This is a genomic window from Micromonospora sp. WMMD1076, from assembly GCF_029581475.1.
In the GTDB taxonomy this organism is placed as follows: Bacteria; Actinomycetota; Actinomycetes; order Mycobacteriales; family Micromonosporaceae; genus Micromonospora; species Micromonospora aurantiaca.
In genome coordinates this window covers 4474175-4530407 of the sequence record NZ_CP120862.1, presented here as the reverse complement: position 1 = coordinate 4530407, position 56233 = coordinate 4474175, and the positions used below count along the sequence as shown (strand labels likewise).

The following is a 56233-nucleotide window of genomic DNA, read 5'->3' as shown; positions in this document are numbered from 1 at the left end:
GAGCCTGGCGGTGAGCCTCCTGCTGGGCAACGCCGCCACCGCGCTGTACCTGCTGACCGGTGTCGAGGCGGGTCGCCTCGACCCGCAGGTCTGGGCGACGCTGTGGGGGTCCACCATCGGCACCTGGTTCCTGCTCTGGCTGTGGCTGCGCCGCTTCAACATCGCCCCGCACGAGCGGGAGGAGGTGGGCATGGTCGGCATGGCGCTCGCGCTGTTCGCCGGACCGGTCTACGTGGCCGCGGCGGTGGGCGCCCTGCTGCGCCGCAAGCTCGGCTTCGTGGTCACCGCCAAGGGCGCGCTGCGCACCGTCGAGTCGCCGCGTACGTTCCGGCTGCACCTGTGCTGGGCGCTCGCCGCCGCCGGACTGCTCGCGGCGAGCTTCGCGCTGGACCACGACTATCCGCTGCTGCGGGTCTGGCCGGCGCTGACGCTGCTGACCGGGCTCGCGCCGCCGTTGATCTCCTGGGTGGAGAGTCTGCGGGCGCGCCGGGACCGGCTCGCCGGCGTGACCCGGGATCCGCAGGTGGTGCCCCGGACCGTGGCCGAGGGTGGTGTGCCGTGCTGAGGCCGACGCTGCCCCGGATGGGCCTGGCGCTGGCCGGAGTGCTGCTGCTCGCGTACGCCTTCGTGGTGGCGCCGGGCGCGTGGCGCGACCCGGGCACCGACGTCTCGGCGCGGCGGCCCGCCCCGGCGACGCCGCAGGCGAGCACCGACGTGCCGGCGGCGGCCGTGCCGAGCCCGCGCGGCGACCTGTTCCCGCCGGCCGGGCAGGCGTTCTTCGGGGTGATGACCGACGAGGGACCGTACGACTTCGCGCCGGTCGACCGGTTCGCCGAGGCGGCCGGGCGGTCGCCGCAGGTGATGCTCTTCGGCGCCGACTGGGCGTCGGCCGCGTTCGACCGGGGCCTGTTCGACCGGATCGCCGAGCGGGGCATGATGCCGATGCTCGGCTGGGAACCGTGGGACCACACGGTCGACCGGGCGGCCCGCCGCACCGACCTGACCGACCGACAGATCGACCGGCTGCGCGCCACCCAGCCGGACTACCGGCTGGCACGGATCGCGCGCGGCGACTTCGACGCTTACCTGCGCTCCTGGGCGGAGGGCGTCCGGTCGCTGGGCTACCCGGTGGCGATCCGCTTCGCGCACGAGATGAACGGCGACTGGTACCCCTGGTGCGAGCGGGCCAACGGCAACCGCCCCGGCGACTACGTCCGGGCCTGGCGGCACGTGCACGACGTCTTCGCCGAGGCCGGCGCCACGAACGTCACCTGGGTGTGGAGCCCGAACGCCCGCTGGGACAAGACGACCGCCGGTCTCACCGGCCTCTACCCGGGCGACGAGTACGTCGACTGGGTCGGTGTCACCGGCTACTACGGCAGCGGTGCGTTCACCAAGACGTACTGGTCGTTCGACCAGATCTTCGGTCCGACGATCGCGGAGATCCGCAAGGCCACCGGCAAGCCGCTCGTGGTCACCGAGACCGGCGCCGCCGACGCCGCCGGGCACAAGGCCCGGTGGATCCGGGACACGTTCCGCGCCCTGCCCCGCTATCCGGGTCTGATCGGGCTGATCTGGTTCGAGGTGGACAAGGAGAAGGACTGGCGCATCGCCGGCTCACCGGCGGCGGCGACCGCGTTCGCCGAGGCGGTGGCCGCCGCGCGCTACGACGTCACCTGGTCACCGGCGGTGCGGCCGCGTACCGGGCCCTGATCCCGGCCGCCGCCGAAGCGCAGGTACGACGGCCGGCGGGGGTGCCGCCGGCCATCACGCCGGCCGGCCGCAGCCGGTCCACCGCCCGGTCCGCCGGGACGCCCACCGCTGCCGACATCAGCCCATCACCTACGGACCGACCAAGCCAGCCTCACAGTCAGCGCAGCGCGGCCACCGCGGCGTCCGCGCCGCCGCGCCACAGCACGCCGGCCTCGCTGAAGCCGGCCGCGCGCAGCGCGTCCAGGTGCCACGCCGTGGGCGGGCTCCACTCCGGGCTGTGCCCGGTCGGGTAGATCTGCCGCCGCTTCTCCACCAGCGGACCGAGCACCGGATCGCCGGCGGCCTGCGCCCACCAGTCCGACCAGGACAGCGCCGCGCCCGCGCGGTGCCGGGCCGCCCGCAGCTCGCGGGCCCGCGCGTGCAGCCGGCCGCTGAGCGTCGGCATCGCGTCGTCGGGCATGTGGTCGGCGTTGACGAACACGCCGCCGGGACGCAGCACGTCGCGGATCTCGCCGTACAGCCGCGCCAGGCGCGGACCGTCGAGCCAGTGCAGGGCGGTGGCGGTGAGCACGGCGTCGTAGTCGCGGTGCGGCAGTGCGGCGGCCCAGTCGGACCGGTTGAGGTCGGCGGTCACCACAGTGGCCCGCCCGGCCAGCGCCGCCTCGGCGAGGGTGAGCAGCACCGGGTCGAGGTCGAGCACCGTCACCTCGGCGTCGGGCCGGCGGGCCAGCGCACGCAGGCTGATCGATCCGGTGCCGCCGGCCAGGTCGAGGACGCGTGGCGGCCGGTCGCCGGCGACCGCCTCGACGGCGTCGAGCATCGCCGCGAAGCGGTGCTCCCGGTCCGGCATGAACGTCTCCTGCTGCCGGTCCCAGCTCTCCTGCCAGGCGCGCACATCCAAATCGTAAGGAGTCATGTCGCTCACGATAGTTACCGCCAGCGGCCCTGTCGAGGCTTGTTGCCAAAGTTTTGCAATAAGCGCCGCCGTCCCGGCGGCGTCACCGGGACCGGACGTGCGGCGGGTCGACGGTGACGAGCGGGTGACGCGCGCTGCGACAGGGTCGCGGCACGACGACGGCACCGTTCGAGGGGGCTGCATGATCAGGACGATGCTCCGGCTGCGCGCGCGCACCGGCTGCGAGCCAGCGGTCGGGCCGGCCTTCGAGACGATCGCCGGGCAGCTCGGCGCGCTGGCCGGCAACCTGCGGCACGAGCTGCTGCGCGACGCCCTCGACCCGCGTGGCTTCGTCGTCGTCACCGAGTGGGCCGACGAGGCGGCGCTGCGCGCGTACCGGCGCGGGCCGGTGGCGGCCCGCCTGGCCGACCTGCTCCGGCCGCTGACCGAGCCGGCGGACGGCCCCGGCTACCCGCTGCTGCGGGAGACCGGGGACGGGACGGGTCCGGTCTACGTGGACGTCGAGCTGACCGTGCCGCTCGACCGGCTCGCCGAGTTCCACAGGGGCTACCCCGAGGTGGTCCGGCGGATGACCGCGATACCCGGCTACCGCCGCGAACAGCTGCTGCGCCGGCCCGGCTCGGACATCCACCACATCTTCGCCGAGTGGGACGGCGCCGCGCCGTTCCTCGCCTGGATCGGCGACCCGGCCCACGCCTCGGCGCAGGCCGGACCGATCGCGCCGTTCCTTCTCGACATCCGGCGCCGGCTGTTCCACGTCGTGCCCGACGTGGACGGCCGCCGACAACCCGCAACGGGCTGGGAGGCCGACGTGCACAGGACAACAGACGTACTCGTCGTCGGGGCGGGGCCCACCGGGCTGACCGCCGCCGTCGAACTGGCCCGGCGTGGCATCGACTGCCTGGTGATCGACAAACAGGCCACCCCGCCCGGCCACGCGGACAAGGCGATCGGTGTGCACTGCCGCACCATGGAGATCTGGGAGGAGCAGGGCGTCGTCCGGGAGGCCATGGACGCCGGCATCTGGCTCACCGGCAACACGGTCTTCGTCAACGGTCAGCAGACCCACCGGATGAGCTGGGAACTGCCCGGCCTGCCGTACGCCCACCTCGGCCTGCCGCAGTACGAGACCGAGCGGATCCTCACCGCCCGGCTGGGCACGCTCGGGGTCCGCCCGCAGCGCGGTGCCGAACTCGTCGACTTCACCCAGGACGCCGACGGTGTGACCGCCACCGTCCGCACCGCCGGCGGCGGCACCGAGACGGTACGCGCGGCGTACCTGGTCGGCGCCGACGGCGCGCACAGCCGGGTACGGGAGCGGCTCGGGCTCACCTTCACCGGCGGGCTGGGCCGGTTCCCGCAACTGTTCATGCTGGTGGACGTCGACGTGGACTGGGACATGCCGGACGGGCACCTGCTGCGGTTCCTGCACATGACCGACGGGCAGATGGACGGGATGCTCGTCTGCGTACCGCTGCGCGGCGAGAACCGCTACCGCATCGCCACCCTCGCCCCGCCCCGGTTCTTCGCCCAGACCGGCGGACGGGACGCCCCGCCCGGCTTCAGCGAGGAACTCGACGAACCGACCATCGAGGACGTGCAGGCCGCGCTGGACCGCCTCGCGCCACCCGGCACCCGGGCGGGCAACCTGCGCTGGTCGTCGGTGTTCCGGATCAGCCACGGCATCGTCGACCGCTACCGCGACGGCCGCGTGTTCGTCGCCGGGGACGCCGCCCACCTGCACCCGCCCGCCGGCGGACAGGGCATGAACACCGGCATCCAGGACACCTGGAACCTCGCCTGGAAGCTCGCACTGGCGGTACGCGGGCTCGCCGCGCCCGGCCTGCTCGACAGCTACGAGACCGAGCGGCGACCCGAGGGCGAGGAGATCGTCGGCCGGGCGGTGCGGATGGCCGGCACCGAGGAGGTGGACCGCGCCGACCTGGAACGGCAGTTCCTCCAGGAGATGTCCATGCTGCTCAGCTACGCCGACAGCCCGCTGGTCGGGGAGACCGTCGCCGACCCGGCCGCGCTCGGCGACGCGCCCCGCCCCGGCGACCGCGCGCCCGACGTCGACGGGCTGCGCCGGCGCGGCGTCGGCCACCCGCTGCGGCTGCGCGACCTGACCCGGGGCACCCGGCACACGCTGCTGCTCTACGCCGACCGCACGGCCGACGCGGGGCAGTTGGCCGCGTTCACCGGCCTGTGCGCCGACGCGCGCCGGCTCGCCGGCGGGGAACTCGACGCGTACCTGCTGCTCGACCCGGACGCCGACGAACCGCGGCTGCTCGACCCGCCGGTGGTGCGCGACGCCGAGCGTCGCTTCCGCGGCGTGTACGGGCTGGACGGCACCGGCCTGTACCTGGTCCGCCCGGACGGGCACATCGGGTTCCGGGGTGCGCCGGTCGACCCCGACGCGCTGCGCAAGCACCTGCACCTGGTGTTCGGGAGCGCGAGGTGAGCCGGGTCCGGACCGTGCTGTCGATGCGGACCCGGGAGGGCTGCGAGGAGCGCTTCGAGGCGGAGTGGCTCACCGCCGCCGAACAGATCCGCACCCTGGACGGCTGCCTGCACCAGGACCTCGTCCGCGACGCCGACGACCCGCGCAGCTATCTGATCATCAGCGACTGGGCGGACCGCGAACGGCTCGACGCGTTCGGCCGCAGCTCGCACCGGGACCGGCTGCTGAGCATCGTCCGTGAGCTGCGGGAGTCCGCGGACCGGCACACCTACCAGGTGCTGCACAGCGTGACCGGCGAGCCGGGGGAGGGGCGATGACCGACGACGTGGTGCCGGCGAGCGAGCTGTACACCGACGCGTTCGCGGCCGACCCGTACCCCACCCTGGCCCGGCTGCGCACCGAGCGGCCGGTCTGCCCGGTCGGCTCGCCGCGCTTCGACTCCTGGCTGATCACCCGCTTCGACGACGCCCGCACCGCGCTGACCGATCCGCGCCTGTCCAAGGACCTGTACGGACCGGAGCAGCACTACCTGAGGATCTTCGGCCCGAACTCCGAGGGTCTGAACCGCAACATGCTCAACTCCGACCCGCCCGAGCACACCCGGCTGCGCCGGGTGGTGTCGCAGGCGTTCGCGCCCCGGCGGATCGAGGCGCTGCGCCCCCGGGTGGCGTCGATCGTCGACCAGCTCATCGACAAGATGGCGCCGCACGGCGAGGCGGACCTGATGCACGACTTCGCCATCCCGCTGCCGATGACGGTCATCTGCGAACTACTCGGCGTCCCGCCCGCCGACCACGGCCGGGTGCTCGACTGGACCCAGGTCATCCGCACCTCCGGCTCCACCAGCCGGCCCCCCGCCGAGGAGCGGGCGGCGGTGCAGGAGGCGCAGCTGCGGCTGCACCACTACCTGGCCGGGCTGGTCCGCGCCAAACGCGACGACCCGGCCGACGACATCATCGGCGCGCTGATCACGGCCGTCGACCGGGACGGGACGCTGTCCGAGGCGGAACTGGTCACCACCACGTTCCTGCTGCTGTTCGCCGGGCACCAGACCACCGCCGACTTCCTCGGCAACGCCGTACTGGCCCTGCTCACCCACCCCGAGCAGATGGAACTGCTGCGCGTCACGCCCCGCCTGCTGCCCGCCGCGATCGAGGAACTGCTGCGCTTCGACGGGCCGCTGCCCGTCGCCAGCCCGCGCATCGCCACCGAGGACGTCGACTACCAGGGCGTACGGATCCCGCGCGGCGCGGTCGTCGGGGTCGCGATCAACGCGGCCAACCACGACCCGGCGCACTTCGCCGACCCGGACCGGCTGGACCTGCGCCGGGTCCGGGGCCCGCACCTCGGGTTCGGTCACGGCGTCCACTACTGCCTGGGCGTCTCGCTGGCCCGGATGGAGGCCGAACTCGCGCTCGGCGCGCTGCTGCGCCGGCTGCCCGGACTGCGCCTCGGCGTACCGCTCGCCGAGGTGCGCCGGCTCCCCGCCGCCTCGCCGTTCCGCGGCCTGCTGGAACTGCCTGTCACCTTCACCGCCTGACGGCGCCGCCGCCTCGCGCCGCCGCCCCGTCGCAACCACCAAGGAGCAGTCATGGTCTTCCGCAACGTGATCGTCTGTCACATGGTCCCCGGCAGCGAGCAGATCGTCGGCGGCGTGTTCGGCCACTACGACCAGGCCACCCGGCCGCAGGACCTGGGGGTCGTCGGCCGGTACCTGCTGTCGCACCACGACCTCTACATCCACGTGATCGAGCGGGAGCAGGACCCGCGGATCTCCGGGCAGACCCGCGGCCTGCCCGCCTTCCAGAAGATCGCCGAGGAGATCGGCCCGTACGTCACCCCGTACCCGCGCTACTGGAAGAACCCGTCGGACTCGGTGGCGAAGGAGTTCTACCACTGGGCGCCCGAGGGCGAGCCGCCCGCCGACACCACGCTGACCGTGATCGTCGGGCGGATCAAGCCCGGCGCCGAACCGGACGTGGCACGGGTCTTCGCCGAGTCCGACGCCGGGTCGCTCCCGGCCGACCTCGGCGTCACCGGGCGCTGGCTCTACTCGATCGACGACGTCTACGTGCACCTGCTCGAACAGGAGTCGTCGGCGGCCGAGACCACCCGGGACCAGCACGGCGACAAGCCCGCGTTCGGCAAGGTCATGCAGGACCTGGGCCCGTACATCGAGCCGTACCGGCCGGACCGGTGGCAGGGCCCGCGGGACTCGGTGGCCACCGTCTTCTACCGCTGGCAGGCCCAGGACTGAGCACGCCTCCGCGCTCCCGTCGACCGGGAGCGCGGAAACGCCGCCCCCGTGACCGGCCGTACGCCAGGCTGGTGCGGGGGTGCCGGGTGTCGACGAAGGAGATCGTCCAGCACGTCGGGGCACTGCTCGACCTGGCCGGGGTGCTCGTCATCGCGGTCGGCGTCGCGGTCGCCACGGCGGTGTTCGCGGTGCGCTGCGCCCGGACCCGCGAGGCGGTCGCGCACTACCGGGCGTACCGGCAGGGGGTCGGCCGGGCCATCCTGCTCGGCCTGGAGTTCCTGGTCGGCGGCGACATCATCCGTACGGTAGCGGTGTCGCCCACGTTCACCAGCGTCGGCGTGCTGGCGCTGATCGTGCTGGTCCGCACGTTCCTCAGCTTCTCCCTGGAGGTGGAGCTGGACGGCCGCTGGCCCTGGCAGGGCCGAACTCCGGCCGACCGGCCGAGCGTCGGCGCCCGCCCCGAGCGCTGACCGTCGTACCCCTGCGGCAGCATGCCGGGCATTCTCCGCCTGCCGCCCCGCCACTCCGCTGAGCCGATGCCGGCAAGTACCCCCAGGGGGTATGGTGGTGCGATGGAGCACGGATCCGGTCACGACACCGGCCACCACGACGACCACGGCGGCGGACACGGCGCGCACGCCGGGCACGACCCGGAGCAGTTCCGCCGCCGCTTCTGGCTCAGCCTGGCGCTGACCGTGCCGATCGTCGCCACCAGCCACATGGTGATGGACTGGTTCGGCTACTCGCTTGAGTTCCCGGGTGTGCGCTGGGTCGGCCCGGTGCTCGGCACCGTGGTGTTCGCGTACGGCGGCTGGCCGTTCCTCACCGGCGGGCTGCGTGAGCTACGTGAGCGGGCCCCCGGGATGATGCTGCTGATCTCGATGGCGATCGTGGTCGCGTACCTCGCCTCGGCCGCCACCAGCCTCGGCCTGTTCGACCTCGACTTCTGGTGGGAGCTGGCCGCGCTGGTCACCATCATGCTGCTCGGCCACTGGCAGGAGATGCGGGCGGTCGGGCAGGCGCGCGGCGCGCTCGGTGCCCTCGCGGCGCTGCTGCCGGACGACGCCGAGCGCCTGGACGACGCCGGGCGGCCGCATCCGGTGCCGGTCGGCGAGCTGCGGGTGGACGACCTGGTGCTGGTGCGCCCCGGCGGGCGGGTGCCGGCCGACGGCCGGATCGTCGAGGGCGCCGCCGAACTGGACGAGTCGATGATCACGGGGGAGTCGCGGCCGGTGGCCCGCGCCGCCGGGGACCGGGTGGTCGCCGGCACCGTCGCCACCGACTCCACACTCCGGGTCCGCGTCGAGGCGGTGGGCGCCGACACCGCGCTGGCCGGCATCGGGCGGCTCGTCGCCGAGGCGCAGGCCTCCGGCGGGCGCGCGCAGGTGCTCGCCGACCGGTTCGCCGCGCTCCTGTTCTACCTGGCGGCGTTCGCCGGTCTCGCGACGTTCGCGGTCTGGGCGCTGCTCGGCGACCCCGACCAGGCGGTGGTACGCACCGTGACGGTGCTGGTGATCGCCTGCCCGCATGCGCTCGGCCTGGCGATCCCGCTGGTGGTGGCGCTGTCCACAGCGCTGTCGGCGCGCGCCGGCATCCTGGTCAAGGACCGGCTCGCGCTGGAGCGGATGCGCACCGTCGACACCGTCCTGTTCGACAAGACCGGCACGCTCACCACCGGCCGGCACACGGTGACCGGCGTGGCCACCACCGGCGGGATGGACGACGCCGCCGCACTGGCCCTGGCCGGCGCGGTGGAGGCCGACAGCGAGCACCCGCTGGCCCGGGCGCTGGTGGCCGCCGCCGACGCCCGCGGCGCCCGCCCGGCCGCGCGCGGCTTCCGGGCACTGACCGGCCGGGGCGTGCGCGCCACGGTGGACGGCGTGGACTGGGCGGTCGGCGGGCCGGCGCTGCTGCGCGAACTCGACGCACGGGTGCCGGACGACCTGGCCCGGGCCGCCGAGGAGTGGTCGGGCCGGGGCGCCGCGGTGCTGCACCTGGTCCGCCTGCCCGAGGGCGGCCCGCCGGAGGTGACCGCCGCGTTCGGGATGGAGGACCAGGTCCGCCCGGAGGCGCGGGCCGCCGTGGCCGAGCTGCGCGACCTCGGCGTACGCAAGATCGTGATGATCACCGGCGACGCGCGCCCGGTCGCCGAGGCGGTGGCCGCCGACCTCGGGTTCCGGCCCGGCGTCGACGAGGTCTTCGCCGAGGTGCTCCCGGCCGACAAGGACAAGGCGGTGGCCGAGCTGCGCGGCCGGGGACTGACGGTGGCGATGGTCGGCGACGGCGTCAACGACGCACCGGCGCTGGCCCGCGCCGACGTCGGGCTGGCCATCGGCGCCGGCACCGACGTGGCGATCGAGTCCGCCGGGGTGGTGCTCGCCGGATCCGACCCGCGCGGCGTCGGCGGCGTGATCCGGCTGTCCCGTGCGTCGTACCGGAAGATGCGGCAGAACCTGGCCTGGGCGGCCGGCTACAACGTGGTCGCGATCCCGCTCGCCGCCGGGGTCCTCGCCTGGGCGGGGGTCGCGCTCAGCCCGGCGCTGGGCGCGGTGCTGATGTCCGCCTCCACGATCGTGGTGGCGCTCAACGCCCAACTGCTGCGCCGGGTCCGGATCGCCCCGGCCGACTGAACCGCAGTTCCGGTTCCTGACCCGCCGGACGGCTGGCGGATGCGAGCCACCATGCCCCTTCCAGCCCGCACCTGCGGCCCGCTAGGGTGAGCGCGTGACGGTGTTCCGGATCGGCGAGGCGGCCGAGCTGCTCGGGGTCAGCGCGGACACGGTCCGCCGCTGGGTCGACGCCGGGAAGCTGCCGGCGACCCGCGACGAGCACGGCCACCGGGTGCTCGACGGCACCGACGTGGCAGCGTTCGTCCGCGCCCCCGGCCACCCCGAGCTGTCCTCGGCCCGCAACCGGCTGCGCGGCATCGTCACCGCCGTCGTCAAGGACACCGTGATGGCCCAGGTCGACATCCAGGCCGGGCCGTTCCGGGTGGTGTCGCTGATGAGCCGTGAGGCCGTCGACGACCTCGACCTCCAGGTCGGCTCCGTCGCCGTCGCGGTGATCAAGTCGACCACCGTCGTGGTCGAGCGCGCCCCCACCACCCCCAGGGGAAGGACAAGCCCGTGACCGTACGGTGGATCCGCACCGCGCTCGCCGCCGCGCTGGTGGCGGCGCTGGGCCTGACCGCCTGCGGCGGCCCCGACGAACCGTCCGGTCCCGACGGCGCCGGTCCGGTGACCGTGTTCGCCGCCGCCTCGCTCACCGAGTCGTTCACCAAGCTCGGCAAGGAGTACGAGGCCGCCCACCCGGGCAGCACCGTCACGTTCAACTTCGGCGGCAGCTCCGGGCTCGCCACCCAGATCACCCAGGGCGCGCCCGCCGACGTGTTCGCGGCCGCCTCCCCGGCCACCATGAAGACGGTCACCGACGCCGGTGACGCCGCGGGTGAACCTGCGGTGCTGGTCCGCAATCAGCTCGTCGTCGCCGTACCCCCTGGTAACCCGGCCCGGGTCGGCGGCCTGGCCGACCTCGCCCGACCCGGTGTCAAGGTGGCGCTCTGCGCCGAGCAGGTGCCCTGCGGCGCCGCCGCGCGCACCGCGCTGGACGCCGCGGGCGTGCGGCTCACCCCCGCCACGCTCGAACAGGACGTCAAGGGCGCGCTGGCCAAGCTGCGCCTCGGCGAGGTCGACGCCGCGCTGGTCTACCGCACCGACGTCCGCGCCGCACCCGAACTCGACGCCGTCGAGTTCCCCGAGTCGGCGCGCGCGGTGAACGACTACCCGATCGTGGTGCTGCGTGCCGCCGGCAACCCGGCCGCCGCCCGCGCCTTCGTCGACTTCGTTCGCTCCGACGCCGGGCTCGCCGTACTCACCGCCGCCGGGTTCCAGGCGCCGCCCGGCGCATGAGTCGCACGGTACGCCGGCAGCGGGTGCCGATCGCCCTGCTCGTGCCCGCCGGGCTCGGACTCGCCTTCCTCGTCCTGCCGCTCGCCGGTCTGCTGCTCCGGACGCCCTGGACCACGCTGCCCCGGCGGCTGGCCGAACCGGGTGTGCTCACCGCGCTGCGGCTTTCGCTGGAGACCGCTACCGTCGCCACGCTGCTCTGCGTCGCGCTCGGCGTACCCCTGGCCTGGCTCTTGGCGCGGGTGGAGTTCCCCGGCCGGCGGCTGGTCCGGGCGCTGGTCACGGTGCCGCTGGTGCTGCCGCCGGTGGTCGGCGGCGTGGCGCTGCTGCTGGTCTTCGGCCGGCGCGGCATGGTCGGGTCGTGGCTGGACGAGACGTTCGGCGTGACGCTGCCGTTCACCACCGCCGGGGTGGTGCTGGCCGAGGCGTTCGTGGCCATGCCGTTCCTGGTCATCGCGGTCGAGGGGGCGCTTCGCGGCGCCGACCCCCGGTACGAGGAGGCCGCCGCCACGCTCGGCGCCGGGCGGTTCACCACCTTCACCCGGGTCACGCTGCCGCTCGTCGCCCCGGGCGTGGCCGCGGGGGCGGTGCTGTGCTGGGCTCGCGCGCTCGGCGAGTTCGGCGCCACCATCACGTTCGCCGGCAACTATCCCGGCCGCACGCAGACCATGCCGCTGGCGGTCTACCTGGCGCTGGAGACAGACCTCCAGGCCGCGATCGTGCTGAGCCTGATCCTGCTCACCGTCTCCGTGGTGATCCTCGCGGCGCTGCGCGACAAGTGGGTCGGCACCACATGACGGCACTGCTGGACGCGCACCTGATCGCCGAGCGGGACGGCTTCACCCTGGACGTGCGGCTGCGCATCGCCGCCGGTGAGGTGGTGGCCCTGCTCGGCCCGAACGGCGCCGGCAAGACCACAGCGCTGCGGGTGCTGGCCGGGCTGCACCCGCTCGCCGCCGGGCACCTCACGCTCGACGGCGCCGACCTGGACCGGCCGGAGCGCCGGGTGTGGACGCCACCGGAGCGACGGCCGGTCGGCGTGGTGTTCCAGGACTACCTGCTGTTCCCGCACCTCAGCGCGCTGGACAACGTGGCGTTCGGGCCGCGCCGCCGGGGCGCGGACAAGCGCGCCGCCCGCGCCCGTGCCCAGGGGTGGCTGGACCGGGTCGGCCTCGGCGACCAGGCCCGCCGCCGGCCCCGGCAGCTCTCCGGCGGGCAGGCCCAGCGGGTCGCGCTGGCCCGCGCGCTCGCCGTCGGCCCGGCGCTGCTGCTGCTCGACGAACCGCTCGCCGCGCTCGACGCCCGGACCCGGCTGGACACCCGCGCCGAACTCCAGCGCCACCTCGGCGCGCACCCCGGCGCGACACTGCTCGTCACCCACGACCCCCTCGACGCCCTGGTGCTCGCCGACCGACTGGTCATCGTGGAACACGGCCGGGTGGTGCAGGAGGGCGACGCGGCCACGGTCACGGCCCGGCCACGCACCGACTACGTGGCCCGGCTGGTCGGCCTCAACCTGCACCGCGGCCGCGCCGACGGACACGCCGTGATAGTCGGTGAGCTGACGCTCACCACCGCCGACACCGTCCACGGTGAGGCGTTCGTCGCGTACCCGCCGGCTGCCGTCGCGCTGCACCCGTCCCGGCCCGAGGGCAGCCCCCGCAACGTGTGGGCGGCCACCGTGACGGGCGTGCAACGCCATGGCGACAACCTGCGCGTGCAACTGGCCGGGCCGGTCGAGGTCGCCGCCGACGTCACGCCCGCCGCCGCGGCCCATCTCGGACTGATCCCCGGCCGGCCGGTCTGGGCGGCGGTCAAGGCAGCCGAGACGCGCGCCTATCCGGCGTGACGAACACCGCTGGTCGCGACGTGTACGCAGGTGAGAGGTTTGATCTGCGCTCAACCGGTCACTGGGACGGTAGCGACGACGCAAAGGAGGACACGGTGCCCGACACGATCCGCAACAGGTCCAGTCTGGACGCCGACCTGCCACGGGGAGTCACCGACCCGTTGCTCTGGCGGGCCGCGTACGACGTGGCCGTCACCCACCGGCCCGACGAGTCCGGCCGGTGCGAGAGCCTGCTGTGTGACGGTCAGGTGGCGCCGTGTGACGCGCTGACAGCTGCTCACCGCGCGATGGAACTGGCCGGGGACCGCCACGCCGACCGGGCCGAGCCGGAGACCTGGCGTACGGAGCAGCGCCGGCGCGCCGCCTGAGCATCGGGTCGCGGGCGGTTCGAACCGCTGACGCCCCGCTTCCGTGTCTATGATCGACAACTCGGTCGGAATGCGGGGAAGAGGAGAGTTCGTGACGGTCGACGCCCACGCGTTCTGGCTCCGCGCACCCGGCGAGGGCGAGATCCGGCCGGTCCGGCTCGCCGCCCCCGGCCCCGGTGAGGTGCTGGTCCGGACCCGCTTCTCCGGCGTCAGCCGCGGCACCGAGACGCTGGTGTTCACCGGCCGCGTCCCGGCCGACCAGCACGCCGCCATGCGGGCGCCGTTCCAGGAGGGCGACTTCCCGGCCCCGGTCAAGTACGGCTACCTCAGCGTCGGCACCGTCGAGGCGGGCGACGAGCGGCTGCTCGGCCGTACCGTCTTCTGCCTCTACCCGCACCAGAGCGCGTACGTGGTCCCGGCCGACGCCGTGACCGTCGTGCCGGACGGCGTACCGGCCGAGCGCGCGGTGCTGGCCGGCACCGTGGAGACGGCTGTCAACGCGCTGTGGGACGCCGCCCCGCTGGTCGGCGACCGGGTCACGGTGATCGGCGGCGGCATGGTCGGCTGCGCGGTGACCGCGCTGCTGGCCCGCTTCCCCGGCGTACGCGTCGAACTGGTCGACGCCGACCCGGCCCGCGCCGGGGTGGCCGCCGCGCTCGGCGCCGGCTTCGCCACGCCCGCCGACGCCACCGGCGAGCGCGACCTGGTGGTGCACGCCAGCGCCACCGCCGGCGGGCTGCAACGCGGCCTGGAACTGCTGCGCCCCGAGGGCACCGTGCTGGAGCTGAGCTGGTACGGCGACCGGCCGGTCACGCTGGCGCTGGGCGGCGCGTTCCACTCCCGACGGCTGGGCATCCGCAGCAGCCAGGTCGGCACCGTGTCGCCCCGGCGGGCCGGCCGCAGCTACGCCGATCGGCTCGCGCTCGCCCTCGACCTGCTGGCCGACCCGGTGTTCGACGCGCTGCTCACCGGCCGGTCCCGCTTCGACGACCTGCCCGACGTGCTGGACCGGCTCGCCTCGGGTGAGCTGCCGGCGCTGTGTCATCTCATCACCTACGGCGAGGAGTGAACGTGTTCAGCGTGACCGTCCGGGACCACATGATGGTCGCCCACAGCTTCCGCGGCGAGGTCTTCGGCCCGGCGCAGCGGCTGCACGGGGCGACGTTCGTCGTCGACGCCACGTTCCGCCGCGCCGAGCTGGACGACGACGGGATCGTGGTCGACATCGGGCTGGCCACCGAGCAGCTCAAGGCCGTGCTCGCCGAGCTGAACCACCGCAACCTCGACGACGAGCCCGCCTTCGCCGGGGTGAACACCACCACCGAGGTGCTCGCGCGGACGATCGCCGACCGGCTCGCCGACGCGGTGCACGCCGGCCGGCTGGGGGAGGGCGCGGGCGGGTTGGCCGGGATCACCGTCACGCTGCACGAGTCGCACATCGCGTGGGCGAGCTACGAGCGGTCGCTCTGACCGGATGACAGTCGTCCACGTGGTGCTGCCGGGCGACATCGACGACCCGGCGGACCCCAGCGGCGGCAACGCCTACGACCGCCACGCCTGCCGGGGCCTGGCCGCACGCGGCTGGACGGTACGCGAACACCAGGTACCCGGCGGCTGGCCGCACCCGGGGCCGCGGGAGCGCGCCGACCTGGCCGGGCTGCTCGGCGGGCTGCCCGACGGCGTACCGGTGCTGCTCGACGGCCTGGTCGCCTCGACCGTGCCGGACGTCCTCACCCCGCACGCCGCGCGGCTGCGCCTGGTGATCCTGGTGCACCTGCCGATCGAGGGCGAGACCGAGGCACGGTCGCTGGCGGCGGCCGCCGCAGTGGTCGCCACCAGCGCGTGGACCCGCGACCGGCTGCTCGACCGCTACCGGCTGCGCCCCGAACGGGTGACCGTCGCGCCGCCCGGCGTCGACCCGGCGCCCGTCGCTCCCGGCACGCCCGGCGGAGGGCGGCTGCTCTGCGTCGCGGCGGTCACCCCGGTGAAGGGCCACGACGTGCTCGCCGCCGCGCTCACCGAGGTGACCGACCTGGACTGGACCTGCGACTGGGTGGGTCCGACGGACCGGGACCGGGCGTTCGCCGGCCGGCTGCGCGGACGGCTCACCGCGACCGGTCTCGGCGGCCGGGTCCGGCTCACCGGTCCGCGCACCGGCCCCGACCTGGCCGCCACGTACGCGGCAGCCGATCTGCTGGTTCAGCCCTCCCGGCGGGAGACGTACGGAATGGTGGTCACCGAGGCGCTGGCCCGGGGCGTACCGGTGCTGGCGAGCGACACCGGCGGCCTGCCGGCCACGCTCGGGCACGCCCCCGGCGGCGAGCGGCCCGGCCTGCTGGTGCCGGCGGGCGACCCGGGCGCGACCGCCGCGGCGCTGCGCCGCTGGCTCACCGATGCCGGCCTGCGGGACCGGCTGCGCCGCGCCGCCCGGCAGCGGCGGCACACCCTCACCGGCTGGCTGGTCACAGTGGACCGGCTGGCGACGGCACTCAAGGAGGCGACCGCGGCATGACCACCTCACTCCCGCCCGGCTTCGCGGACTGGCTGCGACTGCGCGAGCCCGCCGACGCGGCGGCCCGCAGCGCCGAGCTGGCCGACGCGGTCCGCGACCGGCTGCCCGCCGGCCGGCCGATCGTCGTGCACGACCTGGGCAGCGGCACCGGCTCGATGGCCCGCTGGCTCGCGCCCCGGCTGCCCGGCCCGCAGCGCTGGGTGCTGCACGAACGCGACGCGGACCTGCTGGCCCTGGCCCGGGCCGGACGGCTCACCGCCGCCGACGGCACCGAGGTCTCGGTGACCACGCGCGGCTCCGACGTCACCCGGCTGACCGCCGCCGACCTGGCCGACGCCCACCTGGTCACCGCGTCCGCGCTGCTGGACATGCTCACCGCCGAGGAGGTCGAGCGGATGGCGGCGGCCTGCGCCGGCCACCCGACGCTGTTCGCGCTCACAGTGACCGGGCGGGCCGAGTTCACGCCGCCACACCCGCTGGACGGCGAGCTGACCGCCGCGTTCAACGCCCACCAGCGCCGTACCGTCGACGGCCGGGTGCTGCTCGGACCGGACGCGGTGGACGTCGCCGTGGCCGCGTTCCGTCGTCACGGCGTCGAGACGCTCGTGCGGCCGACCCCGTGGCGGCTCGGCCCGGAGCAGGCGGAACTGGCCGCCGAGTGGCTCACCGGCTGGGTCGGCGCGGCGATCGAGGAACGACCGCATCTGTCCGGGCCCGCCGCGACGTATCAGAAGTGGCGGCTCGCCGAGGCCGCCGCCGGACGGCTCGACGTGGTGCTGCACCACGCCGACCTGCTCACCGGCTGAACCGAACCGGCTGCTGGCACGTGACAACCGGTGGGAACGAGGGAGGACCGTTTGTCACACGTCGCCGTCGCCGGACCCGTACCGGCTGTCACGTCCGCGCCGCCGCGCCGGGCCCGGACGGGCCGGGCCTGGATCCGCCCGCTGCTCGGGCTCGCGGTGCTCGCCGCGCTCGTCGCCTCGGTGGGCACCGGCCCGTTCCTGGCCGGGCTGCGGCTGATCGACGCGCCCGCGCTGGCCGCCGCGCTCGGCATCGGCGTGATCACCACCGTCTGCTGCGCCTGGCGCTGGTCGCTGGTCGCGGGTGGGCTGGGCGTACGGCTGCCGATGCGCGCCGCGGTGGCGCACTGCTACCGGGCGGTCTTCCTCAACTCCACACTGCCCGGTGGCGTGCTCGGCGACGTGCACCGGGCGGTGCGGCACGGCCGCGACGCCGGGGACGTGGCCCGGGGCGTGCGGGCGGTGGTGTGGGAGCGCACCGCCGGGCAGGTGGTGCAGGTGGTCATCGCGGTGGCGCTGCTCGCCGCGTTCCCGTCGCCGGTGCGCCGGTACCTGCCGGCGCTGGCCGCCGGCCTCGCAGTGGTCGCGCTGGCGCTGGTGCTGGCCGCCCGCGCGGTGCCCCGCTCCGGGGCGTCCCGCGTCGCCCGGGCCGCCCGGACCGCGCTCGCCGACGTCCGCTCCGGAGTGCTCGGCCGCCGGACCTGGGCCGGTGTGGTGGTCGCCTCGACCGTGGTGTTCGCCGGTCACCTGGCCACGTTCGTGGTGGCCGCCCGCACGGCCGGCGCGGAGGCACCGCTGTCGCACCTGCTGCCGCTGACGCTGCTCGCCCTGCTGGCCATGGCGGTGCCGCTGAACGTCGGTGGTTTCGGGCCGCGCGAGGGGGTGGCCGCGTGGGCGTTCGCCTCGGCCGGGCTGACCGCCGCGCAGGGTGTGGCGACCGGCACCGTGTACGGCGCGCTGGTCCTCGTGGCCAGCCTTCCCGGCGCCGCGGTGCTGCTGGCACGGCGGATGCCTCGGCGCGAGCCCGGCAACTGTCGGTGATCCCGCCTACGGTGGGGGAGCGAGGTGTGCGTCGCCGGGTCCGCCCGGCGACCGGAGGACAGGAGAACCATGGACGAAACGCTGCCCACCGCGACGGTCCGGACCCGCGTGACGGTTCCGCTCCGGTTCCCCGACGGCTACGTGACCACGGCCCGCGTGCACACCTTCCACGGTCTCGTCGACGGCCGTGAGCACCTGGCGTTCGGGCTCGGTGAGCACGCCGACGCCGACCCGCCGCTGGTCCGCCCGCACAGCGAGTGCCTCACCGGGGACGTGTTCGGCAGCCAGCGCTGCGACTGCGGGCCGCAGTTGCGTGAGGCGGTCGAGCGGATCGCCCAGGCCGGCGGCTACCTGCTCTATCTGCGGCAGGAGGGGCGCGGCATCGGCCTGTACGCCAAGCTCGACGCGTACGCCCTCCAGGACGGCGGCCTCGACACGTACGAGGCGAACCTGGCGCTCGGGCGCGGCGCGGACGAGCGCGACTACACGGCGGCCGCGCAGATGCTCGCCGCGCTGGGCGTGGACCGGGTGGCCCTGCTCAGCAACAACCCGGACAAGGCGGCGCAGCTCGAACGGCTGGGCGTGACGGTGGCCGACCGGGTGTCCACCGGCGTGCACCTGTCGCCGGCGAACGCGGGCTATCTGGCGGCCAAGGTGACCCGCGCCGACCATGCCCTCGACCTGCCGTTCGTGCCGTGACGACCCGCCCGTACGTGCTGCTCAGCTGCGCGATGTCGATCGACGGCTACATCGACGACGCGACGACCGAGCGGCTGCTGCTGTCGAACGACGACGACCTGGACCGGGTCGACGCGACCCGGGCCGGGTGCGACGCGATCATGGTCGGCGCGGCCACCGTCCGCCGCGACGACCCCCGCCTGCTGGTGCGCGCCGAGCACCGGCGCGCCGAGCGGGTGGCGCGCGGGTTGCCGCCGTCGCCGGTGAAGGTGACTGTGACCGGCAGCGGCGACCTCGACCCGCGGGCCCGGTTCTTCACCGCCGGTGACGGGCTCAAGCTGGTGTACTGCCCGAGCGGCGTGGTGGACAAGGCCCGCGAGCAGGTGGGCGCGGTGTCCACTGTGGTCGACGCCGGTGATCCGGCCACTCCGGAGGCGGTGGTGGCCGACCTGGCCGGGCGCGGGGTGGCGCGCCTGATGGTGGAGGGCGGCGGGACGGTGCACCGTCAGTTCCTGACCGCCGGCCTGGCCGACGAGTTGCACCTGGTCGTGGCGCCGTTCTTCGTGGGGGACCGGCGGGCGCCGCGCTTCGTCGGGGACGGCCGCTTCCCGTGGCATCCGGGGCGCCGGGCCCGGGTGGTCGAGGTACGCCAGATCGGCGACGTGGTCCTCACCCGATACGCGCTGTCCGACCGCTGCCCGACCTGACCGCGGTGTCGATCCGGTCCGCCCTTGTGCAAGCCCATCGACGTGATTAGTTTGTTGACCATCCATACGAACTAACCCACTGCGCTTCCCTTCCCGAAGGGGGACCGATGACCGCGCACCACCCCGACCCGGGCTCCTCCCGCCGCCGCTTCCTCGGCCTGGTCGGCCTCGGCGTGGCCGCCACCGCGACCGGCCCGCTGCTCGCCGGATGCTCGGAGAAGCCGGCCGGCTCCGGCACCGCCCAGGACCTCGACGCCGTCTCCGGCCTGCTGCCCACCCGCAAGGACCTGCCCGGCGCCGTCAAGCCCGACATCGTGGGCACCCGTCCGGTGCCCGACGGCTACACCAGCTATCCGGCGAACCTCGTCGACGCCGTCACCGACAAGCCCGGCACCAGCGGCAAGCAGGTCACCGCGATGACCCCCGCCTGGGGCCCGGCGCCGCCCGGAGTGGCGCAGAACGCCTACCTCCAGGCCGTGAACGCCGAGCTGGGGACGCCCGTCGACTTCACCATCCAGGACGGCGCCACGTACGCCGACAAGCTCAACGCGATGCTCGGCGCGCGGGACGTGCCGGACCTGCTGTGCGTGCCGGGGTGGGAGGTGGAGAAGATCCCGCGCTTCGCCGAGGCGATCAAGGTGCTCTTCGAGGACCTGACCGACCACCTGAAGGGCGACGCCGCCGCGGCGTACCCGATGCTGGCGAGCTTCCCCACCGGGGCCTGGCGGCGCGCGGTCTGGAACGAGCGGATCATGTCCGTGCCGAACCCCACGGACGGACCGTTCCCCTGGGCGCTGTTCACCCGCAAGGACGTGCTCGACGCGCGCGGCCTGGGCGTGCCGTCGAACCTGGACGACCTGCTCGCCGCGGCCAAGCAGGTCACCGACCCGGCGCGCAAGGTGTGGGCGTTCAACGACGTCTTCGCCATGATCCAGATGTTCCACCGGGTGCCGGGCGCCAAGGGCGGGTGGCGGGTCAAGCCCGACGGCACGCCCGAGTTCAAGTACGAGACCCCGGAGTTCCGCCGCGCACTCGAGGTGATGGCCAAGATCTACGCGGACGGCCTGGTCCACCCGGACATCGTGGCCAGCAAGGGCGCGGACGCCAAGCAGCTGTTCGCCAAGAACGGCGCGATCGTGTTCCACCAGGACGGTGTCGGCTTCTGGCAGGGCGCCCAGGCCGAGCACCAGAAGACCAACCGCGCCCTGAACATCCAGCCGGTGCCGATCTTCACCGCCACCGGTGGCGATCCGCTGGTCTGGGGCGACGACGAGCCGATCTCCTACACATTCGTCAAGAAGGGCCTCGGCAAGGACCGGGTCCAGGAGCTGCTGCGGATCATCAACTGGTGCTCCGCGCCGCTCGGCACTCAGGAGGCCCAGCTACGGGACTTCGGCGTCGCGGGCAAGCACCACACCCCGTCGCCGAACGGGCCCGTCAAGACCGACCTGGCGTTCAAGGAGCTCGCCAACCAGTACTTCTTCATCAGCGGCCGCAACCCCGCCATCGGGCCGTTCCCGGACACCCCGCGCTTCGTGCCGGACGTGCTCGCGTACTCCAACGAGATGGTCAAGCACATGGAGCCCAACCCGTGGGCCGGGGTGAAGCTGGAGATGCCAGCGGCCTACAAGGCCAGCCAGGTGCCCACCGAGGACAAGTTCACCGACGTGCTGCGCGGCCGTCGTCCGCTCGCCGACGTGGACGCCATCGTCGCGGAGTGGAAGGCCAACGGCGGCGAGGAGGCCCGCAAGCTGCTCGCCGACTCGCTGCCCAAGGCGGGCCGGTGAACGAGCCGGCCGTCCTGGCCGGACCCGAGCGGGCCCGGCCGGACGCGCCGGCCCCACCGGGCCGTCCGCCCCGCCGTCGCCCGTCCCGCCGCCGGGTGCCGCTGCGCATCCGGCTGCGCCGGGACTGGCAACTGCTCGCGATGGTGGCGCCCGGCTTCCTCGTCCTGCTGATCTTCAGTTACCTGCCGATCGCCGGCAACGTGATCGCGTTCCAGGACTACAACCCCTACCTGGGCGACAACCCGTGGCAGGCGTTCCTGCACAGCGACTGGATCGGCTTCGGGCAGTTCCAGCTGCTGTTCGACGACCCGGCGTTCTGGGACGCGTTCCGCAACACGCTGGCGATCACCGCGTTCCAGCTCGTGTTCTTCTTCCCGCTGCCGATCCTGCTGGCGATCGCGCTGCACAACCTGCTGTCCAGCCGGCTGCGCGGGCTGATCCAGACCATCGTCTACCTGCCGCACTTCTTCAGCTGGGTGCTGGTGGTCACGTTCTTCGTCGCGATGCTCGGCGGCGCCGGACTGCTCGCGCAGAGCATGCGCGAGGCCGGGATGCAACCGTGGAACGTGATGACCAACCCGGACACGTTCATCGTCCTGGTCACCGTCGAGGCGGTGTGGAAGGACGTCGGCTGGGGCACCATCGTCTTCCTCGCCGCGCTGTCCACAATCGACCAAAACCTCTACGAGGCCGCCGCCGCGGACGGCGCCGGCCGGTGGCGGCGACTGTGGCACATCACGCTGCCCGGCCTGCGCCCGGTGATCGTGCTGCTGCTCATCCTGCGGCTGGGCGACGCGCTCTCGGTCGGCTTCGAGCAGTTCCTGCTGCAACGCGACGCCGTCGGCCGGCAGGCCGCCGAGGTGCTCGACACCTTCGTCTACCACTTCTCCATCGCCACCGGGAACTACGGCTACGGCGCGGCGGCCGGACTCTTCAAGGCCGTCGTCGGGCTGGTGCTGATCCTGGCCGCGAACCGCGTGGCGCACATGCTCGGCGAACGAGGGATCTACTCGAAGTCATGACCACGCTCATCCGCCGGGCCGCCGGCGACCGATCCCGCCGGCCGGTGTGGCAGGAACCGCCCACCCGCCTCGGCCAGGGGCTCAAGGCCGTCGCGCTCACAGTGCTGGTGGCGGCCGTGCTGTTCCCGCTCTGGGTGATCCTGGTGACCAGCCTCTCCTCCCGGGAGACCATCGCCCGGGCCGGCGGCCTGGTGGTCGTGCCCCGGGGCGTCGACACGTCCGCGTACGAGACCATCTTCGCCGGTGGCGCGGTCACCCGGGCGCTGTGGATCAGCACGCTCGTCACAGTGATCGGCACCGCCATCGCGCTGACCGTCACCGTCCTCGCTGCGTACGGGCTGTCCCGGCCGGGCACGCTGGGCCACCGCTGGCTGCTGGCGTACTTCCTGATCCCGTTCCTGGTCTACCCGCCGCTGGTGCCGCGCTACCTGGTGGTCACCGGGCTGGGCCTGAAGGACACCGTCTGGGCGCTGGTCCTGCCGCCGGCGATCAGCGTGTTCAACCTGGTCGTGGTGCGCGGGTTCTTCCAGGGCATCCCGGCGGAGCTGCTGGACAGCGCCCGCATCGACGGCGCGAGCGACTTCCGGACGCTCGCGCGCATCGTGCTGCCGTTGTCCCGCGCGGTGATCGCCGTGGTCGGCCTGTTCTACGCGGTCGGCTACTGGAACGTCTGGTTCGACGCGCTGCTGTTCATCGACCGCAACGACATGTACCCGATCCAGCGGGTGCTCCAGAGCTACCTGCTGGCCGGGCAGGCCCCGCACACCTCCGGCGCGAGCAGCGGGGTGACCATGCCGCCGACCGAGGCGATCAAGATGGCGGTGGTGGTGCTGACCGTCGCGCCGATCGTCGCTGTCTACCCGTTCGTCCAGCGGCACTTCGTCAAGGGCGTGCTGATCGGCGCGGTGAAGGGCTGAGGCGGCGCGGTGGAGCGCCGGGGCACGTCACCGCGCCCGGTCGGGGTCAGAGCACCTGGGACAGGAAGCGTCGCAGCCGCGGGTGCTCCGGTGCCTCGAACACCGCCTCCGGTGGCCCGGCCTCCAGCACCACGCCCGCGTCCATGAACGCCACCGTGTCGGCGACGCTGCGCGCGAAACCCATCTCGTGGGTGACCACGACCATCGTCATCCCGGCGGCGGCCAGGTCCGCCATCACCGCCAGTACGCCCTTGACCAGCTCCGGGTCCAGCGCGCTCGTCGCCTCGTCGAACAGCATCACCTGCGGACGCAGCGCGAGCGCCCGCGCGATGGCGACGCGCTGCTGCTGGCCGCCGGAGAGCTGCGCCGGCCGCGCGTCCGCCTTGCCGGCCAGGCCGACCAGGTCGAGCTGGGCACGGGCGAGCGCCACCGCCTCGTCCTCGCTCAGCTTCTTGAGTTTGCGCAGCGCCAGCGTGATGTTGCGCAGCACGCTCAGGTGCGGGAACAGGTTGAACTGCTGGAACACCATGCCGATGCGCTGACGCAGCGCGTCCGGGTCGTCGCGCAGCACGCTGCGCCCGTCCAGCAGCACGTCACCGCGGTCCGGTTCGATCAGCCGGTTGACGGTGCGCAGCAGCGTCGACTTGCCGGAGCCGGACGGGCCGATGACGCAGGCCGCGCGGCCCCGGGCCACGTCGAGGTCCGCACCGCGCAGCACCCGGTGCGCGCCGAAGGCCAGGTGCACGTCGCGGACGGCCAGGCTGACCGAGGTAGTGGTGGTCATCGCGGGTCCTTCCCGGACGGGGCGAGGTCGGCCGGCTCGGTGTCGGGCTCGGGCGGCGCGGCCGGCCGGCCCTGCCGCAGGCGCCGGTCCAGCCAGTTGACCGCGTGGGTCAGCGGCACGGTCAGCACCAGGTAGAACAACCCGGCCAGCAGCAGCGCGGACTGGTTGCCGGTGTTCGCCGCGTAGTCCTGCCCGATCCGGAACAGCTCCCGCTGGCTGGCCAGCAGGCCGAGGAAGTAGACCAGGCTGGAGTCCTTGATCAGCGCGATGAGCTGGTTGACCCAGGCGGGCAGCACCCGGCGTACGCCCTGCGGGATGATCACCAGGCGCATCGCCTCGCCCCAGGAGAAGCCCAGCGCCCGCGCGCCCTCCAACTGGGCGGCCTCGACGCTCAGGATGCCGGCCCGGAAGATCTCACCGAGGTAGGCGGCGGCGATCAGGGACAGCGCCAGCACGCCCAGTGGATAGGGGTTCGGGCCCCACACCTGCATGCCGAGCGGTGCCAGGCCCACGCCGATGAGCAGGATGGTCGCCGCGGCCGGCAGGCCGCGGAACACGTCGGTGTACACCCGCGCCGGCCACCGCAACCATCGGGTACGCGAGATGCCGGCGACGGCCAGCAGCATGCCCAGCACCGAGCCGAGCAGGGCGGCGGAGACCGCCAGGGTCAGCGTGTTGGGCAGCCCGACGGTGAGCATCTCGGGCAGCGCCTCGCGCATCGAGTTCCAGTCGAAGAACGTCTCCCACAGCGTGCTCAGTGGATCCATGTCCGCTCCGTCCGCCCCGCTCGTGCTCGGTCACCGGTTCAGGAGGCGGCCGACGGCGACGGCACCGCCACCGACCCGCTGCCCGGCTTGAAGTCGGCCGGGACCGGCCGCCCCGGGTAGTACTCGGCCTGGAGGCGGCTCCACATGCCGTCGGCGATCACCTCGTCCAGGCCCTTGTTCAGCGCCTCGCGCAGCTTGTCGTCGCCCTTGGCCACGGCGTACGCGGTCGGGGCGGGGCTGAGCTGCTTCGCCGCGACCTCGATCTTGCCGTTGCTGTCGGCGGCGGACTTGTCGCCGATCTCGGCCGGGGCGATCCAGGCGTCGGCGGTACCGGCCTTGAGCTGGTTGATCGCGCTGTTGTAGTCGGGCACCCGCACCGGGTCGAGGTTCTGCCTGGTGGCGTAGTCGTCCTGCACGGTGCCCTGGACCACCACCACGCGCTTGCCGGCGAGCTGGTCGAAGCCGGTGATCGCGGAGCCTGCGGGCACGTCCAGGCCGAAGTAGCCGAAGTCGTAGCCGTTGCCGAAGTCCACAGTCTTCTTCCGTGCCTCGGTGATCGTGATCGAGGAGCTGCCCACGTCGAACTTGCCGCTGTTGACCTGCGCGAGCAGGCCGGAGAAATCGGTGCCGACGAACTCCACCTTCAGGCCGATCCTGGCGGCCACCGCGCGCAGCAGCTCGTTGTCGAAGCCGGTGAACTCGCCGTCCTTGAGGAAGACGTTCGGCGGGGCGTCGGTGAGCGTGCCGGCGCGGATCACGCCGGGCTGGAGCAGGCCGTACGGGTTGTCGGCCGCGGCGGTGTCGTCGTTGCCGCAGGCGGTGAGGGCGGTGACGGCGAGCAGGGCCGCCGCACCGACGGAGGCGGCACGGGTCAGGACGGTACGGAAACGCACGATGTCTCTCCAGAGTGGATGGACGCGCGGCGCGCGTCGGCGCCGGCCCGCGCCGGACAGACGGCCGGGCCGGAGAAGGGTGGATCGGGGAAAGGAGGGTGGCGTTCGCTCAGCGCGCGAGGCGACAGGCGTCGCTGCACACCCGCATCAGGTCGACGTGACGGCGCTTGACCAGCGCGAAGCGGGCCGGGTACGCGGCGACGTCGCCGGATGGGGTGGAGGGTGGTGCGGACATCGGTCTCCCTGGTCTTCTGCTGACCTGGGTGCCAGGCCACGCTTGCACCGGCGGCTGCCGGTGCCTGGTCTTCACCCGGGGCACCCCACCGCGGAGGAGGGTTGCCGGCCAGCGAGCCGGGGCTTCGCGCTGGCGCTCATGACCTGCCCAGAAGGCTAGCAGCACCGCCGCGGCGGTCGTCCAGCGGTTATGACCACCCTCACGCGCGGGGCCTCACCGCCGGGCCGGGACGACCGGCGCGTCCCGGCCGGTGCCGTGCCGCGACGGGCTGCGCCGCTCGTGGTAGTCCTGCTCGACGTTGACGGTCCAGACGTCGTGCTCCGCGCCGTGCGCGATGTTCTCCGCGGTCAGCATCGCGGTGAGCATGGAGTGGTCGGCGTTGTTGTACCGGTGCATGCCGTTTCGCCCGACGGGGTGCACGTTCGGCACGGACGCGGCCAGCCAGTCCCGGATCACGTCGACGTTGCGCTGGTACCGCTCGTCGTAGACCGGGTACGCCTTCGGCATCCGGACCACGTAGCCGGCCTCCACGCACCCGGGCTTGACCAGGCCCAGCCGCTCCAGCTCGGCGGTGGCGAACGCGATCAACCCGGCGTCCGGCGTCCGCCACATCTCGTCGCCCTCGAACACGAAGTACTCCAGCCCCAGGCAGGTCCGCCCGTCCTTGACCAGGTACGGCGACCACGAGCCGAAGTTCTGGATCCGGCCCACCCGGGCCGCCGGGTCGTGCACGTAGATCCAGTTGTCCGGGAAGGAGAACTCCTCCGGCACCACGAGCGCCACGGTCAGGAAGTCCCGGTACCGCAGGTCGGCGGCGGCGGCCCGCACCTCGGGCGGCGCCTCCGGGCGCATCGCCCGCACCAGCGCGGAGATCGGCATCGAGGAGATCACGTGGTCGGCCGGCTCGGTGCGTTCCCCGCCCGCGTCGGCCACCGTCACGGCGATGGCCCGTCGCGCCGCCGGATCCCGGTGCACCTCGGTCACCCACGCGCCGGTACGGACAGTGCCGCCGCGCTTGGCGACCTCCTCGGCGCAGCGCTCCCACATCATCCCCGGGCCGTGCTTCGGATACTGGAACTCCTCGATCAGGCTCGTCACGTCGGTGCGGTTGCGCCGGGGCAGCAGCGCGTTGCGCATCGCCGTCGCCAGCGACAGGTTCTTGATCCGCTGGGCGGCCCAGTCGGCCTGCAACCGGTCCGCCGGCATCCCCCAGACCTTCTCCGTGTACGTCTTGAAGAAGATCGAGTAGAGCCGCCAGCCGAACCGCGCCGACACCCACCCCTCGAAGTGCGACTGGTCCTTGGGCGGGCGCAGCCGGGCCAGGCCGTACGAGCCCAGACAGCGCGCCGCCTCCAGCAGGCCGAGGTTGCGCAGCGCGTTGCCGGCGCTGAGCGGGTAGTCGAACAGCGCGCCCCGGTAGTAGATCCGGCTCATCCGCGGCCGGAGCAGGAAGTCCTCGTCGGGGAGGATCTCGTGCCAGAAGTCCTCGACCCGGGCGACCTTGGTGAAGAAGCGGTGCCCGCCGATGTCGAAGCGCCAGCCGTCACGCTCCACCGTCCGGCTGATCCCGCCCACCACGTCGTCGGCCTCGTAGACCCGGACCGGCTCGCCGTGCCGCAGCAGCTCGTACGCGGCGGTCAGCCCGGCCGGCCCCGCCCCGATGATCACGGTCCCGTCGCCGTCGCCCATGCCGTACGCGCCCCCCGCCTGCCGATGCGGCAGCGCGCTTACCCACCCTGACGACGTCCTCACCTGCCGGACCGCGCCGGTCGGTGACCGCTCGGCGGGTGTGAGCCCGCCCGGACGGGGAACGCGCACCGGGTTTCCGGCCGGGCGGGCCGGTCGACGGCCGGAACGGTGGGAGCACGATGGCGGACGAGCGGCGGGCCGACCTCGGCGGCACGGCCCGACCCGATCGCGCCGCCGACTCCGGCGGCAGGGCCCGGCCGGACCGCACGGCCGACCCGGGCGTCCGGGCACGCGCCGACGTCGGGCCCGACCGCGCGGCCGGCGGCGGGGCGCACGCCGGGCGTACCCGGTGGTGGTCGTGGACAGCTCCGGCCGCCCGCCGGGTGCCCGAGCCGTGGGGATTCGTGCTCGCCGTCTTCGCCGGCTCGAAGCTCGTGCTCACCCTGGCCGGCGTGCTGGTGCTGACCGCCTGGGACGGGGTACCGGGCGCGCCGCCGCCCGGCGAGACCGCGATGCGGGGCCAGCAGGACGCGGTCTCGTCCCACCGGTGGTTCTCGCTCTGGTTCGCCTGGGACTCGTTCCTCTACGAGCACCTGGCCCGCCTGCCGCTGGACCGGCCCTGGCCGGACTTCGGCTTCCCGCTGCTCTACCCGTTCCTGGCCCGGCCGCTCGCGCCGCTGCTCGGCGGGCACACCGCGTGGGCGCTGCTGCTCGTGAGCAACGTGGCGCTGGTGTTCCAGCTCTACTACGCGTACCGGCTGGGGGGCCGGCTGCTCGGCGGCGCGGAACCGGCCGGCGGCCGGCGAGCGGTCCGGTACCTGCTGCTCCTGCCGACGGCGTTCCTGTTCCAGGCGGCGCTCACCGAGTCGCTGTTCGTCTGCCTGGCGCTGGCCGCCTTCTGGCACGCCGAGCGGAGTCGCTGGCTGCTCGTCGGCGTCGTCGGGTACTTCCTGGCGATGAGCCGCTCGGTCGGCTTCCTCGTGGTGGTGCCGCTGGCGCTGGTGCTGCTGCGCGAGCACGGCTGGCGGGCCGGGCCCGGGGCGTGGCCGCGCCTGCTGCGGCAGGGCTGGCCGCTGCTGCTGGTCCCGGCGGGCTGGCTGACGTTCATGGCCTTCTGCCGCTGGCAGAGCGGCGACTGGTTCGCCTACCAGCACGCCCAGGAGACCGGCTGGGGGATCCGGCTGCAGAACCCGATCGCGACGGCCGCGTCCGCGCTGACCGGCGGCAACTCGGCCGACGCGTTGCGGGTCTGGATCGCCGTGGCGACGCTGGCGGTGGCGGTCGTCGGGCTGCGCCGCCGCGCCGACTGGCCGTACCTGGTCTACACGCTCGTCATGGTGCTGGTGCCGCTGTCGATGGGGCCGCCGGTGTACAAGAGCCTGCTGCGCTACCTGCTCGCCGCCTTCCCGGTCGCGTTCGTGCTGGCCCGCTGGGCACGGCGGCCCGGCCTCGACGGCTGGCTCACCGCCGCGCTGGCACTGCTGCAGGGCGCGTTGTTCGCGGTCTGGCTCACCTACTGGACCCACCTGATCATCTGACCGCCGTGGTTGTGGCAGTGGGCGCTGCCTGGGCCGGCGGCAGCAGGGGCCGGGCACCGGTCCGCCCGCGCGCGCCAGCCCGCGCGACGACGTGCCGGCTCAGGTGGCCAGGGCGGCGGTGAGCCGGCGGGCCTCGGCGACCAGCCGGCCGCCGCCGCCCCGGGCCACCACGTCGGCCAGTCCTGGTACCTCGATCCGCACGCCCGTCGCGGTCGCCGCCTCCGCCGCCAGCGCCAGCAGGTCCGGTGTGCCCCGGGACGGCGTCGGTGCGCCGGGCAGTGGCGGCAACGCCGAGGCGAGCAGCCGCCACGCTACGGTCCTGCTAGCTTCCTCGGATGTTCGCCCACGCCCTCACCGACGACGCCGAGCTGCGTCCACTGTCGCCCTGGCACGCCGACGAGTTCCTGGCCAACCTCGACCGCTGCCGCGACCACATCTCGCCCTGGGTCGGCGCGTCCTTCGTCGCCACCGACGCCGAGTCGGCACGCAGGGTCCTCCAGGCGTACGCCGACCGGTGGGCTCGCGACGACGGCGGCATCTGGGGCATCTGGCAGCGCGGCACGCTCGTCGGCGGCGTGCTGTTCGTGTCGCTGAGCACCGATCGCGGGGTGTGCGAGGCCGGCTGCTGGCTGGAACCGGGCGCCGAAGGGCAGGGCCTGGTCACCCGTGCCGCCCGCTTCGTCATCGGCTGGGCGGTGCGGGAGCGCGGCATCCATCGCGTCGAGTGGGTCACGAAGGCCGGCAACGACCGCAGCGTCGCCGTCGCGCGGCGGCTCGGGATGAGCCGCGACGGCGTCATGCGCGGTGCCGCCCCGACTCCTGACGGCCGCGCCGACCTGGAGGTCTGGTCCGTGCTGGCACCGGAGTGGACCGCCTGACCGGGAAATTGTCGTACCCGGACGTGAACATGTGTCCATGGCTGTCCCCGCACTGGCCGACCGGTCCCCCCAGCCGCGCGCCCTGCCGCTGCGCGAGGTCCGCACCCGGCTCACCCAGCTCGTCTCCCTGGCCGAGCTGACCGACACCGTCACGCTCGTCACCCGCGACGGCGACCCCCGCCCGGTCGCCGCGATCGTGCCCGCGCCCGCCGCGCGCACCGGCGCCCAGGCGCGCGCCGACGCCGAACGTGTCGCCGCGATCAGCGCCGGCTGGGCCCGCCGCCTGGAGGAGTTGCACCGGCAGTCCAGCCGGCGGCACGCCGCCGAGCTGCGGGCGCTGGCCGACGCGCTCGCCGAGGCGTGGGCCGAACTCGACCGCCGCACCCCGGCCGGCGACGCGGCGCTGACCCGGCTGCGCGCCGCGCACGCCGATCTGCTGCGCCGCTGACCCGTGGTGTCCCGCCCGGTCTACGCGGGACACCACGGGCGTACGGTCAGCTCCGTCCGCGCTCGGCCCGGTAGCGGCGGATCAGCTCGGCGGTCGAGGTGTCCACGTCGGCCAGATCCGGGTCCGGTCCGGTGAGCTTCGGCGCGAGCTGGTTGGCCATCACCTTGCCCAGCTCCACACCCCACTGGTCGAAGGCGTTGATGTCCCAGACCGCGGCCTCGGTGAACGTGATGTGCTCGTAGAGCGCGATCAGCTGGCCCAGCGTCGTCGGGGTGAGCTTCGGCGCCAGGATCGAGGTGGTCGGGTGGTTGCCCGCCATCACCCGGTGCGACACCACCTCGGGCGCGGTGCCCTCGGCCTCCACCTGCTCCCGGGTCCGCCCGAACGCCAGCGCGGCGGTCTGGGCGAAGAAGTTCGACATGAACAGGTCGTGCATGTCGCCCAGGTCGTGGTTGGGCCGGCTGAACGCGATGAAGTCCGCCGGGATCAGCCGGGTGCCCTGGTGGATGAGCTGGTAGAAGGCGTGCTGCCCGTTGGTGCCCGGCTCGCCCCAGAAGATCTCCCCGGTCGGGTACGTCACCGGCGAGCCGTCGACGCGTACCGACTTGCCGTTGCTCTCCATGGTGAGCTGCTGGAGGTAGGCGGGGAACCGGTGCAGGTACTGCGAGTACGGCAGCACCGCATGGGTCTCCGCGCCGAGGAAGTCGGTGTACCAGACGTTGAGGAGGCCGAGCAGTGCCGGGACGTTGCGCTCCACCGGCGCGGACCGGAAGTGCTCGTCGACCGCGTGGTAGCCGGCCAGCATCTCGCGGAACCGGTCCGGTCCGATCGCCAGCATGACCGACAGGCCGACCGCGGACGGCAGCGAGTAGCGGCCGCCCACCCAGTCCCAGAAGCCGAACATGTTCTCCGGGTCGATGCCGAAGTCCCGGACCCGCCGCTCGTTGGTGCTGACCGCGACGAAGTGCCGGGCGATCGCGTCGTCGTCGGCGTCCAGCCCGGCGAGCAGCCAGCGCCGCGCCTGGTCGGCGTTGGCGAGGGTCTCCTGGGTGGAGAACGTCTTCGACACCACGACGAACAGCGTGCTCGCCGGATCCAGGTCGGCGGTCTTGTCGTGGATGTCGGTCGGGTCGATGTTCGACACGAACCGGCAGCTGATACCCGCGTCCCGGTACGCCTTGAGCGCCTCGTACGCCATCACCGGCCCGAGGTCGGAGCCGCCGATGCCGATGTTCACCACCGTGGTGATCCGCTCGCCGGTGTGGCCCCGCCACGAGCCGGAGCGCACCCGCTGCGCGAACGCCGACATGCGCTCCAGCACGGCGTGCACGTCGGCGACCACGTCCTGACCGTCCACGGTGAGTGACGCGTCCGGGGGCAGGCGCAGCGCGGTGTGCAGCACGGCCCGGTCCTCGGTGACGTTGATGTGCCGTCCGGCGAACATGGCCGCGATCCGGTCGGTCAGGCCGACCCGCTCGGCGAGTGCGCCGAGCAGCGCGATCGTCTCGTCGGTGACGAGGTTCTTGCTGTAGTCCACGTGCAGGTCGGCGACCTCACCGGTGAGCCGCTCACCCCGCTGCCCGTCGGCGGCGAACAGGTCGCGCAGGTGCGTGGCGCGCATCGCCTCGGCGTGCTTGCGCAGCGCCTGCCATTCGTCGGTGGTGGTGACGTCCACAGCCATCGGGTCGATCTTCTCCTTCACGACGGGCGGTCGGCCGGCCCGCGCCGGCGAACCCCACAAGCCTGCCACCCGGACCGGTCGCGCGCGACGCGACCCGGCGGCGACCACCGTGCGGGCGGGTCTTTCCGGGCGCGGTTCCGGGACACGCCGTTGGGACATCTGTACGACACGCCGATCACTGAATGACATCTTTCGATAGCGGAACGTAGTATCCAGCGTTGCTGTCCGAACGCGTCGAGGGGGTGCCATGGCCGGGGTGATCCATCCTCGTCCGCCGTCCGACCCGGAGGAGCCGGCCGGAGAGACGACCCTGCCCGAGCTGGTCGATCCGCACTGGATGCACCGGGCCACCGAACTGGCCCACACCGGCTTCTGGTCGGTGGCGCGCCGGTTACCCGCGCTGATCCGCGAGGCGATCAGTCTCGCCTGGGCGACCAGCCGCGGGGACACCGCCGCCTCGCTGGGCCTCAACGTCGCCGCCGGTGTGCTCACCACGCTGGGCCTGCTCGCCACCACCGGAGTGCTCCACCAGCTGTTCGCGGCCGGCCCCACACCGGACCGGATCCGGGCGGCGCTGCCCGCCCTGGCGCTGGCGGCGGCCGCCGTCACCGGGCGCGGCGCGCTGACCATCGCCGCCGGATGGGCGCAGGCCCGGCTCGTACCGCAGATCAACTTCACAGTGGAGCGGCGGCTGTTCGAGACGACGTCCGCGGTGGAACTGGCCGCCTTCGACGACGCCGGCTTCGCCGAGGAGATGGACCGCGCCCGCGACCGAGGGCTGGTCGAGGCGGGCTCCCTCGTCAACGACACGGTCAACCTGGTCACCGGTGTGGTCGGCGTGATCGCCACGGCTACCGCGGTGACGATCATCCACCCGCTGCTGCTGCCCTGCCTGGTGGTCGCCGCCGCGCCGGAGGCGGTGACGGCGGTGCGGATGGCCCGCCGCCAGCACGTCGACTGGCTCGCCCGGATCACCCGGCGGCGACGCAAGTGGATGCTGGGCGACCTGATGGCCAACCGGCACACCGCGGCCGAGGTCCGCGCGTACCAGATGCGCGACTTCCTGCTCTCCGAGTACCACCTCATGACGCGCCTGGAGACCCGCGCCGAACTGCGCCTCGCCCGCGCGCAGACGGTCACCCGGGCCATCGGCCTGTCCATCACGGGCATCGCCACGTTCGGGCTCTACGTGGTGCTGGGCGCGCTGCTCGTCGAGGGCGTGGTGGCGCTCGCGGCCGCCGCCACCGCGCTGCTCGCGCTCCAGTCCGCGCGTACGAGCCTGCGCACGGCCGTCTTCGCCACCAACTCGCTCTACGAGGACGCCCTCTACTACCAGGACTACCGCGACTTCCTCGACCGGGCGACCCGGCGGATCCCGGCCGGCGGCCACCTGCCTGTCGACGGGTTCACGCGCATCGACGTCGAACGGGTCAGCCTGCGCTACCCGGACACCGACAGCGCGGCGGTCGACGAGGTCAGCCTCACGTTCCGGCGCGGTGAGGTGATCGCGCTGGTGGGGGAGAACGGCTCCGGCAAGACCACCCTCGCGAAGCTGATCGGCGGCCTCTACCGGCCCACCGGCGGCACGATCCGCTGGGACGGCGTGGACGCCGCCGAACTGGACCCACGGCAGACCGCCGCCCAGGTCGCGGTGATGAGCCAGTACTGGTGGAAGTTCCCGTTCACCGCCCGGCAGAACATCCGCGTCGGCCGCCACGACCGCGCCGGCGGACCCGGACCCAGCGTGGAGACCGCCGCCCGCGACGCCGCCGCCCACGACATGATCAGCGAGCTGCCGTTCGGGTACGACACGCTGCTGGACCGGCGGTTCAAGGACGGCCAGGACCTGTCCGGCGGGCAGTGGCAGCGGCTGGTGGCGGCACGCGGCCTCTACCGCGACGCCCGGCTGCTGATCTGCGACGAGCCCTCCGCGGCGCTGGACGCGCGTGCCGAGCACGCCCTCTTCCAGCACCTGCGGCGGCACCCGGACCGGGCCGTCGTGCTGATCACCCACCGGCTGGCGAACGTCCGGCACGCCGACCGGATCTTCGTGATGGACCACGGCCGGCTCGTGCAGTCAGGCGACCACGACACACTGATGGCCCAGGGCGGGCTCTACCGCGAGTTGTTCGAGTTGCAGGCGGCTGGCTACCTCGCCGGCAGCGCGGAACCCGCCGAGAGTTGACCTCCAGCGCACTCGAACTCCTACCGTGACCGGACCGCGCGCCACCCGGCCGGCGCGGTGCAACCCAGGGAGTTCACATGCGCTATCGCGTCCTCGGCGGCACCGGCATCGAGGTCAGCGTCCACTGCCTCGGCACCATGATGTTCGGCGCGGTCGGCAACCCCGACCACGACGACTGCACCCGGATCGTCCACGCGGCACTCGACCGCGGGATCAACTTCGTGGACACCGCCGACATGTACTCGGCCGGCGAGTCGGAGGAGATCGTCGGCAAGGCCCTGCGCGGCCGGCGCGACGACGTGGTGCTCGCCACGAAGGTCCACTTCCCGATGGGCGAGGGGCCCAACCGGGGCGGCAACTCGCGACGCTGGATCGTCCGGGCCGTCGAGGACAGCCTGCGCCGGCTCGGCACCGACTGGATCGACCTCTACCAGGTACACCGCCCCGACCACACCACCGACATCGAGGAGACGCTCGGGGCCCTGACCGACCTGGTCCGGGCCGGGAAGATCCGCGCGTTCGGCTGCTCGACCTTCCCGGCCGAGGAGATCGTGGAGGCGCACCACGTCGCCGAGCAGCGGGCGCTCGCCCGGTTCCGCACCGAGCAGCCACCGTACTCGATCCTGGCGCGCGGCATCGAGACGTCGGTGCTGCCGGTCTGCCGCCGCTACCGGATGGGTGTGCTGGTGTGGAGCCCGCTGGCCTCCGGGTTCCTGTCGGGCCGGTACCGGCAGGGCCGGCCCGTCGACCTCGGCGCGGGCCGCCCGGCGCTCACCCCGGCCCGGTTCGACCCGGCGCTGCCAGGCAACACCGCCAAGTACGCCGCCGTGGAGGACCTGGTCGCGCTCGCCGACGAGGTGGGCTGCACGCTGCCGCAGCTCGCCGTGGCGTTCACCGCCGCGCACCCGGCGGTCACCTCGACCATCATCGGACCGCGCACGATGGACCAGTTGGACGCGCTGCTCGCCGGGGCGGAGCTGACGCTCGGCGACGCGGTGCTGGACCGGATCGACGAGATCGTCCCGCCCGGCACGAACCTCTACCGGCCCGACGGCGTCTGGTCCCCGCCCACCCTGACCGACCCGTCCCGCCGCCGCCGCCCCCTCCCGGAGCGGGCCGCCGCCTGACCCACGCCCACCCGCCCTCCCTCGGCTCCCCAGCTCGTCGATCATGAGGTTCCTGCCCCGGAAAAGAGTGCGAACCGGACGTTCGAGGGGCCGAAACCGCAAGATCGACGAGGCGGGGCGGGGCGAGGCGGGGCCGGGAGGGCGAGGGCGGGCAGGGGAACTGTGTCGACAGGGGACGGCTGCGGAATCAGACTGGGCGGGTGGAACATCGCGATCTTGTTCGGGTGAGCAAGCGGCTGTCGCTGGCGTTGCGGCACCGGCCCGACGCGTTCGGGCTTCTGCTCGACCGGGCCGGGTGGGTGCCGGTCGCCGACGTGCTCGCCGGGCTGGGGATCAGCCGCGCCCAACTGGACGCCGTGGTCGCGGGCAACGACAAGCAGCGCTTCGCGGTGGAGGCCGGTCCGGACGGGACGGACCGGATCCGCGCCAACCAGGGGCACTCGGTTCCGGTCGACCTCGGCCTGATCCCGGCCGCGCCGCCGTCCCGGCTGTTCCACGGCACCGGCGAGGTGGTGCTGGACGCGATCCGGGCGCAGGGGCTGCGCCGGGGCGGCCGGCACCACGTACACCTGTCGCCTGATCTGGCGACGGCCCGGCGCGTCGGTGCGCGCCGGGGCGGCGCGGTGGTGGTGCTGACCGTGGACGCGGCGGCGATGGCGGAGGCCGGGTACCTGTTCTACCGCTCGGCCAACGGGGTGTGGCTCACCGACACCGTGCCGCCGCCCTACCTCGGCACCACCTGAACGGCGGTCAGCAGGCGGTCACCGGGTGCGCCACCACGGCGTCGAACAGGTACGCGAGGTCGTTCGGCGCGGCCCGGTCGGGCTGCCGTGCGCCGGTCCGGTCGGTGGCGCGGGCACGCAGGACGTGCCGTCCGGCTGTCGGCGGGCGCCACCGGACGGTCCAGCGCTGCCAGGCGCCGCCCCGGTCGGCGGCGACCAGGTCGGCCGGGCGCCACCCGTCGCCGGTGTCCACCTCGACGTGCTCGACCGGGCCGTTGCCGGACCAGGAGCGGCCGGTCAGCAGCATCTCCTCGCCGGCCGGCACCCGGGCGTCCCAGGCCAGCTCGAACGCGCTGCGTACCGGCTGGGAGGTGAGCACCGTGCCGTCGGCCGGGTGGCCGGGGCCGAACATCCGGTAGAACTGCGTGTTCCACGGCGAGAACAGGGGAGTGGTGGAGACCTCGATCGCGCCCACCCACTTGATCGAGGAGATGCCGACCCAGCCGGGCACCACGACCCGCACCGGGAAGCCGTGGTCGGGGGGCAGCGGCTCACCGTTCATCTCGTACGCCAGCAGCACGTCGTCGACCGCCTTCGCGACGGGCATCGGGCGGCGTACCCGGCCGAGGTTGACCCCGCCGCTGACGTAGTCCGGGTCGAGGCCCTCGGGCATCACGTCGACCGCCTCGTCACGCAGCCCGGCCAGGCGCAGCACCGTGCCGAGCCGCACGCCCCGCCACCGGGCCACACCGACGCTGCCCAGCCCCCACGCCACGCCCGGGGTGGGCTCGCCCTGCTGCTCGGCGAAGTAGCGCCGCCCGTTGCCGGCGCACTCCAGCAGCGCCGCGTGCTCCTCGGCGGGCAGCCGGCGCAGTTCGTCGAGGTCGAACTCGACCGGGTTGTCCCGGGTGGGCGCGCCGCGCAGGCCGTCGCCGGACAGGCGCAGCCGCCAGGTGGCCGCGTCCAGGTGCGGCGTGACCGTGTGGTTGCGGACGAAGAAGCGGTCGATCGGGACCACGTACCCCTGGCCGGCCATCGACGGCCAGCGCATCTCGGCGTTCGTGTCCAGCGGGCGCAGCAGGTCCGGCGGCAGCCGCTTGACGATCGGCGCGCCGGGGTCGACGCCGACCGGCGCGGACGCCACAGCGACCGGCTCGCGCTCCGCGGCGGCGGCGGTCACCGCGGCCATCGCCGCGCCCACCTCCAGCAGCCGGTCACGGTCGACGCCCGGCCCGTGTGCCTGCCCGGCGAGCCACTGCCGGCTCCGGTCGGCGTCGTGGACGGCTTCGGCGGGGGACGGGGACTGACTCACGACTGACCTCCGGGGTAGGCGACGTTGCCTTTCCTATTCAATCAGTAGGACTTCTCATCGATCCGTCGCAGGTGGCGGCGACCTCACGCCGCGCCGATCATCGTCACCACCCCGGCCGCCACGAGCACACCGGCCCACAGCCGGTCGACGTTGAACCAGGCCCGGCGCAGCACACCGACGCCGAGCACCTCGTACACCAGCAGGGCCACGACCAGCGCGGCGGCGAGCATGGCGACTGTGTGCACGGCGGCGGCGAGCAGGCCGGTCAGCGCGCCGGCCGGCGCGGCGGCGAGGTGCCCGGCGTGCGGGCCGGCGCCGGCCGCCGGTTCGGCGAGCAGCACCGGCAGCAGCATCAGGCCCGCGCCGTGCGCCGCCGACATCAGGAACGACCAGGCGGTGAGCTGCGCCGCCGACAGCCGCATCCCGGCCCACCGGAAGTGCCGCTCGGACAGCAGCCGCCACAGCCCGAACCCGACCAGCAGCACCCCGCCGGTCACCGCGACCAGCTTGCTCGCCGTCACCGACCGGGTCGCGCTCACCAGCGCGGCGACCACCGCCACCGACGCCAGGTGACCGGCCGCGATCGGCGGCAGCGCCGCCAGCAGCGCGGCCCGGCGGCGCTCCTGCAGGCCCCGGGCCACCGCGAACAGCCACCCCATCGCCGGGTTCAGGCCGTGGAACGCGCCGAGGCCGGCCAGCGCCGCCCAGGTCGCGCCGGTCACGGGAAGCAGTACGAGTCGGACGAGGCGTCGCCGCCCTGCAACCGGGTCTGGTGCACGCGCAGGCCGCGGAACTCCTCGCCGCGCGGGAAGAACCGCGGGTCCGGCACGAGGCCGCCGTGCTCGGGGTCGACGTCGAGCTTCGCCACCCAGGCGCCCACCCCGTCGGGATAGAACTGGTCGTCCCAGGCGCCGTAGAGCGAGTTGCTGACGTAGACGCGGCGGCCGTCGCGGCTGATCTCGACCATCTGCGGCCCGCCGGCCAGCGGTTCGCCCGGGAACGCCGGGTGCGGGGTGCGGTTGACGATGCCGCCCAGGCGCACCGAGCCGACGCGTACCGGGTGGAACGGGTCGCTGACGTCGTAGCGGATCAGTTCGCCGGTGCCCCAGCAGGACACGTGGAGGAACCTGTCGTCAACCGACAGGTCGATGTCGGTGACCAGCGGCGGCACCGCCCCGAACGGCTTGAGCAGGTCCGGCAGGTCGGCCGGGTCCGCCGGCTCGGCCGGGATGTCGATCACCTTGGTCACCGCCCAGGCGTCGCCGTCGCGGTGCCACAGCCAGATCGAGGCGGACAGGTCCTCGACGCTGATCACCACGCCGACGAAGCCGTACGACTTCGTCGGGTCGTGCGCGGGGCGCAGCTCCAGCGGCATCTGGTACTGGTCGCCGAGGTCGACGCGCTGCACGTGCCGGCGCCTCGCCAGGTCCCAGAAGTGGATCGCGTGCCCGTACCTGTGGCCCAGCAGCAGCTCACCGACGATGCCGTCCTCGATCATCGACGGCGTGCCCCACTCGCTGGTGACCAGCACGTCCTGCGTGTAGTGCCACCAGAAGTCGTACGCCAGGAACTGCGGTCCCCGGTCGGCCTCCCACGCGCCGCGCACCTCGAACGTGGTGTGGTCGAGCACGGCGATGCCGCCCGGCCCCTCCTGTCCGTCGGCGCCGCCGAGCGCTGAGACGTAGATGCCGTCCGGCCCGCAGTGCACCGTGTGCGGGCGGGAGTACCCGGCACGCTTGCCGAGTTCCTCCGGTCCGATCACCTTGACCAGCTCGGGGCGGCGCGGGTCGGGCTTGGTGTCCAGCACGTGGATCCGGGACGAGCGCAGGCCCGGGACGATCAGGTAGCGGCGCTCCACGTGCGGGTGCGGCGCGGTCGGGCAGAGCGCGCTGCTGCACGCGTTCCAGCCGAAGTGGTGCAGCTCGTCGCCGGTGTTCGGCAGCTCGGTCCAGCCCACCACCCGGCCGTACGAGCCGGAGTCCGGGTCGGTGTCGAGCACCGCGATGGCGTCCGGGCGCTGCCCGGCGCGGTCGAACGCGGCGACGTACGCGAGTTTCTCGGCCGGCGCGGCGGCGGCGAGCGCGGGGGAGGGGTAGAAGGTCGGGTCGGGTGTCCAGCGGGTCACGGGTTCTCCCTCGCGGTCAGCCGGCGGGTACGCCGAGGCGGTCGAGCAGGTGGCGGCGCAGCGCGCCGAGGGCCGGGTCGTCGGGGCTCGGGGACGGGCCGAGGCGTACCGGCACCTCCTCGGCGATCACGCCGTCGTCGAGGAGCAGGACGCGGTCCGCCAGCAGCAGCGCCTCCTCCACGTCGTGGGTGACGAGCAGCGCGGCGAATCCGTGCTGGGCGCGCAGCCGCCGCAGCAGCCCCTGCATGCGCAGCCGGGTCAGCGCGTCCAGCGCGCCGAACGGCTCGTCCAGCAGCAGCAGGTCCGGTTCGCGGACCAGCGCGCGGGCCACCGCGACTCGCTGCGCCTGCCCGCCGGACAGTTCGGCCGGCCAGGCCCGGCCCCGGTCGGCGAGACCCACCTCGGCCAGCGCGCGGCCGACCCGGTCGCCCACGTCCGGTCCGGTCAGCCCGAGCGCCACGTTGTCTGCTACCCGCTTCCACGGCAGCAGCCGGTGCTCCTGGAAGACGACGGCCGCGGTGCCGTGCACCGCGTGCTCGCCGCCCGCGTCGCCGTCGAGCCCGGCGAGCACGCGCAGCAGCGTGCTCTTGCCGGATCCGCTGCCGCCGAGCAGCGCCACCGTCTCGCCGGCGCCGATGGTCAGGCCGACCCCGGCCAGCACCACCGCCGGGCCGAATGACCGGGTCACCGCGCGTGCGGTGAGCACCGGCCCGGTCAGGTCGCGCGCAGTCCGCGTCGCCACGCCAGAGTCCTCCTCTCCGCGTACCTGATGAGCAGGTCGGAGGCCAGCCCCAGCAGCGCGTAGATGAGCAGGCCGAGCACCACCACGTCGGTCTGGCTGAACTCGCGCGCCTCCATCATCAGGAACCCGACGCCGGTCTGCGCGTTCACCTGCTCGCCGACGACCAGGCTGAGCCAGGCCGCGCCGATGGCCAGCCGGAGCCCGAGGAACAGCGCCGGCAGCGCGCCGGGCAGCACCACGTGCCGCAGCCGGGCCGCCGCGCCGAGTCCGCAGGTGCGCGCCGCCTCCACCAGCCGCTCGTCGATGTCGCGGATGCCGGCGTACGTGTTGAAGTAGATCGGGAAGAACGCGCCGAGCGCGACGAGCGTGACCTTCAGCGACTCGCCGATGCCCACCCAGATGATCAGCAGCGGGACCAGGCCCAGGTGCGGCAGCATCCGGGCCATCTGCACCGGCGGGTCGACCAGGTCGTCGCCGAGGCGCAGCAGCCCCGCCGCCGCGCCGAGCACGAGCGCCAGGCCGCCGCCGATGAGCAGGCCGAGCGCGGCGCGGGTGAGCGAGTCGAGCAGGTGCACGCCGAGCGTCCCGTCGCTGGCCAGCCGCCACCCGGTCGCCAGCACCGCGCTCGGCGCGGGCAGCTTCTCCGGGGCGAGCAGTCCGGTCCGCGCGGCGGCCTCCCAGGCGAGCACCAGCACGACCGGGCTCGCCGCGCGCCGCCACCGCCGCGAGGCGCGGGCCCGCGACCGCCGTGGCGTCGCCCGATCGGGTACGACCGGAGCGGTCGCCTCGGCCAGCGCCGGGCCGCTCACCGGAACGCCTCGTTGAACCGGCCGTCCACCCGGCCGGCGATGTCGACCGGTCCCGGCACCAGCTTCAGCTCCACGAAGCTGTCCGCGATGGCCTGCAACTCGGCGCCGATCTCCGGCGTGACCGGGGCGAGCGGCTTGGCGCTGCGGGCCAGCGCCCGGGTGGTCACGTCGAGCGGGATCTTCAGCTCCGGGGCGAGGACGGCGGCCCGCTCGGCCGGGTGGGCGATGCCCCAGTCGGTGGTCTTCCGGTACGTGTCCAGGAACGCCCGTACGTCGTCGGTGCGGTTCTTCACCGCGTCCGGCGCGGCCAGCACGTACTCGCGGTTGCCGGCCAGGCCGGTCGCGTCGGCGAGCACCCGTACGCCGGGCTGCTCGGCCAGCGCGAAGTAGGGATCCCAGATGATCCACGCGTCGACCTGCCCGTTGTCGAACGCGGGCCGCCCCTCGGCGGGCTTGAGGTACTTCACGTTGATGTCGGCGAGCGTCATCCGGTTCGCCTCCAGCAGCTTGACCAGCAGCCAGTGCACGTTGGAGCCCTTGTTCAGGGCGACCGTCCTGCCGCGCAGGTCGGCGAAGCCGCGGTACGGGCTGTCCGCCTTGACCAGCACCGCCTCGCCCTGCGGAATCGGCTGGGAGGTGCCGACCACGGAGAACGGGATCTTCCCGGCGGCGGCGAACACCGGCGGCGCCTCGCCGACCTGGCCGATGTCGATCGAACCGGCCTTGAGCGCCTCGGTCAGGGCCGGGCCGCTCTCGAACAGCGACCAGGTGACGTTCTTCGCGTCGCCGCGCGCCTTGACCAGGCTGAGCCCGCCGAAGCGCTGGTAGCCGATCCGCAGCGGGCCGTCGCCGCCGCTGGCGTCGGCCGCCTCGCCGCCGCAGGCCGCCAGCGCCGTCGCGGCGAGCAGCGCGAGGGTGGTGAGCAGCGCGGCCACCGGCCGGCGGCGCGATCTGGGGGTACGCATGGCGACTCCTCGGGGAGGGATGGGCCCGGCCGTCGGCGGGCGACAGCAACCTACCAACCCGATAGGTTTTATGGGTAGTGTGTCGGCGTGGTCGTCCCACCACTCAGGAGGCGACCCGTCCGATCCCGCACCGGAGGCACACCATGTCGCTCACCTTCCACTGGTTCCTGCCGACCTACGGCGACAGCCGGGACATCGTGGGTGGCGGACACGGCGTACCGGTCGGCACCGCCGGTGGCGCGCGGCCCGCGAGCGTCGGGTACCTGGGGCAGATCGCCCGCACCGCCGAGCAGCTCGGCTTCGCCGGGGCGCTCACCCCCACCGGCGCCTGGTGCGAGGACGCCTGGCTGACCACCGCCATGCTCAGCGAGGTCACCGAGCGGCTGAAGTTCCTCGTCGCGTTCCGGCCCGGCCTGCTCGCACCCACACTCGCCGCGCAGATGGCGTCCACGTTCCAGCGCCTGTCCGGCGGGCGGCTGCTGCTCAACGTGGTCACCGGCGGCGAGTCCGCCGAGCAGCGCGCGTACGGCGACTTCCTGGACAAGGACGCCCGCTACGCGCGTACCGACGAGTTCCTGCACGTGGTGCGGGCGCTGTGGCGCGGCGAGACGGTCGACCACGACGGCGTCCACGTGCGGGTCGAGGGCGCTCGGCTCGGCCGGGTGCCCGACCCGGTGCCGCCGGTCTACTTCGGCGGGTCGTCCGGCGCGGCCGGGCCGGTGGCGGTACGGCACAGCGACGTGTACCTGACCTGGGGCGAGCCGCCCGCGCAGGTGGCCGGCAAGCTGGACTGGATCCGCGGGCTCGCCGCCGAGGCCGGTCGCGAGCCGCGGTACGGCATCCGGCTGCACGTGATCAGCCGGGACACCGCCGAGGAGGCGTGGGCCCAGGCCCGCAAGCTGCTCGACGGCATCCCCGAGGCCGACGTGCGGGCCGTGCAGGAGGGGCTGCGGCGCAGCGAGTCCGAGGGGCAGCGGCGGATGCTCGACCTGCACGGCGGCTCCCGCGACGGGCTGGAGGTCTCGCCGAACCTGTGGGCCGGTTTCGGCCTGGTACGCGGCGGCGCGGGCACCGCGCTCGTCGGTAGCCACACCGAGGTCGCCGACCGGATCGCCGAGTACCACGCGCTCGGCCTGGACGAGTTCATCCTCTCCGGCCACCCGCACCTGGAGGAGGCGTACTGGTTCGGCGAGGGCGTGCTGCCGATCCTGCGGCGGCGCGGGCTGTGGCGGCACCCGGCCGGTGAGCCGGATACCGAGGCGCCGGCCGCCGTGCCGTTCTCACCCCAGCCGGTCCCGGCCCGCGTCTGAGCGCGCCGCGTCCGTTTCCGGGCTGGGCGTGCCGGGCCGTCCGGCGCTGCCGGGTTCGTCGCGGTCAGGGCCGGGCGCTGCCCGGGGCCGCCTCGGTCAGATCGGGCGGCCCCCGGGTTCCGGTCGGATCGGGCGTTGCTCGGCGAGGAAGTCGGCGAGCACCCGGGTGTGCGTGGAGAAGGCCAGCTCGACCGGATCGGTGAGCACCAGCCACTCGGTGGCCTCCTCGGTCGGCGCCGACGGCGGCAGGTCACCGACCGGCCGCTCGGGCAGCACGCCGAAGACCATCATGGTGCCGCCCGCCGGGGCACCGTGCACCGCGAACAGCCGCGCCTCGCCGGGCTCGGCCCGCAGCCCGGTCTCCTCACGCAGCTCACGCACGAGCGCCTCGGCCCACTCCTCGCCGTACTCGATGAAGCCGCCCGGCAGCGCGAGCTGCCCCCTGGCCGGTTCGATGTCGCGGCGTACCGCGACCACGCCGAGCCCCAGCGGCGTGCGGACCGGCAGCACCGCGACCGCCACCGGCAGCGGGTTGCGCCACACCGTCTCGCCGCAGGAGGAACAGACGCGCGGCCACCCGGCGTCCGCCGGGTAGGCCGCGCCGCAGAACGAGCAGTGCGAGTACGCGGTCACGCCGCAGCACGTTACCCGCACCCCCGGCCCGAGGTCAGGCGTCACCCCCTCGGCCGGCGAGCGCGGCGCGCGCCTCCATCAGGGCGAACCCGAGCAGGTTGTCGCCCCGCCAGGCAGCCGGGTCGGCAGCCCGTGGATCGTCGGCGGTCAGGCCGATGCCCCAGATCCGGTCGGTCGGGCTGGCCTCGACGAGCACCCGGTCGCCGGTGCCGAGCAGAAACCGCCGCAGCGGCTCGTGCCGGCCGAACTTGGCGACGCTGCCGGCCACCACGATCTCGTAGCGGCGGGCCGTCCAGGTCGCCTCGTCGAAGTCGCGGACCTGCCGGCCGAGGGCCTTGGCCCGGTGCGGATGCCCGGCGGCCAGCACCCGCTCGGCGATCGCGTGGTCACCGAAGAGCGTGGCCTTGTGCCACATCATCCAGTGCTCGGCGGTGGCGAACTCCCGGCCGTCGACTGTGAACGCCGCCGGCCACCACTGGCTCAGGCAGCTCGCGCCGACGCTGCCGTCAGGCCGCGGCCGGTGCCCCCAGAAGTGCAGGTACTTGACCGTCTGACCGGCGTCGAGCGCGGCGGTCAGGTCGGTGACGGAACGGATCGGCATGCCCGCAGTCTGCCCCACCCCACCGACAACCCACCCCCGCATTCCACCCCGGGACGGCGCACCGACGTCACCGTCCACCACGGACATCTCCGTCCGTCCCGCCCGCCGCCTCGGCTCGCCCGCTCGCCCGCGAGGAGAGGGGGTGGGGGTCAGGGGGTGGGGGTGCCGGTGTAGAAGGCGCGCACGCGGTGGCCTGCGGCTTGGGCCTCGTCGGTGGGGGTGCCGGCCTCGATGCTTGCCCTCGTCCAGCTGTTGCCGGACTCGGTGACGAAGCGCAGGCCGTCGGGTGAGGCCATCCACTCGGCTGCGGCGGCCGGGTCGACGCCCGTACCGTCGGCGGCGAAGTGGGAGGCGAGCCCGACCAGTGCGAGGTCCCAGCCGATGCCGACCGCGCCCGGACCGTACTCTGCCCACCGTTTGTCGTCGACGTGCGCGACGTGTTCCAGCTCGAATCGGGTGCGACCGGGGCCCGCCTCGCGCAGCCGTACCTCGATCCAGCTCACCTCGCCGCCGAACTCCCAGGTGGCGGCGAAGCCGTGCGGCGGATCGCAGCGCTCGACGGTGCCGCCGGCGTTGCCCTCCAGCTGGTACCGGCCGCCGAGGCTCAGGTCGCCGGAGACCGGCAGGAACCAGCGCGGTATCCGTTCCGGGTTCGTGCAGGCGTCGAACACGTCGGCGACCGGCGCGTCGTACGTCTGGGCGATGGTGAGCACCCGCGCCTGCCCGGCGGGGAGCGTACGGTCGCCGATGCGGCGCTCGACGGCGCTGATCTGTCCGGTCACGTCGATCACGGGTCGGTCCTCTCGTCGTCTGTGGTGTCCTCGCGCAGCCGTCGTTCGCGGCGGCCCCGGGCCAACTCGGTGGCGAGCGCCGCCAGCGGCGGTGTCCAGAAGCGGCGGAACCCGTCCAGCCACGCGTCGATCTCGCGCAGCGGGCCGGGATCCACGGCGTAGAGGCGGCGGGTGCCCTCGGCGCGCACGGTGGCGAAGCCGTGCTCGCGCAGCACCTTGAGGTGCTGGGAGACGGCGGGCTGGCTGATGCCGAACTCCCGCCGCACGGTCTCGCCGAGCGCGCCGGCGGGCTGTTCGCCGTCGGCCAGCAACTCCAGGATCCGGCGCCGGACCGGGTCGCCGAGGACGTCGAAGGCGTGCACGACCCCTTTGTATCATGCACGGCTTATATAAGCGAGGACTGACACGCTGCGGGGCGCCCGTCGCACCCGGGCGCCCCGCGTACCCCGTGGTCAGCCGCCGAGGCGGGCGGCGACGGTGCGGCGCAGCTCCGGCAGGCGGCCGTGCAGCAGGCCCGGGCACTGCGTGTCGTTGAAGTCCTTGTGCCCGTAGATCTCGGTGGGCGCGATGCCGTACTGCTGGCAGGTGAACGCGCAGAACGTGACGAGGCTGTTCCAGAGCGCCTGCGGCGGCTGCACGTCCAGGTAGATGCCGTCGTTCTCGATGCCGATGGCCTGGCTGTTCTGCCCGACGCAGTGCGCGCCCTGCACCATGGTCTGGCCGTGCAGCAGCGCGTAGAGGCTGCCGTGGCGGCCCTCGGTCAGGTAGCCGCCCCGGCTGTTGGTGAAGTGCTGCCCGGAGTCGAGCCAGCCGTTGCCGTCCATGTGCAGGTTCTGGATGTCGCGGGAGTTGCGGTACGCCCGGGCGAGGCTGTAGTCGGTGGTGTTCGGGAACGCCGTGTGATGGACGATGATCTTGTTGGGCCGGCTGGCCACCACGCTCACCGGCGACGAGGGCGGGCGGGCGCCCCAGGTCGCGCAGTTGGCGATGGTCGGCTGGTCGACCCGGGTGGCGGCGGCCCGCGCATCGGGGCCGGAGCCGATCTGGGTCAGCGCGCCGACGCCGGCGGCGGCGCCGAGCAGGACCGCGCCGCGCAGCACGGCCCGCCGGGGTACGGGAACGGACATCGCAACCTCCTCGCGGAAGGGGAGCGCCGGATCGACCGGTACGCCGGACGTGGCGGGACCGGCACCGCCCGCCACGCCCGGGCCGGGGTCAGCAGGGTCCGTTGCAGGCCAGGACGCGCAGCCGGTCGAGTGAGCCGTTCCAGACGTTCTGGTCACCGGGGAAGACGCCGGAGGAGGACCACTGCCAGAACGAGTACGTGCCCCAGCCGGCCGGCAGCGTGCCGACGCTGCCTGCGTACCGGGCGATCCACAGCGGGTTGTTGGCGGCGAACTGCGAGGTGTTGCCGGTGCAGGTGCTCCACCAGTCGGTGGTGGTGTAGATGGTGGCCCACCTGCCGGTGCGGGCGTGGTACTGGTTGACGAACGAGGCGATCCAGCTGCGCATCGACGCCTGGCTCAGTCCGTAGCAGGTAGCGCCGTACGGGTTGTACTCGATGTCCAGCGCGCCGGGCAGCGTCCGCCCGTCCTTCGACCAGCCGCCGCCGTGGTCGACGAAGTAGTTGGCCTGGGTGGCGCCGCTCGTGGTGTCCGGGCGGGCGAAGTGGTACGAGCCGCGGATCATCCCGACGTTGTACGAGCCGTTGTACTGCTGGGCGAAGTACGGGTTGGTGTAGTACGTGCCCTCGGTCGCCTTGACGTACGCGAACCGGGCGCCGTTGGCCCACGCCCCGGACCAGTTCACGTTGCCCTGGTGGCTGGACACGTCCATGCCGGGCAGCCCGGCCGGGGCGGCGGAGGCGGGTGCCGCCCCGGACAGGGTCGCGGCGGCGACGGTGACGGTGGCGAGCAGCGCGGCTCCGGCCGCGCGCAGCGCCGATCGGATCGAACTGTGCATCTGTCCTCCCTGGGGGGTTGCCGCGCTCCGGCGGCGGGAGTATGACGAAAGGAACTGTCGTCATTAGGGCACAGGGCGGAGAAACTTTTCAATAGACTTCATCGAAGAATCTCACTGGATCAGGTGCTCAGCCGAGCTGGGCGAGCGCCTCGGCGGCGGCGCGTTCGCCGGCGGTCACCGCGCCCTCCAGGTAGCCGCTCCACCGGGTCGCGGTCTCGGTGCCGGCCCAGTGCACCCGGCCCACGGGCGTCCGCAGCTCCGGGCCGTACGCGCACCACGCGCCGGGTGGCAGGACCCCGCAGAAGCAGCCGCGCGTCCACTCGTCGGCCGACCAGTCGTACTCGACGAGGTCGTCGGGGCGCGCGGCGGCCGGGCCGAAGATCGCGGCGAGCGCGTCACACAGCGCGTCCCGGCGCGCGCCCTCCGGCAGCCGGCGCAGCGCCCGGGCCTGCGCGCCGTAGCTGAACGCGGTGAGCACCCCGCCCGGCGCGTCCGGCAGCGAGTTGTCCACAGTCTCGGTGAGCGGCCCGGTGTCGGTGGTGGACACGCCGGAGCGGCCGCCGGCCCGCCAGAACGGCTCCGGATAGAGCGCGTGCACCTTGAGCGCCACACCCATCGGCATCCGCTGGGTCAACCCGTCGCGCAGCGGCGGCAGCGGTGGGTCGTACCGGATCCGTCCGGCCAGCGTCGGCGCCAGCGCGACCACCACCGCATCGCCGCGGTACGTCTCGGCGCCGGCGCGCACCCGCACGCCGTCGCCGTCCTGCGCGACGCCGTCCACCGGGGCGCGCAGGCGCAGGCTCCCCGGCGGCAGCGCGGCGGCCATCCGCTCGGCCAGCGCGGCCGGACCACCGACCAGCCGGTCCTGCTGGGCGCCACCGGCCATGCCCAGCAGCGACCCGGTGCCGCCGCCGCTGCGCAGGTAGAACAGCAGGTGCAGCAGCGAGACCTCGTCCGGCGAGGCGGCCAGCAGGCCGCCGGCGAGCATCCGGCCCGCGTACCGGGCGGTGACCGGGTCGGCCGCACTCGCGTCGAGCCAGCCGCCGAACGTGATCCGGTCCCACCGGGCCGCGTCGTCCGCCCGCCACGGCGCGGCCGGGTCGAGCCGGCCGGCCATCTCGTCGAGCGTGCCCAGCAGCGCGGACAGCCCGGGCGGCTCGCCCGTGGCCGGGCGTCCGCCGAGCAGCAGCGTCGGCGCGCCGTGCGCGGGGGAGGAGAAGGTAATCAGGCCGTACGCGGCGACGAGCGCGTACATCCGGTCCTGGGTCGGGCCGATCCACTGCGCGCCGAGATCCAGCCAGCCGCCGCCGGGCAGTGGGCGGCTGAGCGTCCGGCCGCCCACCCGGTCCCGCGCCTCCAGCACCCGCACCTCGGCGCCTGCCGCGTCCAGCGCGAGCGCGCAGGCCAGGCCGGAGAACCCGGCGCCCACGACGACGACCCGGTGGCGGCGCACGCGAGGGCGTACCCCGCTCCCGGCCGGATTCACCCGGCCCGGCGTGTCGAAACGGGCGTACCCCGTTCGTGTGGAGGGTGAAGGGGCGGCGCGGGTCCGTCCGGTGACGAGGAGAAGCCGATGAAGCAGTACCTGATCGGCATGTACCAGCCGGCCGGCGAGGGCCGCCCGGACCCGGAGTTCCTGGCCGGCTACGTCAAGCGGGAGTTCCCCGGCGCGAAGGTCTGCCACTTCGGGCAGAACGACGACTTCGGGCGGGACTCGCTGGCCGGGGTCGAGCAGGTCCTCGGCCCGGTCGCGGCGAAGCAGACGTACACCACCACCAACCAGCAGGTCGGCCCGGCGATCGGGGCGCTGCGCGCAGCCGGCTGCCAGGTGGTCATCTCGGCGACCATCCCCGGCTTCACCGCGCTCGCCATGGGCCAGGCCGCCGGGCAGGGCTTCAAGGCGCAGTGGGTGGTCTCGAACGTGGGTGCGGACTACACCACGCTGTCGGCCCAGCTCGGCGACAAGAAGGTGATCCTCGAAGGCATGATCGCCGACAACTACCTGCCGAACGTGGCCGACACCGCGAACCCGTGGATCCAGGAGTTCACCAAGATCCACCAGAGGTACAACGCGGGCAACCCGGTCGACGGCAACGCGATCTACGGCTACTCGATGGCGTACACGTTCGTCCAGGCGATGCTCGCCGCCGGGCCCGACCCCACCCGGGGGAAGCTGGTCGAGGCCGTGCGCAAGGGCGGCTTCCGCGGCCCGGGCCTGACCCCCTTCCGGTACGCCGAGGGCGTGCACGCCGGCTACAGCGGGGTCCGGCTGACCAAGGTGAGCAACGGCGTCCAGGCGTACTTCGGTCCCGCGTACACCACCGACGACGGCGACGGCGCGGTCACCGAGTTCGCCGAGCCGCCGACCGACCCGCCGGCGGACGCCGTTCCGACGCCCTGACCGCCGTGCCGCCGCCGGGTGGCCGAGTGCCGGTCACCCGGCGGCACGCACGTAGAGTGGTCGCCGGCAGACGAGCAACAGGAGAGCCCGTACCCATGATCGAGCTGGAGACCGACCCGCCGGAGCGGGTGGACGGCCGGGCGGCGCGGTCCGAGCGGACCCGGGCCGCGATCGTGGAGGCGCACCTGGCCCTGATCGACTCCGGTGACCTGCGGCCCACCGGGGAACGGATCGCCGAGCGGGCCGGGGTGTCGCTGCGCACGCTCTGGACCAACTTCAAGGACATGGAGACGCTGTTCGCCGCGACCGGGCGGCGGGTCGGTGAGCGGCAGGCCACGCTCTGGCGGCCCGTGCCGCCGGAGCTGCCGCTGACCGCCCGGATCGCCGCGTTCTGCGACCAGCGCGCCCGGCTGCTGGAGGTGCTGGCGCCCTCGGCCCGTGCGTCGGCGCTGCGGGAGCCGTTCTCCCCGCAGTTGCGCCGCAACCGGGAGGCGGCCATCGCCCGGGTACGCCAGGAGATCGAGTCGGTGTTCGGCGCGGAGCTGGCACACGCCGGGCCGGGCCGGGAGCAGTTGCTCGATGCGCTCACGGTGGCCGGCACCTGGTCGGCGTGGTCGATGATGCGTGACTCGATGGGGCTCGACGTCGTTGCGGCCCGCGCGGTGATGGCCCGTACGCTCGGCGCGTTGCTGGTCGACGCGATCGCCGCCGGCCTGCGCTGACGCTTCCGGCGGCCGGTCTTCCGGCCGGCTCCGGCGCCGGCGGCCGCCTCCCGGCCTCGCCGGTCCAGGTGGCCGGCCCGGTGCTCAGTCCTCGCGCAGCAGGCGAAGGATGCGGGCCAGTTCGGCCCGGTCGTCCGGTGCGAGCGCGCCGAAGAACCGTTCCGCCTCGGTGGCCCGCGCCTGCCGGATCGCGGTGCCCACCCGCTCGCCCTCGGCGGTGGGCGCGACCAGCGTGGCCCGCCTGTCACCCGGGTCGGGCCGTCGCTCGACCAGGCCCCGCTCCTGCAACCCGTCGACCACCTCGGTGGCCGAGCGCGGGGCGATGCGCAGGTGCTCGGCGAGCGCGCCGGGCCGGAGCGCGCCGTGGCGCATCAGCACGCCCAGCGCCCGCGCCTGCCCGGGGCTGATCTCCCACGGTTCAAGCGTGCGCTTGGTCTGGTGCCGCAGGCGGCGGGTCACCGCCCAGAACGTCTCGGCCAGGCTCTCGTCGCTGCCGCTCACGGGGAATACGGTAACAGGCTTTCGTGTTGGTCCCTCATGTTGAGGTAACCTCAGCAATATCCCCCGACCACGAGGCGAACCCTTGGATCGCAACCCCGACGGCCGCGGCGGCGGCCGAACCGTGTCCCCCGCCGAGAAGGCCCAGGCCCGTACCGTGTCCCTGCGCCGGATCGGCGCCCTCTTCACCGCCCATCGCGGCCCGCTCGCCACAGTGGTGGCGATCATCGTGGCGTCCTCGATCATCGCGATGGCCACGCCGTTCCTGCTGCGTACCGTGATCGACAGGGCCCTGCCCGAGCGTGACCTGACCCTGCTGGCCTGGCTGGTCGCGGGCATGGTCGCGGTGGCCGCTGTCACCGCGGTGCTCGGCGTCGCGCAGACCTGGATCTCCACCCGCGTCGGCCAGGAGGTCATGCACCGCCTGCGCGCCGACGTCTTCGCCCACCTCCAGCGGCAGTCGATCGGCTTCTTCGTGCGCACCCGCACCGGCGAGGTCCAGTCGCGCATCACCAACGACATCGGCGGCATGCAGGCCGTGGTCACCTCCACCGCCACCTCGATCGCCGCCAACCTCACCACAGTCGTCGCCACCACCATCGCCATGCTGGCGCTGAGCTGGCGGCTCACCCTCGTCTCGGCGGTCGTGCTGCCGCCCGCGCTCTGGCTCACCCGCCGGGTCGCCCGGCTGCGCCGGGAGATCACCGCCCAGCGCCAGCGGGAACTGGCCGACCTGACGGTGACCATCGAGGAGGGGCTGTCGGTCAGCGGCGTACGGCTGGCCAAGACGCTCGGCACCGGCCCGGCGCTCGTCGACCGGTTCACCGCCTCCTCGGCCCGGCTGGTCGACCTGGAGCTGCGCTCCGAGCTGGCCGGACGCTGGCGGATGGCCGCCATGAGCATCGTCTTCGCCGCCATCCCCGCCGTGATCTACCTCGGCGCCGGGCTGCCCGGCACCGCCGGCACGCTCACCATCGGCACGCTCGTCGCGTTCACCGCGTTGCAGGGCAACCTGTTCCGGCCGCTGATGGGCCTGCTCAACGTCGGCGTGACGCTCACCGCGTCGCTGGCCCTGTTCGCCCGCATCTTCGAATACCTCGACCTGCCGGTGGAGGTCGCCGAGCCGGCCCGCCCGGTCCCGCTGGACCCGGCCACGGCCCGCGGCCACCTGCGCGTCGAGGACGTCACATTCAGCTACCCGGGCAGCGACACCGCCGCGCTCGCCGGCGTCAGCCTGGACGTGCCGGCCGGCACCAGCCTGGCCCTGGTGGGGGAGACCGGCTCCGGCAAGAGCACGCTCGCCGCGCTGATCAGCCGGCTGCACGACCCGGACGCCGGGCGAATCACCATCGACGGGATCGACCTGCGCGACCTGCGCCCGGCCGACCTGGCCGCCGTCGTGGGCGTGGTCAGCCAGGAGACGTACCTGCTGCACGGCACCGTGCGGGACAACCTGCGGTACGCCCGCCCGGACGCCACCGACGCCGAGATCGAGGCCGCCGCCCGCGCCGCCCGCATCCACGACCTCGTCAGCGCGCTGCCCGACGGGTACGACACCATGGTCGGCTCGCGCGGCCACCGGTTCTCCGGCGGCGAGCAGCAGCGCCTGGCGATCGCCCGGACCCTGCTGCGCGACCCGCGGATCCTGGTGCTGGACGAGGCGACGAGCGCGCTGGACACCGAGACCGAGCGCGCGGTCCAGCGGGCGCTGGACGAACTGGCCCGGGGCCGCACCGTGGTGACCATCGCGCACCGGCTCTCCACTGTCCGCGACGCCGACCGGATCGCGGTGCTCGACCACGGCCGGATCGTCGAATCCGGCACCCACGACGCGCTGCTGGACCGGCGCGGCCGCTACGCCGCCCTGGTCGGCTGAGCGCAGGAGAGCCGGGGGCCCGTCCCGGCTCAGACCTGGGGCGGCTCCGGCTCGCCCGGGCGGGGCCGCTGTCCCGGAGCCGGGCGCGGCGCGGGCGGGGGGAGCAGCGGCTCCAACGGGGTGAACGACTCCACCGGTCCGTCCGGCCGCGACCCACGCCGCGCCCGCCCCGGCCCGCCGGGCACCCCTCGCGCGTCCCGTGCCGCGCCCGCCGGCCCGGTCCCGTCGGCATGCGGTGCCGTGGCGGCCGGCTCGCCGTCCTTCCCGGCTCGCGTCGCCGTCGGCCGTTCACGGCTGTCGCGTTCCTCGGCGTACTCGGCGCGGCGCCGGGCCAGGTCGCGCTCGCACTCCAGCGCGATGCGCTGCTCCCAGTACGGCTGGAGCAGCTTGCGCACCCGCTCGTCCAGGTGCACCGTGACGTCCGGCTCGCAGGCGAACGTCACCTCGCCGCGCGCGTACGTCCAGGGCGGGGGGTCGTCGTCGGCGAGCGCGGCGGTCAACGCGGCGTGCAGGTCGCGCGGGCGGTGCGGCGGCACCTCCACCGCGTGCCGGACCGCGAGCCGGTGCAGGCGCTGCGTGGCCTGCTGCTGGAAGTAGTCCACGTACCAGCCGAACAGCTCCGGCCGGGCCGAGTCCGACGACCAGGTGTAGGTGGCACGGACCAGGAACACGTACACCTCGCCCTGCGCCGGCACCGCGAGCGGCTCCGGGGCGCGCCTGTCGACTGTGGTCACCGGCGTCACCGGCTCCTCGGTCCACCAGAGCTGCCGCAGCGTCGGCTGCGCGCCGTCCCAGAAGCGCCGGGTCCGCACGCGCGCCGCCTCGCCGAGCGCCCGCGCCCGTCCGGCCCACCGCCGGCGGCGGCTGTCCACCGGCGCGCCGGGCTTCGGCCGGTCGCCGGCCGGCCCGGGCCCCTCCGGCACCGCGCTCATCGCACCCCCTCAATGCCGGATCGCAGCACCGCGCCCCGCGGCGTCACCGGGACGCGCGGGCCGTCGGGCGAGGGGTGGCCGGACCGCCGTAGCGGTCCGCGATCCACGCTAACAACCCGGGCCGGTGTACGCGCGCAGCCGCGCGCACGGCGGTTCCGCCCCCCGGCCGAAGGGTGCGCGCTGACCGATCGGACGAGTCGTCCCGTAGTCCTATCCGTGGGACTCGGAGCGGGTCCGGTCCCGTTCACGGGACCGACCGTCCAGAGCCGATGATCACGCCTTGATCCGTGTCCGTGCCGCTTCGTAGCGTGAGGCTCCGCGATCCTTCGGGGGAGGACCACAACGCGCGGGCGTCGACGCTCGCCACGCCGCCGGCCGGAACGTGCAGTACCTGTGGTCCCTGGCCGAGCGGCCACCAAGAAATCGACGCAACGACATTTATGGATGTTCGGATGGTGTCGGACGGATGATCGTCCTGGTCAAATGGCGGAGCGGACATCGCTGTTCGACGATGACAGGAGGGACCGTGCGCACACCATCCCGCGCGTTGACGGGGACCACCGCGCTGCTGATGGCAGCCGGGCTGGTCCTGACCGCCGCCGGTGGCGGCCAGGCGGCACCCCGGGAACACACCCGTACCCAGGCGCCACCCGACCACCTGCCGGGCGACCGGCACGACACCAAGGCCACTGACAACCGCAAGGGCCGCATTCTCGCCAGCGACCGGCAGCGGGACCGGGCCGCCGCGCTCGGCGCGCGCGTGCGCTGGACCGACTTCGGTACGCCCGCCACGCTCACCTCGACCGGCAAGCCGCTCGCCACCGGGCTGCCCGCCTACCCGGCCGCCGCCGCCCGCGCGTACGTGGCCGCGAACCGGGACGTGCTGGGCCTGACCGCCGAGGGCGCCGCCGCGCTGGAGTTGCTCACAGTGGCGCCGATGGGGCAGGGCGCGACAGTCCTGTTCCGGCAGCGCTTCGGCGACCTGCCGGCCGCCGTCGACGGCATGCTGTCGATCGGCGTACGCGACGGAGCGGTGTGGCACGTCAGCTCCTCGCTCGCCCGTGACGCCGGTACGCCGGCCCCCGCCACGATCAGCGCCGAGCAGGCCCGTAAGGCCGCCGTCGCCGACGCCGGCCGTGCCGACGCGCAGGTCGTGCGTACCTCGTTGGTCGCGGTGCCCACCGCGGACCGTGGGCCGCGCGCGGCGTGGGAGGTGGTCCTCGGCGCGGACACCACCGGCGCGGACCCGGCCGCCTACGCCACCTACGTGGACGCCCGCGACAGCGCCGTGCTGGTCCGCGAGGACCTGATCGACCACGACGCCGACCACCCCTCGTGGGAGGTCTTCCCGAACTCGCCGCGTGTCGACAGGTCCTCGGTCGACACGCGTAAGCGGTGGTGCGCCGTGCCGGCGCGCGGCTGCGCCGAGGTGGTGGGCGTGCCCGGGCACCCGGCGTGGGACGTGGACCCGGCCACCGGCCGGTCCACCACCACGACCAAGGGCAACAACGCGATCGCGGTGCAGAACTGGTTCAGCAACGACCCGTTCAGCGTCGGCACCGAGACCGCGACGCCCCGCCCGGACCGCCGGTACGACTACCCGTGGACGAACCAGTGGCAGGAGCAGCGCTGCAACCCGGAGGTGTTCACCTCGCCGCAGGCGAACGACATCGACGCGGCGCGGGCGAACCTGTTCGCCATGCACAACCGGATGCACGACTGGACCTATCACCTCGGGTTCACCGAGGAGACCTGGAACATGCAGCGGGACAACCTCGGCCGCGGCGGGCTCGGTGACGACCCCGAGCAGGGCAACGCGCAGGCCGGCGGCTTCAGCGGCGGTCCGCCCGCGTTCGCGGCCCGCAACAACGCCAACCAGATCACCCCGCCGGACGGCGTCGCGCCGACCACGAACATGTACCTGTGGCAGCCCATGGCGGGCTCGTTCTACGCGCCGTGCGTCGACGGCGACTTCGACATGTCGGTGATCGCCCACGAGTACGGCCACGCGGTCACCAACCGCATGATCGCCGGCCCGAGCGCCGGGGTCAGCTCGCCGCAGGGCATGAGCGAGAGCTGGTCCGACCAGCTCGCCATGGAGTACCTGTTCGAGCACGGGTACGCCGCACCGGGCCGGCGCGGCTTCACCATCGGCGAGTACACCACCCAGGACCCGAACGCGGGTATCCGCAACTACAACATGAGTGACAGTCCGCTCAACTACAGCTCGGTCGACTACGACTTCGTCGGCCTGCAGGTGCACGCCTCCGGTGAGGTGTGGAGCGCCACCAACACCGACATCCGCGCGGCCATGATGCGCCGGTGGGGCAGCGGTACCCCGGCGGTGCAGAAGGCGTGCGCCACCGGCGCCCGCGACGTGACCGCCTGCCCGGGTAACCGGCGCTGGATCCAACTGGTCTTCGACTCGTTCCTGCTGATGTCGGTCAGCCAGGTCAGCATGGTCGACGCCCGGGACGCGATGCTCGCCGCCGACCGGATCCGCTTCGGCGGGGCCAACCAGGACCTGCTCTGGAACGCGTTCGCCGGGCGCGGCCTCGGGGAGACCGCTGCCAGCGTCGGCCACACCGACGCCGATCCCACGCCGGGCTTCACCTCGCCGTACGCGCGGGAGGGCTCGCTGCGGTTCCTCCCGGTCGGCGAGCGCGGGCCG

58 protein-coding genes and 1 riboswitch (2 of these 59 cut by a window edge) are annotated in these 56233 nt (G+C 74.0%); of the genes, 34 read left to right on the top strand and 24 right to left on the bottom strand.

The features are described 5' to 3' along the window. On the top strand, positions 1–565 hold the 3' end of the coding sequence (locus tag O7622_RS21580) for a glycosyltransferase family 2 protein (protein ID WP_282309998.1). It extends 1184 nt beyond the left edge of the window; 565 of the gene's 1749 nt are visible here — the last part of the coding sequence; its start codon lies off the left edge, out of view; its stop codon occupies positions 563–565. Beyond that, positions 559–1713 carry a glycosyl hydrolase gene (locus O7622_RS21575; RefSeq protein WP_282309997.1) on the top strand — a complete coding sequence of 385 codons (1155 nt, stop codon included), beginning with the start codon at positions 559–561 and terminating at the stop codon, positions 1711–1713. Before O7622_RS21580 ends, O7622_RS21575 begins: the two co-directional genes overlap by 7 nt. On the opposite strand, the gene O7622_RS21570 is transcribed toward O7622_RS21575, so the two are convergent. Then, the gene (locus O7622_RS21570; protein WP_282309996.1) at positions 1673–1831 is read right to left on the bottom strand and encodes a hypothetical protein; all 159 of its coding nucleotides are present in this window, start codon (positions 1829–1831) and stop codon (positions 1673–1675) included. The two genes, O7622_RS21575 and O7622_RS21570, sit on opposite strands and share 41 nt — an antisense overlap. A 39-nt stretch (positions 1832–1870) precedes the next feature. After that, entirely contained in the window at positions 1871–2629 is a 759-nt protein-coding gene (locus O7622_RS21565; protein ID WP_282309995.1) for a class I SAM-dependent methyltransferase, read from the bottom strand. A 193-nt stretch (positions 2630–2822) separates the two neighbouring features. On the opposite strand from O7622_RS21565, the gene O7622_RS21560 reads away from it, so the two are divergent. From O7622_RS21560 to O7622_RS21460, 21 genes are all read left to right on the top strand, one after another. Next, a complete protein-coding gene (locus O7622_RS21560; RefSeq protein ID WP_282309994.1) occupies positions 2823–5090 on the top strand; it encodes an FAD-dependent oxidoreductase in 2268 nt (755 codons plus the stop codon). Then, positions 5087–5407 carry an antibiotic biosynthesis monooxygenase family protein gene (locus O7622_RS21555; RefSeq protein WP_282309993.1) on the top strand — a complete coding sequence of 107 codons (321 nt, stop codon included), beginning with the start codon at positions 5087–5089 and terminating at the stop codon, positions 5405–5407. Before O7622_RS21560 ends, O7622_RS21555 begins: the two co-directional genes overlap by 4 nt. After that, positions 5404–6630: a cytochrome P450 gene (locus O7622_RS21550; RefSeq protein ID WP_282309992.1), complete on the top strand. Its 1227-nt coding sequence runs from the start codon at positions 5404–5406 to the stop codon at positions 6628–6630. The genes O7622_RS21555 and O7622_RS21550 overlap by 4 nt, the downstream gene beginning before the upstream one ends. Before the next feature lie 51 nt (positions 6631–6681). Then, on the top strand, positions 6682–7347 hold the full coding sequence (locus O7622_RS21545; RefSeq protein ID WP_282309991.1) for a TcmI family type II polyketide cyclase: 666 nt from the start codon (positions 6682–6684) through the stop codon (positions 7345–7347). Between the two features lie 86 nt (positions 7348–7433). Continuing rightward, positions 7434–7817, top strand: coding sequence for a DUF1622 domain-containing protein (locus O7622_RS21540; RefSeq protein WP_282309990.1), 384 nt, complete (start codon positions 7434–7436; stop codon positions 7815–7817). A 102-nt stretch (positions 7818–7919) separates the two neighbouring features. Continuing rightward, positions 7920–9977, top strand: coding sequence for a heavy metal translocating P-type ATPase (locus O7622_RS21535; RefSeq protein WP_282309989.1), 2058 nt, complete (start codon positions 7920–7922; stop codon positions 9975–9977). Positions 9978–10071: 94 nt separating this feature from the next. Then, complete coding sequence (locus O7622_RS21530) at positions 10072–10476, top strand: MerR family DNA-binding transcriptional regulator (protein ID WP_282309988.1); 405 nt, start codon at positions 10072–10074, stop codon at positions 10474–10476. Further along, positions 10473–11255: a molybdate ABC transporter substrate-binding protein gene (gene modA / locus O7622_RS21525; RefSeq protein WP_282309987.1), complete on the top strand. Its 783-nt coding sequence runs from the start codon at positions 10473–10475 to the stop codon at positions 11253–11255. The genes O7622_RS21530 and modA overlap by 4 nt, the downstream gene beginning before the upstream one ends. Next, on the top strand, positions 11252–12049 hold the full coding sequence (locus O7622_RS21520) for an ABC transporter permease (RefSeq protein WP_282309986.1): 798 nt from the start codon (positions 11252–11254) through the stop codon (positions 12047–12049). Before modA ends, O7622_RS21520 begins: the two co-directional genes overlap by 4 nt. Beyond that, positions 12046–13101: an ABC transporter ATP-binding protein gene (locus O7622_RS21515; RefSeq protein ID WP_282309985.1), complete on the top strand. Its 1056-nt coding sequence runs from the start codon at positions 12046–12048 to the stop codon at positions 13099–13101. Before O7622_RS21520 ends, O7622_RS21515 begins: the two co-directional genes overlap by 4 nt. A 95-nt stretch (positions 13102–13196) precedes the next feature. Further along, positions 13197–13469: a hypothetical protein gene (locus tag O7622_RS21510; protein WP_282309984.1), complete on the top strand. Its 273-nt coding sequence runs from the start codon at positions 13197–13199 to the stop codon at positions 13467–13469. A gap of 91 nt (positions 13470–13560) precedes the next feature. Next, positions 13561–14538: a zinc-binding alcohol dehydrogenase gene (locus O7622_RS21505; protein ID WP_282309983.1), complete on the top strand. Its 978-nt coding sequence runs from the start codon at positions 13561–13563 to the stop codon at positions 14536–14538. 2 nt (positions 14539–14540) lie between these two features. Beyond that, a complete protein-coding gene (locus tag O7622_RS21500; RefSeq protein ID WP_282309982.1) occupies positions 14541–14939 on the top strand; it encodes a 6-carboxytetrahydropterin synthase in 399 nt (132 codons plus the stop codon). Between the two features lie 4 nt (positions 14940–14943). Beyond that, on the top strand, positions 14944–15981 hold the full coding sequence (locus tag O7622_RS21495) for a glycosyltransferase family 4 protein (RefSeq protein WP_282309981.1): 1038 nt from the start codon (positions 14944–14946) through the stop codon (positions 15979–15981). Beyond that, positions 15978–16787: a class I SAM-dependent methyltransferase gene (locus tag O7622_RS21490; protein ID WP_282309980.1), complete on the top strand. Its 810-nt coding sequence runs from the start codon at positions 15978–15980 to the stop codon at positions 16785–16787. Before O7622_RS21495 ends, O7622_RS21490 begins: the two co-directional genes overlap by 4 nt. A 132-nt stretch (positions 16788–16919) precedes the next feature. Next, a complete protein-coding gene (locus O7622_RS21485; protein WP_282314193.1) occupies positions 16920–17825 on the top strand; it encodes a lysylphosphatidylglycerol synthase transmembrane domain-containing protein in 906 nt (301 codons plus the stop codon). 69 nt (positions 17826–17894) lie between these two features. Further along, positions 17895–18524, top strand: a complete 630-nt coding sequence (ribA, locus tag O7622_RS21480; RefSeq protein WP_282309979.1) for a GTP cyclohydrolase II — start codon at positions 17895–17897, stop codon at positions 18522–18524. After that, positions 18521–19210 (top strand): dihydrofolate reductase family protein, encoded by a 690-nt coding sequence (locus O7622_RS21475; protein WP_282309978.1) that lies wholly within the window; start codon positions 18521–18523, stop codon positions 19208–19210. Before ribA ends, O7622_RS21475 begins: the two co-directional genes overlap by 4 nt. A 107-nt stretch (positions 19211–19317) precedes the next feature. Then, positions 19318–20997 carry an extracellular solute-binding protein gene (locus O7622_RS21470; protein WP_282309977.1) on the top strand — a complete coding sequence of 560 codons (1680 nt, stop codon included), beginning with the start codon at positions 19318–19320 and terminating at the stop codon, positions 20995–20997. Continuing rightward, entirely contained in the window at positions 20994–22019 is a 1026-nt protein-coding gene (locus O7622_RS21465) for an ABC transporter permease subunit (protein WP_282309976.1), read from the top strand. Before O7622_RS21470 ends, O7622_RS21465 begins: the two co-directional genes overlap by 4 nt. Beyond that, positions 22016–22936 carry a carbohydrate ABC transporter permease gene (locus tag O7622_RS21460; protein ID WP_282309975.1) on the top strand — a complete coding sequence of 307 codons (921 nt, stop codon included), beginning with the start codon at positions 22016–22018 and terminating at the stop codon, positions 22934–22936. The genes O7622_RS21465 and O7622_RS21460 overlap by 4 nt, the downstream gene beginning before the upstream one ends. Before the next feature lie 46 nt (positions 22937–22982). Here O7622_RS21460 and O7622_RS21455 read toward each other — a convergent pair whose 3' ends face one another. From O7622_RS21455 to O7622_RS21435, 5 genes are all read right to left on the bottom strand, one after another. Then, positions 22983–23720 carry an amino acid ABC transporter ATP-binding protein gene (locus O7622_RS21455; RefSeq protein ID WP_013286755.1) on the bottom strand — a complete coding sequence of 246 codons (738 nt, stop codon included), beginning with the start codon at positions 23718–23720 and terminating at the stop codon, positions 22983–22985. Beyond that, positions 23717–24487: an amino acid ABC transporter permease gene (locus O7622_RS21450; RefSeq protein ID WP_282309974.1), complete on the bottom strand. Its 771-nt coding sequence runs from the start codon at positions 24485–24487 to the stop codon at positions 23717–23719. The genes O7622_RS21455 and O7622_RS21450 overlap by 4 nt, the downstream gene beginning before the upstream one ends. A 38-nt stretch (positions 24488–24525) precedes the next feature. Further along, entirely contained in the window at positions 24526–25380 is an 855-nt protein-coding gene (locus O7622_RS21445) for an ABC transporter substrate-binding protein (protein ID WP_282309973.1), read from the bottom strand. A gap of 109 nt (positions 25381–25489) precedes the next feature. Then, complete coding sequence (locus O7622_RS21440) at positions 25490–25615, bottom strand: hypothetical protein (protein WP_013286752.1); 126 nt, start codon at positions 25613–25615, stop codon at positions 25490–25492. 33 nt (positions 25616–25648) lie between these two features. Next, a riboswitch (SAM riboswitch) is annotated at positions 25649–25759 on the bottom strand. A gap of 69 nt (positions 25760–25828) precedes the next feature. Beyond that, positions 25829–27304 (bottom strand): NAD(P)/FAD-dependent oxidoreductase, encoded by a 1476-nt coding sequence (locus O7622_RS21435; protein ID WP_282309971.1) that lies wholly within the window; start codon positions 27302–27304, stop codon positions 25829–25831. Between the two features lie 179 nt (positions 27305–27483). Between O7622_RS21435 and O7622_RS21430 the strand changes: the two genes are divergently transcribed. Beyond that, positions 27484–28842, top strand: coding sequence for a hypothetical protein (locus O7622_RS21430; protein ID WP_282309969.1), 1359 nt, complete (start codon positions 27484–27486; stop codon positions 28840–28842). Between the two features lie 99 nt (positions 28843–28941). Here O7622_RS21430 and O7622_RS21425 read toward each other — a convergent pair whose 3' ends face one another. Next, positions 28942–29130, bottom strand: a complete 189-nt coding sequence (locus O7622_RS21425) for a hypothetical protein (protein WP_282309968.1) — start codon at positions 29128–29130, stop codon at positions 28942–28944. A 47-nt stretch (positions 29131–29177) separates the two neighbouring features. Between O7622_RS21425 and O7622_RS21420 the strand changes: the two genes are divergently transcribed. Together O7622_RS21420 and O7622_RS21415 are read left to right on the top strand one after the other, a co-directional pair. Next, on the top strand, positions 29178–29720 hold the full coding sequence (locus O7622_RS21420) for a GNAT family protein (protein ID WP_282309967.1): 543 nt from the start codon (positions 29178–29180) through the stop codon (positions 29718–29720). Positions 29721–29757: 37 nt separating this feature from the next. Beyond that, positions 29758–30168 (top strand): type II toxin-antitoxin system Phd/YefM family antitoxin, encoded by a 411-nt coding sequence (locus O7622_RS21415; protein ID WP_282309966.1) that lies wholly within the window; start codon positions 29758–29760, stop codon positions 30166–30168. Positions 30169–30214: 46 nt separating this feature from the next. Here the strand turns inward: O7622_RS21415 and pgi are convergent, their stop codons facing one another. Next, entirely contained in the window at positions 30215–31849 is a 1635-nt protein-coding gene (gene pgi, locus O7622_RS21410) for a glucose-6-phosphate isomerase (RefSeq protein WP_282309965.1), read from the bottom strand. A 247-nt stretch (positions 31850–32096) separates the two neighbouring features. On the opposite strand from pgi, the gene O7622_RS21405 reads away from it, so the two are divergent. The 3 genes from O7622_RS21405 (at position 32097) to O7622_RS21395 (ending at position 35904) form a co-directional block, all read left to right on the top strand. Then, positions 32097–34034 carry an ABC transporter ATP-binding protein gene (locus O7622_RS21405; RefSeq protein WP_282309964.1) on the top strand — a complete coding sequence of 646 codons (1938 nt, stop codon included), beginning with the start codon at positions 32097–32099 and terminating at the stop codon, positions 34032–34034. 77 nt (positions 34035–34111) lie between these two features. Continuing rightward, on the top strand, positions 34112–35161 hold the full coding sequence (locus O7622_RS21400) for an aldo/keto reductase (protein ID WP_282309962.1): 1050 nt from the start codon (positions 34112–34114) through the stop codon (positions 35159–35161). Between the two features lie 200 nt (positions 35162–35361). Continuing rightward, the gene (locus O7622_RS21395) at positions 35362–35904 is read left to right on the top strand and encodes an RNA 2'-phosphotransferase (protein ID WP_282309961.1); all 543 of its coding nucleotides are present in this window, start codon (positions 35362–35364) and stop codon (positions 35902–35904) included. A 7-nt stretch (positions 35905–35911) separates the two neighbouring features. Here the strand turns inward: O7622_RS21395 and O7622_RS21390 are convergent, their stop codons facing one another. The 6 genes from O7622_RS21390 to O7622_RS21365 all read right to left on the bottom strand — a co-directional run bounded on the left by O7622_RS21390 (position 35912) and on the right by O7622_RS21365 (position 41836). Next, positions 35912–37195, bottom strand: coding sequence for a sulfite oxidase (locus tag O7622_RS21390; RefSeq protein WP_282309960.1), 1284 nt, complete (start codon positions 37193–37195; stop codon positions 35912–35914). Positions 37196–37278: 83 nt separating this feature from the next. Further along, on the bottom strand, positions 37279–37917 hold the full coding sequence (locus O7622_RS21385; RefSeq protein ID WP_282309958.1) for a hypothetical protein: 639 nt from the start codon (positions 37915–37917) through the stop codon (positions 37279–37281). Beyond that, positions 37914–39320, bottom strand: a complete 1407-nt coding sequence (locus O7622_RS21380) for a selenium-binding protein SBP56-related protein (RefSeq protein ID WP_282309957.1) — start codon at positions 39318–39320, stop codon at positions 37914–37916. Before O7622_RS21380 ends, O7622_RS21385 begins: the two co-directional genes overlap by 4 nt. A gap of 16 nt (positions 39321–39336) precedes the next feature. After that, positions 39337–40062: an ABC transporter ATP-binding protein gene (locus O7622_RS21375; protein WP_282309956.1), complete on the bottom strand. Its 726-nt coding sequence runs from the start codon at positions 40060–40062 to the stop codon at positions 39337–39339. Continuing rightward, positions 40035–40871 (bottom strand): ABC transporter permease, encoded by an 837-nt coding sequence (locus O7622_RS21370; protein ID WP_282309955.1) that lies wholly within the window; start codon positions 40869–40871, stop codon positions 40035–40037. Before O7622_RS21370 ends, O7622_RS21375 begins: the two co-directional genes overlap by 28 nt. Then, entirely contained in the window at positions 40868–41836 is a 969-nt protein-coding gene (locus tag O7622_RS21365; protein WP_282309954.1) for a sulfonate ABC transporter substrate-binding protein, read from the bottom strand. The genes O7622_RS21370 and O7622_RS21365 overlap by 4 nt, the downstream gene beginning before the upstream one ends. Before the next feature lie 143 nt (positions 41837–41979). Here O7622_RS21365 and O7622_RS21360 point away from each other — a divergent pair, with 143 nt between their 5' ends. Further along, entirely contained in the window at positions 41980–43146 is a 1167-nt protein-coding gene (locus O7622_RS21360; protein ID WP_282309953.1) for an LLM class flavin-dependent oxidoreductase, read from the top strand. A 96-nt stretch (positions 43147–43242) separates the two neighbouring features. Here O7622_RS21360 and O7622_RS21355 read toward each other — a convergent pair whose 3' ends face one another. The 7 genes from O7622_RS21355 to O7622_RS21325 form a co-directional block, all read right to left on the bottom strand. Next, positions 43243–43779: an NUDIX domain-containing protein gene (locus O7622_RS21355; RefSeq protein WP_282309952.1), complete on the bottom strand. Its 537-nt coding sequence runs from the start codon at positions 43777–43779 to the stop codon at positions 43243–43245. 34 nt (positions 43780–43813) lie between these two features. Then, entirely contained in the window at positions 43814–44380 is a 567-nt protein-coding gene (locus O7622_RS21350) for an NADAR family protein (protein ID WP_282309950.1), read from the bottom strand. Positions 44381–44529: 149 nt separating this feature from the next. Further along, positions 44530–45171, bottom strand: a complete 642-nt coding sequence (locus O7622_RS21345) for an SRPBCC family protein (RefSeq protein ID WP_282309949.1) — start codon at positions 45169–45171, stop codon at positions 44530–44532. Beyond that, the gene (locus tag O7622_RS21340; RefSeq protein WP_282309948.1) at positions 45168–45533 is read right to left on the bottom strand and encodes a metalloregulator ArsR/SmtB family transcription factor; all 366 of its coding nucleotides are present in this window, start codon (positions 45531–45533) and stop codon (positions 45168–45170) included. Before O7622_RS21340 ends, O7622_RS21345 begins: the two co-directional genes overlap by 4 nt. A gap of 90 nt (positions 45534–45623) precedes the next feature. Then, a complete protein-coding gene (locus tag O7622_RS21335) occupies positions 45624–46298 on the bottom strand; it encodes a peptidoglycan recognition family protein (RefSeq protein WP_282309947.1) in 675 nt (224 codons plus the stop codon). An 88-nt stretch (positions 46299–46386) separates the two neighbouring features. Beyond that, entirely contained in the window at positions 46387–47133 is a 747-nt protein-coding gene (locus tag O7622_RS21330) for a lysozyme (RefSeq protein WP_282309946.1), read from the bottom strand. A 127-nt stretch (positions 47134–47260) separates the two neighbouring features. After that, entirely contained in the window at positions 47261–48817 is a 1557-nt protein-coding gene (locus O7622_RS21325) for an NAD(P)/FAD-dependent oxidoreductase (RefSeq protein ID WP_282309945.1), read from the bottom strand. Here O7622_RS21325 and O7622_RS21320 point away from each other — a divergent pair. Beyond that, a complete protein-coding gene (locus O7622_RS21320; RefSeq protein ID WP_282309944.1) occupies positions 48707–49534 on the top strand; it encodes an ABC transporter substrate-binding protein in 828 nt (275 codons plus the stop codon). The genes O7622_RS21325 and O7622_RS21320 overlap by 111 nt on opposite strands. Positions 49535–49629: 95 nt before the next feature. Beyond that, positions 49630–50256, top strand: a complete 627-nt coding sequence (locus O7622_RS21315; RefSeq protein WP_282309943.1) for a TetR/AcrR family transcriptional regulator — start codon at positions 49630–49632, stop codon at positions 50254–50256. Between the two features lie 84 nt (positions 50257–50340). On the opposite strand, the gene O7622_RS21310 is transcribed toward O7622_RS21315, so the two are convergent. Beyond that, on the bottom strand, positions 50341–50757 hold the full coding sequence (locus O7622_RS21310) for a MarR family transcriptional regulator (RefSeq protein WP_282309942.1): 417 nt from the start codon (positions 50755–50757) through the stop codon (positions 50341–50343). An 82-nt stretch (positions 50758–50839) separates the two neighbouring features. On the opposite strand from O7622_RS21310, the gene O7622_RS21305 reads away from it, so the two are divergent. After that, positions 50840–52630, top strand: coding sequence for an ABC transporter ATP-binding protein (locus O7622_RS21305; protein WP_282309941.1), 1791 nt, complete (start codon positions 50840–50842; stop codon positions 52628–52630). A gap of 29 nt (positions 52631–52659) precedes the next feature. Here O7622_RS21305 and O7622_RS21300 read toward each other — a convergent pair whose 3' ends face one another. Next, on the bottom strand, positions 52660–53562 hold the full coding sequence (locus tag O7622_RS21300; RefSeq protein WP_282309940.1) for a hypothetical protein: 903 nt from the start codon (positions 53560–53562) through the stop codon (positions 52660–52662). Between the two features lie 547 nt (positions 53563–54109). Between O7622_RS21300 and O7622_RS21295 the strand changes: the two genes are divergently transcribed. After that, a protein-coding gene (locus O7622_RS21295) for a M36 family metallopeptidase (protein ID WP_282309939.1) crosses the window boundary here: on the top strand, positions 54110–56233 show its 5' portion. It continues 786 nt past the right edge of the window; only the first 2124 of its 2910 coding nucleotides appear in the window; it begins with the start codon at positions 54110–54112; its stop codon lies off the right edge, out of view.

What these genes read in the sequence shown, in the direction of transcription:
- O7622_RS21570 (WP_282309996.1), bottom strand. Translation starts at nt 1,831, where the DNA reads ATGTCGGCAGCGGTGGGCGTCCCGGCGGACCGGGCGGTGGACCGGCTG.
- O7622_RS21565 (WP_282309995.1), bottom strand. Translation starts at nt 2,629, where the DNA reads ATGACTCCTTACGATTTGGATGTGCGCGCCTGGCAGGAGAGCTGGGAC.
- O7622_RS21560 (WP_282309994.1), top strand. Translation starts at nt 2,823, where the DNA reads ATGCTCCGGCTGCGCGCGCGCACCGGCTGCGAGCCAGCGGTCGGGCCG.
- O7622_RS21550 (WP_282309992.1), top strand. Translation starts at nt 5,404, where the DNA reads ATGACCGACGACGTGGTGCCGGCGAGCGAGCTGTACACCGACGCGTTC.
- O7622_RS21545 (WP_282309991.1), top strand. Translation starts at nt 6,682, where the DNA reads ATGGTCTTCCGCAACGTGATCGTCTGTCACATGGTCCCCGGCAGCGAG.
- O7622_RS21535 (WP_282309989.1), top strand. Translation starts at nt 7,920, where the DNA reads ATGGAGCACGGATCCGGTCACGACACCGGCCACCACGACGACCACGGC.
- O7622_RS21520 (WP_282309986.1), top strand. Translation starts at nt 11,252, where the DNA reads ATGAGTCGCACGGTACGCCGGCAGCGGGTGCCGATCGCCCTGCTCGTG.
- O7622_RS21515 (WP_282309985.1), top strand. Translation starts at nt 12,046, where the DNA reads ATGACGGCACTGCTGGACGCGCACCTGATCGCCGAGCGGGACGGCTTC.
- O7622_RS21495 (WP_282309981.1), top strand. Translation starts at nt 14,944, where the DNA reads ATGACAGTCGTCCACGTGGTGCTGCCGGGCGACATCGACGACCCGGCG.
- O7622_RS21490 (WP_282309980.1), top strand. Translation starts at nt 15,978, where the DNA reads ATGACCACCTCACTCCCGCCCGGCTTCGCGGACTGGCTGCGACTGCGC.
- ribA (WP_282309979.1), top strand. Translation starts at nt 17,895, where the DNA reads ATGGACGAAACGCTGCCCACCGCGACGGTCCGGACCCGCGTGACGGTT.
- O7622_RS21470 (WP_282309977.1), top strand. Translation starts at nt 19,318, where the DNA reads ATGACCGCGCACCACCCCGACCCGGGCTCCTCCCGCCGCCGCTTCCTC.
- O7622_RS21460 (WP_282309975.1), top strand. Translation starts at nt 22,016, where the DNA reads ATGACCACGCTCATCCGCCGGGCCGCCGGCGACCGATCCCGCCGGCCG.
- O7622_RS21455 (WP_013286755.1), bottom strand. Translation starts at nt 23,720, where the DNA reads ATGACCACCACTACCTCGGTCAGCCTGGCCGTCCGCGACGTGCACCTG.
- O7622_RS21450 (WP_282309974.1), bottom strand. Translation starts at nt 24,487, where the DNA reads ATGGATCCACTGAGCACGCTGTGGGAGACGTTCTTCGACTGGAACTCG.
- O7622_RS21440 (WP_013286752.1), bottom strand. Translation starts at nt 25,615, where the DNA reads ATGTCCGCACCACCCTCCACCCCATCCGGCGACGTCGCCGCGTACCCG.
- O7622_RS21435 (WP_282309971.1), bottom strand. Translation starts at nt 27,304, where the DNA reads ATGGGCGACGGCGACGGGACCGTGATCATCGGGGCGGGGCCGGCCGGG.
- O7622_RS21430 (WP_282309969.1), top strand. Translation starts at nt 27,484, where the DNA reads ATGGCGGACGAGCGGCGGGCCGACCTCGGCGGCACGGCCCGACCCGAT.
- O7622_RS21420 (WP_282309967.1), top strand. Translation starts at nt 29,178, where the DNA reads ATGTTCGCCCACGCCCTCACCGACGACGCCGAGCTGCGTCCACTGTCG.
- O7622_RS21415 (WP_282309966.1), top strand. Translation starts at nt 29,758, where the DNA reads ATGGCTGTCCCCGCACTGGCCGACCGGTCCCCCCAGCCGCGCGCCCTG.
- pgi (WP_282309965.1), bottom strand. Translation starts at nt 31,849, where the DNA reads ATGGCTGTGGACGTCACCACCACCGACGAATGGCAGGCGCTGCGCAAG.
- O7622_RS21405 (WP_282309964.1), top strand. Translation starts at nt 32,097, where the DNA reads ATGGCCGGGGTGATCCATCCTCGTCCGCCGTCCGACCCGGAGGAGCCG.
- O7622_RS21400 (WP_282309962.1), top strand. Translation starts at nt 34,112, where the DNA reads ATGCGCTATCGCGTCCTCGGCGGCACCGGCATCGAGGTCAGCGTCCAC.
- O7622_RS21365 (WP_282309954.1), bottom strand. Translation starts at nt 41,836, where the DNA reads ATGCGTACCCCCAGATCGCGCCGCCGGCCGGTGGCCGCGCTGCTCACC.
- O7622_RS21360 (WP_282309953.1), top strand. Translation starts at nt 41,980, where the DNA reads ATGTCGCTCACCTTCCACTGGTTCCTGCCGACCTACGGCGACAGCCGG.
- O7622_RS21350 (WP_282309950.1), bottom strand. Translation starts at nt 44,380, where the DNA reads ATGCCGATCCGTTCCGTCACCGACCTGACCGCCGCGCTCGACGCCGGT.
- O7622_RS21335 (WP_282309947.1), bottom strand. Translation starts at nt 46,298, where the DNA reads ATGTCCGTTCCCGTACCCCGGCGGGCCGTGCTGCGCGGCGCGGTCCTG.
- O7622_RS21330 (WP_282309946.1), bottom strand. Translation starts at nt 47,133, where the DNA reads ATGCACAGTTCGATCCGATCGGCGCTGCGCGCGGCCGGAGCCGCGCTG.
- O7622_RS21320 (WP_282309944.1), top strand. Translation starts at nt 48,707, where the DNA reads ATGAAGCAGTACCTGATCGGCATGTACCAGCCGGCCGGCGAGGGCCGC.
- O7622_RS21315 (WP_282309943.1), top strand. Translation starts at nt 49,630, where the DNA reads ATGATCGAGCTGGAGACCGACCCGCCGGAGCGGGTGGACGGCCGGGCG.
- O7622_RS21300 (WP_282309940.1), bottom strand. Translation starts at nt 53,562, where the DNA reads ATGAGCGCGGTGCCGGAGGGGCCCGGGCCGGCCGGCGACCGGCCGAAG.